The organism is bacterium (assembly GCA_030655055.1).
Lineage (GTDB): Bacteria > Edwardsbacteria > AC1 > AC1 > EtOH8 > UBA5202.
On sequence record JAURWH010000110.1, the window covers coordinates 1 to 50,417 of the forward strand.

The window sequence follows — 50,417 nt, forward strand, 5'->3', positions numbered from 1 at the left end:
AACGAAACCAGTTTGGTGTTTGCTGTCCATTCGTTTGTTAGGCAAGCCAGCATTACTCAGGACAAGTATTAGTGTTTATCGTTCACTGTTCATAGGTTATTGTCTTTTGTCCCCCAGGCCCCAATATCAAATCCCAATTTCCAGTTCACTAATATATGCCGTTCTGGGAGATCCTAAATAACAAACTGCTGTGGGCCGTGGCCGCCAGCGGGCTGTCCACCCAGATACTGAAGGCCTTTGCCTCGGTCATCTGGGAGGGGAGGCTCAACTGGAAGCGGACCCTGGAGCCCGGCGGGATGCCCAGCTCCCACGCCGCTTCCTCGGCCACCCTGGCCACCATGATAGGCTTAAGCGCCGGGTTCGACAGCTGGCTGTTTGCCCTGTCGGCCTATGTGGCCTTCGTGGTGATGTACGACGCGGCCGGGGTGCGGCGGGCGGTGGGCCGCCAGGCCGTGGCCCTGAACCGGATACTGGAAAGCCGGACACTTAAGAAGAGGACCCAGGGCCTGCAGATCATAGAACTGCTGGGCCACACCCCGATCGAGGTTTTTGCCGGATGCATCCTGGGCATCGGCTGGGGCATTTTATTTCACTACCTGATAGGATGAACCATGATCCTGGATAACATAAATAATCCAGCCGACCTGAAAAAACTGAACCTGCCGCAGCTGCAGCAGCTGGCGGGCGAGGTGCGCCGGCATATCATCAGCGTGGTTTCCAAGAACGGCGGGCACCTGGCGCCCAGCCTGGGAACGGTGGAGCTGACCATAGCCCTGCACTATGTCTTTGACACTCCGGAGGACAAGCTGATCTGGGACGTGGGCCACCAGACCTACGCCCACAAGATCCTGACCGGCAGAAAAAATGAATTCTGCACGATCCGGACCTACCAGGGCCTGAGCGGATTTCCCAAGCGGGCTGAAAGCTGCTACGACTGCTTTGACACCGGACACGCCTCCACCTCCATCTCGGCGGCCCTGGGGATGGCCTGCGCCCGGGACCTGGCCGGGGAAAAATTCCGGGTGGCGGCCATCATCGGCGACGGATCGCTGACCGGTGGACTGGCCTTTGAGGGACTGAACCATGCCGGCCAGCTGAAAAAGAATATGCTGGTGGTTTTGAACGACAACCGGATGGCCATCTCCAAACGGGTGGGAGCCCTGGGCCAGTACCTGACCCGGATTACCACCGCTCCGGCCTATACCAGTTTTGAGAAAAACCTTTGGGACCTTTTGGGCAAACTGCCCAAGAACTTCGGCCAGCCGACCAGGGTGATGTTCCGCCGTTTGCGCCAGGGATTCAAGAACCTGATCGTTCCGGGCCTGACCTTTGAAGAGCTGGGCTACCATTACGAAGGGCCGGTGGACGGCCACGACCTGGAGGCTTTGATCAAGATCCTGTCCCGGATCAAGGATCTGCCCGGCCCCACCATGCTCCACGTGCTGACCACCAAGGGCAAAGGATATGCCCCGGCCGAGAACAACGCCGAAAAATTCCACGGGGTGGGGGCCTTTGATCCGGAGACAGGCAACTCCCGCACCCAGTCTGATATTCCCTCCTACACCGAGGTCTTCGGCCAGACCCTTACCGAATTGGGCCGCAAAGATCCACGGATCGTGGCCATCACCGCGGCCATGCCCGAGGGCACCGGCCTGGACATCTTCCGGGACGCCATTCCGGAAAGGTTCTACGACGTGGGCATCGCCGAACAGCACGCCCTGACCTTTGCCGCCGGCCTGGCCGCCCGGGGTTTTCGGCCGGTGGTGGCCATCTACTCCACCTTTTTACAGCGGGGCTACGACCAGATCATTCACGACATCTCCCTCCAGAAACTGCCGGTGGTGCTGGCCATCGACCGGGCCGGGCTGGTGGGCGAGGACGGCCCCACCCATCACGGGCCTTTTGACATCTCTTATCTGCGCTGCATTCCCAACCTGCTTTTGATGGCCCCCAAGGATGAGCAGGAATTAAGGGACATGCTGGTGACCGCCCTCAAACATCAGGGTCCCTCGGCCATCCGCTATCCCCGGGGCAGCGGTTTCGGAGTAAAGCTGACCGCCCCACAGGAACTGCCTTTGGGCCGGGCCGAAAAACTGCGGGAGGGAAAGGACGGAGCCATATTGGGGTTGGGCATCGGAGCCACTTTAGGCCGGCAGGCGGCAGAATTGCTGGCAGCAAAGGGTTTGGAGATAGAAGTCTGGAACGCCAGGTTTGCCAGCCCACTGGACGAAGAAACCATCGGCGGCATCATGGCCCGCCATAAAAAAGTGCTGACTATTGAAGAGAACGTTCTGGCCGGAGGTTTCGGTTCTTCAGTCTTAGAACTGGCCAACCGGCAGCAACTGAAAACCGATATCCAGCGGCTGGGCCTGCCCGACAGTTTCGTGGAGGCCGGGCCCCGGTCGCTGCTGTTGGAAAAGAACGGCCTCAGCGTTTCGGGCATCGCGGCTTCGGCGGAAAAATACTTTAAGGCCCGGCCATGAGCAGCGCACTGCCGGAAGATTCAGTTTACATCATCAACAAGCCGCCGGGACCTACCTCCTTTGCCCAGGTAGCCAGCCTCAGGCGGCTTTTGGGCATCAAGAAGGCTGGGCATGCCGGAACCCTTGATCCCGAAGCTTCCGGCATCCTGATAGTGCTGACCGGCCAGGCCACCAGGGCCGCCAAGTTCTTTGAAGGACTGGACAAGGAATACCTGGCCGTCATCAAACTGGGGATAACCACCGATACCTACGACCTTAGCGGACAGGTGCTTTCCACTTCAGACGTTCCAGTATTCAGCCGGGCCGAAATAGAGAAAGCGCTGAGCAATTTTCAGGGCCATATCATGCAGGTCCCGCCGGCTTTCTCGGCCATCAAAAAGGACGGCCAGCCGTTGTACAAGGCGGCCCGCCAGGGAATAGAGGTGGAACTGGTTCCCCGTCCGGTGGAGATCCAGCGGATCGATCTTAAATCGATCGATCTGCCGGAGATCACCATTTCAGTCAAATGCTCCAAAGGCACCTACATCCGCTCGCTGGCCTTCGATCTGGGAAAAAAATTGGGCTGCGGAGCGGCCCTGGCCAAACTGGTCAGAACCGCAGTGGGAGAATTCACCCTGGACCGGGCCGTGCCCGGAAACTCCGGCAGAGCAGAGTTTGAGTCCGGGGCCGTCTCCATTGACCAGGCCCTGTACTTTTTGGATGCCTTGGAACTTTCCCCGGAACAGGTTCAAAGGATAGGCCACGGCAATCCGGTGGAATATCCCCATCCCGATTCCGGACAGATCAAGGCCCGCTACCAGGGCCAAATACTGGCCCTGGGCCGGATCCAGGACAATATCTTCAAGCCGCAGACTGTATTGGCGGCCCAATGCTGACCATCACCCGCCTGAATAATTTCGGCCGGGAGCATCCCGGTGCGGTGGTGACCCTGGGGGTTTTCGACGGACTGCACCGGGGCCACCAGGTCCTGATAAAAAAACTGATCACCCGGGCCCAAGCGGCCGGACACCAGAGCGTGGTCCTTACTTTTGAACCCCATCCCCAAAAGGTGCTCCGCCGCGCCAGCCGGCCTTTCATCCTGACCACCGGGACGGAGAAGATGCTGCTGCTTTCCCGGATGGGAGCGGATGTGATGGCCGTGATCCGGTTCTCCAAAAGCATGGCCGACATGGACCCGGAGCAGTTCGTAAAAAATATATTAGTTCAAAAGCTGGGAGCCGCAACAGTGATCTGCGGCCAGGATTGCGGGTTCGGGGCAGGCCGCCGGGGAGATATCTCACTATTGAAGACGCTGGGGCTGAAATACGGATTTAAGGTGGAGGGGATAGCCGCCTGCCAGTCACGGCAAAAGAAGATCGGCAGCACTCTGATCCGGAAGCAGATCCAAGACGGCCTTTTCAACCAGGCGGTAAAATTGCTGGGCCACCCCTACCTGATCAGCGGCCGGGTGGTGAAGGGTCGGGGGATGGGAAGGAAACTGGGTTATCCCACCGCCAACCTAAAAGTCGGCGATAGACTGAAACTCATCCCGGGGGACGGGGTCTATGCCGCCAGGGCTTTGGCGGGCAAAAAGAACTATGACGGGATGCTTTATATAGGAAGCCGGCCGACCTTCGGCGGCAGAAGCGCACGGGCCATTGAATTCAATGCCTTCGGGAACCCCGGTAACCTTTACGGAAAGGAACTGATCCTGGAGGTCCACCAGTTCATCCGGCCCGGCAAGAAGTACGGCAGCCCGGGGGAACTGAAGAAGGCCATTGCCGGGGATCAGATAAAAATAAAGAAATATTTCCAGCCGGCAAAAGGATAACCGGTTCAACGACAAGTTAAAACAAAATATATTAATATAATCGGGAGTCACCCCCATGATCAAAGATCTATCGGCCTTCTATTCCAAGAACGCCCTCAACATGAAGCGTTCCGAGATCCGCGAGCTCTTGAAGTTCACCCGCCAGCCGGGCATCATCAGTTTTGCCGGCGGCCTGCCGGCCCCCGACACGTTCCCGGTTCAGGAGATAGAGGAGATCTCCTGCCGGCTGCTGCGGGAAAAAGGGGCCATGGCCCTGCAGTACGGCACCACCGAGGGCGAGGCTCCCCTGCGCGAGGAACTGGCCAAATGGATGTCCCAGGAAAAGCCGGGCATCAAGCCGGAGAACATCTTCATCACCTCCGGCTCCCAGCAGGGGCTGGACATCGTGTCCAAGGTGTTTTTGGATCCCGGCGACACCGTGATCGTGGAGCTTCCCAGCTACGTGGGCGGGCTGCAGGCCTTCACTGCCTACCGGGCCAAGATGGTGGGCGTGCCACAGGATGATGAGGGAATGCGGATGGACAAGCTGGAAAAGGTGCTGGCCGCCATGGCCAAGAAGAACAAGAAGCCGAAGTTCATCTACGTGGTGCCGGATTTCCAGAATCCGTCCGGGATCACCATGAGCCTGGAGCGCCGGAAGAAACTGCTGGAGCTGGCTTACCAGTATGAAGTGCCTATCGTGGAAGACAGTCCCTACCGTGATCTGCGCTTTACCGGGGAGCCGGTGCCGCCCATCTACAGTCTGGATACCCAGAACCAGGTGATAGTGCTGGGGACCTTCTCCAAGATCTTCTGTCCCGGACTGCGCCTGGCCTGGATCACCGCCCCGGCCGAGTGGATGGACCGGATGATAGTGGCCAAGCAGAGCATGGACCTTTGCAGCCCCTCGTTCAACCAGCTGATCACCGCCGAATACATGAAGCAGGGTCTGCTGCAGCCCCAGATCGAGCGGATCAAGATACTCTACGGCCAGAAGCGCCAGGTGATGCTGAAGGCCCTCAAAAAACACATGCCCAAGGGCGTCAAGTGGACCAAGCCCGAGGGCGGGCTGTTCCTGTGGATCAAGCTTCCCAAGAACATGAGCGCCAACGAGCTGTTTCCCAAGGCCATCGAAGAAAAGGTGGCTTATGTGGTGGGCACCGCCTTCCATTGCGACGGCAAGGGCCAGAATGCCATGCGGATGAATTTCTCCTATCCCACCGAGGCCCAGATCGAGGAAGGGATCCTGAGGCTGGCCAACATGATCAAGAAGAATATGTGATCTGGCCCGGAATACAGAATATTGAAGTCTGAATACCGGATGGTTGTTCTGTATTCCGTCTCCAAAATTCAATATTCAAGCGTTTAAGAGGAGAGAGTATGGCTGAGAAACGCGAACAATGGGGCTCCAAACTGGGGGTCATTCTGGCCGTGGCCGGAAGCGCGGTGGGGCTGGGGAACTTCTTACGTTTCCCGGCCAAGGCGGTGCTCAACGGCGGCGGGGCCTTTATGATCCCCTATTTCGTTGCCTTTCTGCTGTTGGGAATTCCCCTGATGTGGGTGGAATGGACCCTGGGCCGGATGGGAGGCGAACGCGGCCACGGGACCGCTCCCGGCATGTTCGACAAGCTGGACGGGACCGGGCGCTGGGCCAAATACCTGGGGACCATCGGGGTGCTGGGCCCGTTCGTCATCCTGATCTATTACATGTACATCGAATCCTGGACCCTGGCCTATGCCTGGTATTCCTTCACCGGGCACCTGCCGTTCGGGGCCGGCCAGGCCGAGATGAAAGCCTTCCTGTCGGGCTTTCAGGGCCTGGCTCAGAACCAGTACTTCTCGTCACTGGCCCCGGCCCTGACATTCTTTGCTATCACCTTTTTATTCAATTATTACTTCATCTATAAGGGGATCCAGGGGGGAATAGAAAAACTTTCCAAGTACGGAATGCCGGTGCTGATAGCCATAGGTATCCTGCTGGCCATCCGGGTACTGTCACTGGGAACCCCGGACCCGGCGTTGCCGGAACTTTCGGTGAAGAACGCCCTGGGCTTCGTTTGGAACCCGGACTTCTCCCAACTCTCCAATGCCAGGGTCTGGATAGAAGCCGCCGGCCAGATATTCTTCACCCTGTCGGTGGGGATCGGAGTGATACTGACCTATGCCAGCTATCTAAAGAAAAACGACGACGTAGTGCTGTCGGGGCTGACCGCTTCGGCCACCAACGAATTCTGCGAGGTGATACTGGGAGGCTCCATAGTGATCCCGGCGGCCTTCATCTTCCTGGGCGGGGCATCCGGGGCCCTGACCGCGGCCCAGAGTGGCACATTCAACCTGGGCTTTGTGACCATGCCCATGATCTTCGGGAAAATTCCCCTGGGCTTCATCTTCTCCGGGCTGTGGTTCCTGCTGCTGTTCATCGCCGGCATCACCTCCTCGGTATCCCTGATCCAGCCGGCCATCTCGTTCCTGGAGGACGAGCTGAAGTGGAGCCGGAAAAGGTCGGTGCTGGTGCTGGGAGCCGTCTCGTTGGCGGCCTGCCTGCCCGCCATCTTCTTCCTGGGCCACGGCTTCGTGGACGAACTGGACTTCTGGGGCGGCACCCTGTTCCTGGTGGTGTTCGCCGCCATCGAGATCATCCTGTTCTCCTGGGTATTCGGGATAGAAAAAGGGTGGAAGGAGATGCAGCAGGGAGCCCAGATGAAGATCCCCAAGTTCTACAAACCCATCATCAAATACGTGACCCCGGCCTATCTGCTGATCCTGCTGGGTGTGTGGTCCTATCAGCAGTTCTGGCCGTTCATCGCGATGAAGGGGGTGGCCCCGGCCGACCAGCCGTACCAGTGGGCCGCCCGGGGGCTGGTGTTTGGTTTGTGGGCGGTGATCATATGGCTGGTGGCCTGGGCCTGGAAGCGTAAGAAAACTGCTTGAATTGTAAATATTAGGAGGTCATAAAAATGAACGCTTGGGGTGTCCTATTCATGGCCCTTTCCTGGGGTCTGATAATATTCTTGACAGTTTACAGCTTTGTCCTGGTACTCAAAGGGAAATAATACCATTCCGTATCTAACCGGTGGATCAACTCGCTGAAAGGCGTAACAATAATTACAGAACATGTTGCAAATGGCGCTGATAGTCAACCAGAACATAATGATATCCGAGGACGAGCTGGCCGAGGAATTCATCCGGGCTTCGGGTCCGGGTGGCCAGAACGTCAACAAGGTGGCCACCGCGGTCAAGCTTAAGTTCAATGCGGCCGGCAGCCTTTCACTGACGGCGGAGGTGAAGCAGAGGCTGTTTTCCCTTTACCGGAACCGGATCAACCTGGATGGTTTTCTGGTGATCGACGCCCGCAACCACCGGACCCGTGAGGCCAACCGCCAGGAAGCCAGGGAGCGCCTGGCGGAGCTCATCAGGCTGGCGGCCATAAGGCCCAAGCTCCGCCGGAAGACCAAGCCCACCTATGCTTCCAGGGCCAGGAGGGTGGATGATAAAAAGAAAAAAGGGCAGACCAAGTCCCTGCGGAAAAAGGTGGGGAATTCCGGCGACTGACAGGTCAGGTCTTTCGGGAAACGCCTATTTAAGGAACAGATGTCCAACCCCCGGTATCACATAAAAAAACTGTGGCTGGAGTCCGGCGGGCAGTGCTATGCCTATTCGGTCTGTCTCAGCAAGGCCGACGTGCTGGAGCTGTCGGGCGAATGGCAGCAGGCCGAAGAACTATTCCGGAAGAACCTGGAGTTCGCCAAACTGGCCGGGGCCCAAAGCCAGACGGCCGACTCCCAGATAAAACTGTTCCGGATAATGCGGTACATGGGAAAGGTCCATGATCCCCTGGTCTCGCTGAACGAAGCCCTGGCCATTTATACCGAGTTGGGTGACCAGTCCGGGATCAGTCAGACGATCAACAACCTCGGGCTGGTGTATGCCGCCCAGGGAAAACACCAGAAGGCCGAGGAATGTTTCAATGATCTGATAGCCAGGAGCAAGCGCTTTGGGGACAGCAAGCACCTGATCAGCGGGCTGGGCAATCTCAGCCAGGTTCAAATGAGCCGGGGCCGGTTCGACCAGGCCCTGGAATGCCTGGAGCAGTGCGCCGAGGCCTCTTTGCGGGAGAACGACACCCTGTTCCTGAGCATCACCTACGGAACCATGGGCAACGTCTACTTCTTCCAGGACCGCCTGGACAGGTCCTATGAATATTACAAGAAACAGCTGGACCTGGCCCGGCGGCTGGGAGACCCCGCCAACCAAAGCATAGCGGTGGGCAATATGGGCAACATCTTCTACCGCCAGGGGAAGTACCAAGAGGCCTTGGACTGTTACCGGGCCAAACTGGAGATCTCCCAAAAGCTGGATTACAAGACCGGAATCAGCCAGTCCTGCGGCAATCTGGGGATAGTGCATACCGAGCAGGAGCAGTATCAAACGGCGCTGGAATATTTTGAAAAACAGCGGAGCATCTCCGAAGAGGCCGGAGATCCCGAGGGCCGGGAGGGGGGATGCTGCGGGCTGGGAATGGTATACGCCAAGACCGGGGAATACGGGAGGTCACGGGAATATTTCCTGAAAGCGGTGGAGATAGACCTGGAGGCCGGTTTTGACAAGGAGCTGGACTCAAATTATCTCCAGCTGGCCGAAGTATGTTTCAAGGCCGGGGACAAGACCGGGGCCTTGGACCATCTGGAAAAGGCGAAGCTTTCGGCCCAAAAAAATAAAAGCGACGATATCTTGGCCAAAGCGGAGATACTGGCAGTAAAAATAGCGGCCGGGAACGACCTGTCCCGGACTGAAAAGATTTTTTTGGAGATCCTCAACAAACAACCAGGAAATATATTGGAAGCGCTGGTTTGCTACGAACTCTGCGGCATCACGGGTGACAAGGATCAAAAAACCCGGGCAATAGGGCTGTTGCAGGAACTGTACGACCAGACATTCGATCATGATTATAAGCGGATGAAAACGGAACTGGAGAGGGGAAAAAATGACAGACAAGGTTAAGGCCATGCCTTCGCACCACGGGATCAAACAGGCGGTTAAGTCCCGGACAGCCGACCCCACCATCCGGCTACTGCTGGAACGGGGAAGCTGCCGTATCTTTACGGACAAGAAGATCCCAGCCAAGGTGCTGGAGCAGGTGCTCGAAGCCGGGTTGCGCGCGCCCACCGGGGGGAACCTGCAGCCTTATTCCATCATCAGGATAGAGAACCAGGCCACCAACGCCAAGCTGGCCAAGCGCTGCGGACAGCCCTTTGTGGGCCAGGCCCCGGTCAATCTGCTGTTCTGCATCGACTGGCGCAGGCTGGAGCGCTGGTCAAAACTTTCCGATGCACCTTTCACCGCCGCCAGTTCCTTCCGTCATTTCTGGATCTCGTTCCAGGACACCATCATCAGCGCCCAGAACATCTGCACCGCGGCCGACGCCCTGGGCCTGGGCTGCTGCTACATCGGGACGGTGCTGGAGTTCTTTCCGGCGCTCAAGAAAATGTTCAAACTGCCCCAGGGAGTCTTCCCGGTGGTGCTGCTTTGCCTGGGATATCCCAAGGCAAAACCTGTGCCCCGCAAAAAACTTCCGGTCAAGGTCATGGTCCATTCCGAAAGATACCGGGACTTAAGCGACCGGGAACTGGTCAAGGCTTTTGACGAAAAATATCCCGGGATGAAGGTGTCCCTCACCCCGGAAAGGCTCAAGGACATGGAGAGGGTCTGCCGCAATACCGGCGGCCCGGCCCTGGTCAAAAGGGCCCTGGCCAGGATCCAAAAACAGGGATACATCAACCCGGCCCAGCGCTACTTTGGCCTGCACTACAGCGCCGACTACATGCCGGAAGGCAATGACGGGTATCTGAAAATGATGGAGAAGTTCGGGTTCCATTGGTTCAAGAAATACGTTCCTTACGGGAAGAAGGCATGAGATACTGGCGCCATGGTCTGATACTCTTCGCCGCAGCGCTGACGGTATCCTGCTCCCCGGCCTATGTTCAGAGAAAGGAGCCGGCCGGCGAGGAGATGCAGGCCCGGCTGGCTTTGGTCAATTATGCCAAAAGTCTTATAGGCGTGAAGCGGTTGAGCGAGCTGGATAAAAGGTTCAAGAACGACTGCTCGGGATTTGTCAACGGAGTTTATGCCGTGATGGGCCGGAAGATAAAGTATGATTTCGTCCGCCAGGGGCGGCCGCTCTCGGAGTCGTTGTACCTGACACTCAACGACAAGAATCTGGCCTATCGGGAAATGCCGCCCCGGCCGGCCGATGCGGTGTTCTTTAAGAACACTTTGGAGAACAGCTACGACAAGATCACTCATGTGGGCTTGGTGGAGGAGGTGCAGGAGGACGGGACAGTGATCATTCTGCACTACGGTTCGGGCCGGGTGGGCCGGATCAAGATGAACCTGCGGCATCCCTATGACTACAAGAACGACAGGGGTGAGATAATAAACGATTACCTGCGAAAAAGGGGGGAGCGCCAAAGCAGGGAGGATCTGGCCGGTGCGCTGTATTTTATGTTCGGGGATGCGATCAGGTATACGACGCCATAGAAATAATATTAAATTAAAAAGCCCGAAGGATTTTATCCTTCGGGCTCTTCTTGTTTCACAAAGCTATTTCTGCGACACCCCCGGACACTTGGTGCACTGCATGCACCGGATGCACTTGGCCGAGACCGGGTCCTTTCTGATATCAATGTCTACCGGGCAGATCTTACGGCAGTCGGCCGGCAGGTGCGGAGCGTGATGGTTCACCTTGATCTGCAGCAGGGACACCCGGTTGAACAAACCGAAGATGGCTCCCAGCGGGCAGATGAACCGGCAGAAGGGGCGCTTGATGTAGATGGCGGCCGCGATGGTCCCGGCCAGCAATCCGACCTTGACCCAGAACAGCCAGCCGGTCATCCCCAGTATAGTCGAATACTGCCCCAGTGCCTTGGTCTTGAAGAAGGCCCAGCCTACTATCGGTATCCCCGCCTCCAGTGTGCCGGCCGGGCAGAGTTTGCTGAACCAGGGTTCCTTGGTGATTGCCGGAATTAGAATGGCCACGCCGATCAAAGACACATACCGCCCCCAACCCAGCCAGGAGGGCATGGCCAGCTTGGCCCTTCTTATTTTGGCCAGCAGGTCCTGGAACAGGCCGAAGGGGCACAAATAGCCGCAGGCCCAGCGCCCCGCCAGGCCGCCCACCAGGAAAAGTATCCCCAGCAGGAAGAAGGGGAAGACCCCGATGATCACGAAGTGCTGCAGGGTCCCGATGGGACAGGCGAAACTTGCCGCCGGGCAGGCGTAGCAGTTAAGCGAAGGACAGGGCAGGTATTTCAGATAGGGCGCCAAAAAATAGCTGTTGGTAACTATCACGGCGGCAATCTGAAGATACAGCCTTTTAACGGGGATGCTCAGGTTCTTGAACATGGCGTTTTACGGTTGGTTGAAGAAATAGTTACCCTTGCGGTCCACCATTATCTGGGGAATGGGTTTGTTGGTTCCAAAGAAATCATAACCCTGCTTCAGGTTGTTCCAGAATCTCAGGAGAACCGGGTCTTCCCGGTGTTCCTCCAGCAGTTGTTGGTAGCCTGGCCCCTCCATCCGGCAGGGAAATATGTGGACGGGGATCTTTTCCTGTCCGCCGTTTCTGGCTTCCAGTGCGATCAGATACAGTTCCTTGATCCCCTCGTCGGTGATGGGAATGCAGCCGATGGTCACGCAGTCGCCGTGGATGTAAATGGCGCTGCCGGGATCGTCCCGGTCGCTTAAAAGCTGGTCGGAGCGGTTGGGGTAGTTCAGGCCCAGCGACAAATGAAAATTGCTTTGGGGGTTGAAATGATTGATGGTGTAAAACCCTTCGGGGACCTGGCCGTCGCCGCGCTTTCGCTTGGGACCCAGATCTCCGGATGAGGCGCAGACCGGGTATTCTTTCACCCGGGTCATGGCCTTTCCGGCAGGATCGGCAGCCCAGAGCTCCAGCAGACCTTCCTGTTTGAATATCCTGATCAAGATCTCCTTTGGGGGATAGGTAAGTTCATGGGCTTTGAACAGTGCTTTTGCTCCCGGTTCCTTCTGGACATAAGCCTGCCGCACCCGGGAGTTCCTCAGCTGTTCTCTCTTAAATCCGGTCTGGGCCGAAGCCGCTACAATTAACAAGGCCAGCGACAGGGTTAAAAGAAGATAGGTCTTCATTCTACGGTCAATGCAGTTATTGCTTGTTTGCATCTAGGGTAAAGCTTCAATAGTTCTTTCCGGCTGCCTTGCCGGTAATCGGCGAAATCGAATCCCGGGAAAACGGTTGTTCCCAGCAACGCAAAGCGGCCGCCTTTTACAAGCCGCGAGCCCTGCCAGACGTTCTTGGGAACCAGGAACTGAGGATGCTGGCCTTTTTCGATGTCCGGCCCAAGGATCACCTTCCGGGACCTGCCGCCGGGGTATAGCAGCAGCATCTCCACCGGATCGCCGAGATAAAAGTGAAAGATCTCATCGGAACAAACCAGGTGCATGGCCGAAAATCTATCCGGCGTTATCAGATAGTAAATTGAGGTTCCTATGCTGCGTTCGACCCCGGGCCCGCCGCCCACTTTCAAGGCCGAACGGTAGGTCTCCCGGTAAAGCCCGCCTTCCTGGGGCAGGGGCTTGAGCTTTAGAAACTTCATTATCCTTTGGACTGTCAGCATCAACGATTCCCAATTGCTTTAATTGCCAGCCATGCCAACAAAGCCAGGCTTAACAGCCAGACCAGCACCACCACGGTGGCGGCCTTGCGGCCCAGCGAACCTGTTCCCTGAAATTTCTGCCAGGCTTTCTGCCGGCATTCCTTCATTATATCAGCCGGAATGAGCCTGACCGAAAGGGCGACCCCCAAAGGCACCAGCACCAGGTCATCCAGATAGCCGATCACCGGGATGAAATCCGGGATCAGGTCAATGGGGCTGACGGCGTAGGCCACGGTGGCCGCCGCCACCGCCTTGGCGTACCAGGGGACCCTCGGGTCCCTATAGGCCAGGTACAGTGCGTAGGTCTCTTTCTTGAGGTCTTCGGCCTTTTGTCTCAGCGCTTTAAGCATTATCTTCCAATTATATATGGCCGGGGCGAATTATGCAACCAAAACAAAAATAAATTTTGACAAATCACATCCCTTGGGTTATAATCAAATCATGAAATACAAATACATAGTTTTGGGGGCTGGCCGCCAGGGTGTGGCCATAGCCTATGACCTGGCAAAGTTCTGCCAGGCCGGGCCGGTCATATTGGCCGACTACGATCTGAAGCTGGCCCAGACCGGGGCGGCCAGGGTCAACAAGCTGGTAAAGCCGGGGATCTCCAGGGCGGTCAAGGCCGACGCCGGGGATCCGGCCGCGCTCAAAAAGCTGTTTGCCGGGGCCGATTGCGTGGTCAGCGCCGTGCCCTACCACTACAACTACGGCGTGGCCAAAGCCGCGGTGGAGGCCGGAGCCAATTTCTGCGACCTGGGCGGTAATACGGATGTGGTGCTGAAAGAACTATCGCTCCACAAGCAGGCCAAGGCCAAGGGCATCACCATCGTGCCGGACACCGGGCTGATGCCGGGCATGGGCAACACCCTGGCCGCCTACTTCATCAACAAGCTGGACAAGGTGGACGAGATCCACATGCGCTGCGGTGGCCTGCCCCAAAAGCCCAAGGGCCCGCTTAATTACAAATTAGTTTTCTCGGTGGAGGGCCTGATCAACGAGTATTTCGGTGATGCCTACATAGTCAGGAACGGCAAGGTGGCCAAGGTCCCGACCTTCGCCGGTCTGGAGGTCATAGAGTTCCCCAGGCCGGTGGGAAAATGCGAGGCCTTCGTTACCAGCGGCGGAACCTCCACCGCGCCCTGGACCTTTGCCGGCCGGGTCAAGGAATACGACTACAAGACGGTTCGCTATCCGGGGCACCACCAGAAGATCAAGACCCTGCTGGAGCTGGGCTTCTTCGACCAGGCCCCGCTGGAGGTCAAGGGGCAGAAGGTGATACCCCGCCGCTTAAGCCACGCCCTGATCACCAAAGCCATTGATTTCCCCAAGGACAAGGACCTGATAGTGCTGCGGGTAACGGCCCTGGGAAAGCTGAACGGCAAAAAGGTGGAGGCCAAGATAGACATCATTGATTTCCAGGACGACCGGACCGGGTTCACCGCCATGGAGCGGACCACGGGGTTCCCGGCGGCCATAGTGGCCCATCACTTAGTGCAAGGGCTGGCGCCCAAGGGCGCGGTGCCGCTGGAGAGGTCCATAGACCCGGTGCTGTTCATTAGGGATTTCAAGAAACGGGGGATTGCGGTCAAGGAGACCGTCAGGAAGATATGAAGAAGGTAAGATAAAACCTGTTAACAAATATAAATCAAACCCGGCGTATTTTAAATACGCCGGGTTTTTCAGTGCTGTTTTGAGATCATTTTATTAAGATCAAACTGATCTCAGGGCTTTGCTTTTCCGAACATCACGCAATGGTAACTTAGAATACGGTTGTTTTCTCGCTGTCTGTGTATTGGTCTTAGAATGTAATTTATATTTTCCAGGATTCTCGAGATTATCTATTTCCAAATCAACATCCAGGTCTGGCCAATATAAGTGGTAACCATGCAGCAACTGGACATTTTGTATGGAATTCAAGGTCTGGTCTTTGAAATAAGGATACTGGAGAAAACTCAGAAAGTATTCTTTTTCTTTTACAAAGAGCCAAATGCCGAAGGGCGTGATATTTTCAACGCTCAATAAAATGCTTTTGCCAGGCGGTAATGATTTCATCTTTGTGTTTCTCCACGATATTCTGAATATCCTTCAGTTTTCTTTGGTTTAATCCATGATTTACTGCCAGCGAGACGATGGGCTCAAGCCAGAATTTGGCTTCTCCGGTTTCGCAGGTAACATGGATGTGTATGCGTTCTTCCTCATTAGAGAGGAAATAAAAGCGATACCCTTTTTCCCGGAATATTGACGGACTCATGCTTATAAACAAGATAGATTGTTAAGTTAGTTCAGCCCTTCAAAACATTCCACCATTTATGCTGCCGGTCCCGTTTTTTCTTGGCGCCGTCATCGGCATAATAATAATTATAATGGTAATAATAATCGTAACTGCCGGCCAGACCGGAGAGCTCGATCTTATTCAGCACCACGCCCAAAATATTGGCCTTGAGGTTGGTCAGAATGGTCTTGGCCCGAAGCAGGGCCCGTTTGTCGGTGGCGTGAGACTTGACCACCAGCACCAGCCCGTCCACCTGGGGGCTTAAGACCGCGGTGTCGGTGACCGTGATCACCGGCGGGCTGTCGAACAGCACCAGGTCAAATTGCTGGCTTAAGAGTTTGATCAGGTCGCGCATTCTCTGCGAGCCCAGCAGTTCCGAGGGGTTGGGCGGGATGGCTCCGCAGGTCAAAATGGAAAGGTTCTCCACCCCCGAGGGCTTGACCACTTTTTCCAGGGCCAGGCGTTCGGCCAGCAGGTTGCTTAACCCCGGTTCCCGCTCCAGTCCGAACAGCGAGTGGACCACCGGTCTTCTAAGGTCGGCGTCCACCAGCAGGGTGCGGATGCCGGACAGGGCGGTGGTGATGGCAATATTGGCGGCCGAGGTGGACTTGCCTTCGGAGGGCGCGGCCGAGGATATGACCACGGTCTTCAAGGGGTCGTCGATCCGGGAGAACTGGATGTTGGTCCTTAGGGAGCGGTAGGCTTCCGAAACGTGGGAGCGGGGGGTGTATTTGGTGACCAGGGTGGCCGAGATCCGGGCCACCTCGTCCGACCCATTCTTGCGAAATGTTTTGCCCTCCTCGGAATGAATGGCCGGGATCAGTCCCAGCACCGGCATCCCAAAGTTGTGCTCGATGTCCTCCACCGTTTTCACCGAATTATCAAGCGAATCCAAAAAGAACGACAGCCCCACTCCCAGGGTCAAGCCCACCACCAGCCCGATGGCGAAGTTCAGCACCTTGCGTGGTTTGATGGGGAACTGGGGCGGCTGGGCCCGGTCTATCACCCGGACGTTCCCGATCTTGCCGGCCTCGGTGATCTTGGCCTCCTCGTGCTTCATCAGCAGCAGCCGGTAAACGCTTTCACCCACCTCCTTGGCCCGCAGCAGACGGGCCAGCTGCAGTTCCTTGTTGGGAAGCTTGGAAAGGCCGAAATCGTACTGGGACAGGATGGTCTTTAAGGCTGTTTCCCTGGCTGTCATGGTGGCCCGCTGGATCTCCAGCGGCGGGATCTGGTCCAGCAGCGACTGGATCTGGGGCATCGGCGAAAGCCGGTTCTTCTGGGTTATCTTCTGCAGTTCCTCCAGCAGCCGGGACTTGACATTGGCGATCTGGACATTAAGGTTCTTGATCTGGGGGTGGTCGGGAGCATAGCCCTTGACCTGCAGTTTGATGATCTCCATCTGCAGATTTACCAGGCTGCTGCGCAGGCTGTCGGCCATGGAGCCGGCGCTTAAGGGCAGGCTGTTCTCGGTCAAGGCGCCCTGGTCCTTAAGCTGGTCGTAGATGGCGGTCAGCCGGCCTTCGATGCTCTGGCGTTCGGTGGAGGCCGCGATCATCTGCTTGTCGGCCTCGGTGGCCCGGGACAGGATCTCCTTGCCTTCGTCGGAGAGCGAGACCACCTGGTTCTGGGACTTGAAATTTTTGATGGCCTCTTCGGCGGTATTGAGGGTGGACTCCACCGAGGGCAGCTGGGCCTCTATGAATTTGCGGGTGGAGGAGGCCTGTTCCCGCTTGACCGAAGCGCTCCGTTCCTTGATGACCTCGGCCACCAGGTTGGCGATATTGGAGGAGGCTTCCGGGGTGGGACCCTGTACTTTCACCAGGATCACGTCGGAATCACGGATGGGTTCGGCGGTGATGCTTTTTTTGATGATCTGGGTCAGCCGGTAGCTTTGTTGTTGGGGGCTCAGGCTGCGGTCCCGTCCCCGCAGCAGCAAAGGTGAATATTCCGGGTCCAGAAGCCGGACCACTTCCTCGGCCAAGCTGCGGGACTTGATCTCCTCGATCTGGTTCACTATATAGCTCTTGCGGGAGAAGGCCTCGGAGATGTCGAAGGAGGGGAGCGGCTCCCGGCTTTGCTCAAAGATGATGGTGGTTTGGGCCTCGTAGACCGGGGGCATGGTGAAATTTGCCAGGACTATTGGCAGCACCACCCCCAGCAGACAGGCCGTTATCAGCAGCCTGCGCCGCCACAAAAGGTCTATCAGCTCGTAAATGTTGGACTCGCTGGTCCGGGTCTTTAAATCCTGGTTCAAATGTTTGGCTTTCATCAAAGATGTTGATAATTGGGCAAAAAGTCAAATCTCTTAACGGACCTTCTTCTCTGTTCGATTTCTGGGAACCTTTGCCGGATCAACGGTTCCGGGAGATAAGATAGTAAACGTTGGCGATGACTGCCATGTCAGCCACGAACGAGATCGCATCCTTCCAGAAAAAGCGGGCATTGCGGGGGACCATCACGGCATCGCCGGGCCGCATCACCAACAGGGAATCGGCGCGTTCCCTGCCCAGATACTTATCCAGATTTACTTTTTTGGTGCGGGGCATCTGCCCCAATGCGTGCGAGATCTTGACCCGTCCCAAAGCCGCATACTGGGTCGGTCCGCCAGCCTTGGAGATCACGTCCAGTATGGTGGAACCGTCCGGCACCCGGTAGACCCCGGGGGTGTTGACCTCCCCCCAAACATGGACCTCTATCTCCAGCTGCTGGTTTTGACCCAGGTAAAAAGCATCTTTTTTGAAGTCGGCCTGCTGGGCAAGAACATTCCCGGCCAAGAGTATCAGAGCGGTCCAAAGAATTCCGGTTAGAAATGGTTTGTTCATTGTTGCACCTAATCAGAAAGACGCAGGGGCAAATAGATGGGTTAAGTTACCCTTGGCAGCCTTGGCGTCTTTGCGGTTCAAATTATCCCATGCGGATTGCAAGGAATGTAATAAGCTACTGTTACTTGCCCTTTTTCAAACGGTCTTTGGTCTTGCCCAGATATTCCTTGGCCTTGGCGTGGCCGGGGTCTGCCGCCAGCACCTGCTTGAAGGTTTTTTCAGCCGGGGCATATTCCTCGTTCATGAATTGTTGAACACCTTTCTTGTAAAGCGCGGTCACGTCCTCCGCCGATATCTTGGCAGGTTTAGCAACGGCCGGCGGGGTTGGCTTGGGGGTGGCAGCGGCTTTTGGCTTTTCCGCAGCCGGTGCCGCCGGAGCGGCAGGAGCGGGTGGCTGATAAGCCACCGGGGCGGGGGGCTGGGCAGCGGGGGTCCTGGTCTTCCTGCCCGAGGCCGGAGCCGGCGGCAGGGCCGCCGCCACGATCTCTTTCTCCATCGTTATCTGGCGCTCGGTCTCGGCCTTGTCCTTGAGGGTCAGTTCTTCTTCAAAGGGACGGTATCCCTCCAGAGTTACCGATATTTTATATTTTCCCGGAGGAACCACCGTTCCGAACTGCCCGGTAACGGGATCGACGCTGACATCTCCGGCCCGGCTGCTGTTAAAGGAAACTGTGGCCGGCAGAGGCTGGCCCGAGGCCCGGTCCACCACCTTGCCCTTGAAGCCGGCGGTCTTCCGCTTCAGGGTCAGGTCCCATTTCTCCACCTTGCCTTCCTTGACATTGATCTTGCGCTCCAGCCAGCGGTAACCGTTGGCGTATATGTGGACCTTGTACTCGCCCGGGGGAAGCTTGGCCTGGTAATCTCCGGCCTCGTTGCTGACCAGTCCCGGAAGGTCGGAGCCGGGGAAGGTGATCATGCCCTTCATGGGAACCCCGGTCTCGCGGTCCTTGATCAGGCCGGCCACCGCGCCGCCGATCGTCCCGGAGACGGCCTTGCCCGCGGCGGCGGGGAAATCAAATCCCAGGATCAGCTGCCAGGGGGCGGAGGCCCGGGTCAGTCCAATGTCGCAGGCCAGGTTGATCCCTAAGAACGGCAGGGGGGAATACCTGAGGCCGGGGGTCACCCGCAGTTCTGTCCGGTCTGCCCCCCGTCCCCGCAAGACCAGATCATCGGGGACCGAATCTTTTTGGGCTCCCAGCCGGTATTCACCCGAGGCTTCCAGAAAGGCGGAAAGGTTTTCCTTGAATGAATACTCGGCCCCGGCCCCGAAAGGTAGTTGGGGGCGCTCCTCGCCCCGGGTCAGAAAGCCGGCATTGATGAAGACCATGGTCTGTCCCAGGTTGATGTCGGTCAATAATTTTGCGCCGAAGTCCAGCTTCCCGGTCTGGGACGGGCCGTCCTGGTATTTTTCCTTATTCATCGGTACTGAAATTGTGGGCATGAACCCCAGGTCCAATTTTCCGGCCATCAAAGGCAGGCAGTACTTTGCCGATATCACCGCATCGCCGGGACAGCCCAGGCTCTTGTCGGCTGAGGCGCTGTCCAGGACCGCCACCGTCCATTGCTCGGCATGGCCCACTCCGGCCGCCATCAGGGAAAGGTTCTTTACCGGTACATAATACAGGGTGTTAAAGCTCCAGGCATCAAGCAGGGCGTCCTGGTTTCCCGACTGCCCGTAGTAGTTCTGCCCGGAATAGGATGTCAGGGCCGCCAGGCTGCGCCCCCCATATCCGATCCCGGTCTTGGCCGACTGCAGATGGATAAGTCCCGGACCCCCAAAGACAGGGTAGCGGGCGGCCCCAGCCAGCGAAGCTAAAGCGAAGGTCAGACCCAGTAAAATGTACGGCCTTTTCATTTTTAAACCCTTAAATTTTGAGATACCTTGATTACATTATTTGTACGGCGCCGCCAATGGCCGGTGTTCCGTGGGACCGGAAATTTATCCTTTTGATTTTTTCAGACGGTCCCTGGTCTTGCCCAGATAATCCTTGGCCTTGGCATGTCCGGGGTCGGCTGCCAGCACCTGCTTGAAAGTCTGTTCGGCTGGGGCATATTCCTCGTTCATGAACTGCTGGACGCCCTTTTTGTAAAGTGCAGTCACTTCCTCGGCCGACATCTTGGGGGCGGCCGGGGTGACTGGTTTAGCCGCTGTTGTTGCCACTATTGGTTTAGTCGCGACAGGCTTGGGTTTGACCTGGGCAGAGGTAACTGACGGTGTCACCGGCTTGGGCGGAACCGCCGCCTGAACCAGGGGCTGCAGGGAGACATTCTGCTGCAGGTCCTCCTTGTCCTTGATGGTCAAGGCAATATTTTGAGAGATGTAACCGGGAGCGCCCACCGTCAAGGTATAATTTCCGGGAACCAGCTTGGCCAGATACTGGCCCGAGAGAGGATCGGTGTTGAAGAGTTGCTGGCCGTCGGTCCCAAAGGACAGGGAGGCCATCATTGGTTTTTGTCCGGAGGCATCGGTGACTTTCAGTGTCAGCTGCCCCAGTTTTTTATTGAGGTCCAGCGCCCAGCCGGCATCCTGTCCGGCTTTTACTTCCAGCTCCCTGGTGATGGTGCGGTATCCGTCGGCTTTGACCTGCACCTTGTACCGGCCGGGTTTGAGTTTAAGCCGGTAGCTTCCTTTGGCGTCGCTGATGACGGCCGGGATATCCTGGCCGGGGAAGGAGATGATCCCCTTGATGGCGGCTCCGGAAGAGTTATCCTTGATGATGCCGGCCACCGCTCCCCACAGCGGAGTCACCAGCGACCTGCCGGCCGCCGCCGGGAAATCTATCCCGATGACAGCCTGCCAGGGGGCCGCGGCCCGGCTTAGCCCGATGTCGCAGGCCAGGTTCAGCCCCAGGTAAGAGACCGGGGCAAAGCGCAGTCCTGGGGTGACCCTGGCCTCATTCCGGTCGGCTCCCCGTCCCCGCAGGATCTGGTCAGTGCTCAAAGAATCTTTTTGGGCGCCCATCCGCAGTTCGGCCGAAACTTCCAAAAATCCCGAGAAGTTCGGGCTGAATCCATACTCCAATCCCAGTCCCAATGGCAGCTGGGGGCGCTGGTCGCCCCGGGTTAAAAAACCCGCGTTCACTAAAACCGTCAGGTCGGTATAATTGAAGTCCGATAATATCTTTCCCCCGAAATCCAGCTTGCCGCTTTGCGACGGGGAATCCTGATATTTGGTGCGGCTCATCGGTATTGTGACCATGGGCATCAGCCCCAGGTCCCACCGGCCGTTCTGCAGGCTCCACTGGTATTTCAGGGCCACCAGGGCATCTCCGGGACAGCCCAGGGATCTGTCGATGGTTTGCGTGGATGAGACCGGACTTTTCACCGTCCATTGTTCGGCGTGGGCCAGTCCGTTGCCGATCACTGCCATCCCTGGCATCGGGGAGTAGCTGATGGAATTGTGATTCCACAGGTCCGTGAAGGCATCATCCGTCCCCTGCAGGCCGTAGAAGGTCTGGTTGGAATACGAGGATACCGCGGCCAGGCTGCGGTATCCGAATCCCGGACCGGCCTTGGCCGACTGCAGGTGCACCAGTCCCGGTCCCCCCAACAAGGGGAACTGGGTGGCCAGGGCGGCGGAGGCCGCCAGCCCCAGGCACAAAGACAGGAATAATTTTCGTTTCATTGAAAAACCTCCCCTCCCACATTGTTTTTGGGGGATTGAGTTTAAAAACTGCAGCTGTTGCCTGCGGAAATAATTGATCAAATATGAAGGCCTATTTTTTATTCTTGCGTTTCCCCTTTTCCCCCTTTTTTCGCTGGCCGTCCTCGTAGTAATAGTGGTAGTAATAACTGTAACCGGCCAGCATGTCGGAACTGATGTTGTTCAGCACCGTGCCGGCGATCTTGGCCTTGACGTTGGTCAAAAGACCCTTGGCCCGCCTGGCGGCCTCGCGGTCGGTTTTGCCCGAGTGTATAACCAGCACCACGCAGTCGGCTTCGGCTGCCAGTACCGCGGCATCGGTGACGGTGATCACCGGGGGGCAGTCAAGGATAACCAGGTCGCAGCAGTTCTTCATCTCCTGGATCAGGCGCTTCATCTTCTGCGAGCTCAACAACTCGGAAGGGTTTGGAGGAATGGTGCCGGCCGGCAGAATGAAAAGGTTTTCAATGTCGGTGGAGACCATGGCCTTCTGCAGGTCGCCGCCCTTCACCAACAGTTCGGTCAGCCCCGGTTCCTGGGGTATGCCGAAAACTCCGTTGACCATGGGGCGCCGGAGGTCGGCGTCCACGATCAAAGTGCGGGATCCGACCTGGGCCATGGTGATGGCCAGGTTGGCGGCGGTGGTGGTCTTACCTTCCGACGGCCCGGAGGAGGTCACCAGGATGGTCTTCATCGGGGCGTCGGGGTTCAGGAACTGCAGGTTGGTGCGCAGTATCCTATAAGCTTCCGAAATGGGCGATTTGGGCAGGTGGTGGCTGATCAGCCGTTCGGCAATGGAAGTGGCACCATTGGTGGTCCTGCCGTTTCCCGCCTGGCTGGCCACATCCTCCTGGTCTATGGCCGGGATCAGACCCAGCACCGGCAGGGCCAAAAACTGTTCGATGTCGTGAATGTTCTTCAGCGAGGTATCCATGTATTCCATCAGCAACACCAGTCCTATTCCCAAAGCCAGCCCCAGCATTCCGCCGAACAGGATGTTGAGTTTGCGCCGGGGGCCCACCGGCTCCTTGGGAACCTGGGCCTGGTCGATTATCTTGACGTTGCCCAGTTTGCCGGCTTCGGAGATGCGGACCTCTTCGTATTTCTCCATCAGCATCTTGTAGATATTGTCGTCCAGCTCAAACTGGCGGGTCAGCCGGGCCAGCTCCACCTCCTTGGGCGGGATGGCTTTCAATTTCTCCAGATAACCGTCCACCACCCTTTGCTGGGCCAGCTCCTTGGCCTTGTAGGTCTCAATTTCCACCTGAAGGTCCAGGATCTTTACCACCAATTCCTCCGACAGCATTATCGGGTCAATGCCCCCGTTCTTCTGGGCCACGATCTTGGAGATCTCTTCCTTAAGCCGGGATTTGGTATTCTCAATTTTTTTGTTCAGTTCCTTCATCTTGGGATGGTCGGCCGGAAATCCCTGGGAGGTCATGGTGGCCATCTGGGTCTGCAGGGTCAGAAGGTCCTGTCGCAGGCCGGAAGCCAGAGGGGAAGAGACCTGGGACACATTCTCCAGCATGTTCTTTTTCTGGAAGTCCAATTGGTCCTGGAGATAGGCCAGCCTTTTTTCCGCCGATTCCCGCTCCACTTTGGTCAGGTTGTACTGTGATTCAAATCCGGTGAGCTTGTCGATCAGAAATTTTGATTCGTCGGAAAGCGAAACCACCTGGTTGGTCTGCTTGAAAAGGCGCAGCTGGTTTTCCCCGCCGAACAATCTTTTTTCTATCACCGGCAGCTGGACCTCCAGAAAGCGCCGCACCTCCGAAAATTCTCCCCGGCTGTAGCTTAAGTTCCGGGCGATGTAAGCCTGGCCCACGGTATTGGCGATGGCCGCCGCCTGGGCCGGATCGCTGCTGGTGGCTATCACCGTTATGATGTCGGTGGTCCGGGAAGCAAGCACGGTGGTGGAAAACATGATGTTCTCGGTCAGCAGGGTGTCGGCCAGGAAGCCCAGCTCCCGGGCATCCGGGCGGGCCTTCAATATCAGGGCCGCCTCGCCGGCCAGGCTGCGGCTGCGGATGATCTCCACCTGGTTGTTGATCATGTTGCGGCTCTGTTCGGTCTCCATCATCATACCCAATATGGGCTTGTTGTCCCGCTGGACCAAAAGGCTGACGCTGGCTTCGTAGATGTTGGGCTGGCGGAAAGAAAAGATGATGGAGGAAAGGAGCACCGTCAGAAATGCCCCCAGCACTATCCACCGCCGCCGCATTATTATCCGCAACAGGTCCTGTAATCCCGGCTGGGAGGACTCGGTGGAGGTCATTTTACCTTGAGTTGAATTATTTTTCATCATATTACAGTTACCTCACTCCGGCTACGACCAGATAAGCGGTGACCACCACCGCTGCCTGGCTTAAAAAAGATACCGCCCGCATCGTTTTGTGATAAAGGGTGGTGGGTACAATCACTACGTCGCCCTGTTCCATCATAGGCACCAGCGACTTGTCGGCCTTTCCGACATATTTGGAAATGTTAACCTTCTGGGTCTGTCCTGGGCCGTAAACCCCACGTACCAGTTTTACCCTGGAAAGGGCGGCATCCTCGGTGGGGCCGCCGGCATAAGAAATCAGGCCCACCACATCGGTGGCCACCGGCACCCGGTAGCGGCCAGGCCGGGTGACCTGTCCCCATATCTGGACCTCGATCAATACTTCGCGCTCATAGATGTCCCCGGAGGTTCCGGCCTGTCCTTGAGCCCGTTCCAAGTATCCGCCGGCCTGGGAAAAAGCCAGGCTGGCTCCGCCGAAAAGCCAGCAGGCTATCAGGGATGCCGCCTTAAATCTCAAGTTTAAAAATCTCACCGCCCAAAGTCTCCTTAATGTAGCGTTGAATTGTTGCAAACCCTTTTAGGACAAACAGGTTATAATCAAATAAAATTAACACATTTCAAGGGCAATGTCAACAACTAAAAGCATAATTTTTTAAATAAAAATGCCTTCCAGCAATTTGCGGGAAGGCATTAGATCTGGCAGGATACACAAAGGGTCCTGCCGTTTCATTTTGTCAATGATTCAGTCTGTTTTTTGCGGAGTCTTTTTAAGGTTAGTTAGGTCATAACCGTGTACTTCCTGCAGCCGCCTTAACAGGTCCCCATACAGCCCCTCATCCATCTTCGGGGTTCGGCAGAGGATCCACAGATAATTGCGGTTGGGGTGTCCTACCACGGCATACTGGTACCCAACGGAATCCAACTCTATCACCCAATAGGCACCGGAGAAGGGCCAGAAGAACTGGACCTTAAGCCTGGCATTGGTCTCTTTATCAACTACCCAGGCCTTTCCATGGACCTGTTTGTACTTTCCGTTCAAAGAATCCTTGTAGCATTGGTTGAGCACGTCTATCTTTCCGTCCGGCCGCAGGCTGTAAGTGGCGGTGACCCCGGTGCAGCCCTTCTGGAACCGCTGGGGGATGGTGGCGATCTCGTACCAGGTGCCCAGGTAGCAGTTCAGGTCAACCTTGGGAACGGTCTGAAGGGGCTTTGTCTGGGCCAGAGATAGAATCGGGACAACGGTGAAAATCAGAAGCAACAGATTTTTCATGATCACCTCCAAAATAATATTTTTGTTGGGGAACACAACACATTTTAAAAATTTATACATACGGACAAAATCAGGCCAGATGCTTTTTTATCTTCTCCGCCACCTGCTCCGGCGTAAAGCCGAATTCCAGGGCCAGAACCTTGTCCGGGGCGCTGGCGCCAAAATGTTCGATACCGATGAACAGGCCGTCCTGGCCGATCACCTGCCGCCACAAGGCTCCGCGCCCGGCCTCCAGAGCTATCTTCAAAGAGTCCTTGGGAATTACAGTATTCCGGTATTCCTCACTTTGCTCTAAAAACAATTCCAGACAGGGCACCGAGACTACCGAGACCTCTAGCCCCTGCGAAGCCAGCAGTTTGGCGGCTTCCACCGTCAGGCCTGTCTCCGATCCGCTGGCCATCAGGGTTATTTTGCGGCCCTGGCCGTAAACATGGACATTATATGCGCCCCGCAGGACTTCGCCGGGCTTAAAGTTTTCAGAACGCTCCAGCACCGGCAGCTTCTGCCGGGTCAGTACCAGGGCGGTCGGGCCATCCGTTTTCTGCAGGGCCAGGGTCCAGGCGGCGGCGGTCTCCAGGGCATCGGCCGGCCGGATCACCTGCAGGTTGGGTATCAGCCTTAAAGTTGAAACATGTTCGATAGGCTGGTGGGTGGGTCCATCCTCGCCCACATAAAAAGAGTCGTGGGTGAAAATGTAAATTGCCGGCAGTTTCATCAGCGCCGAAAGGCGGACGGCCGGGCGGCAGTAATCCGAGAACACCAGGAAGGTGGAGCCGAAGGGGATGAAAAATCCGTAAAGCGACATTCCGTTCATCATAGCTCCCATGGCGTGCTCCCGGATCCCGAAATGGATGTTGCGTCCGCTGAAATCTTCAGCCGAAACATGGGCCGAGCCCTTGATGTCGGAATTGGTGGAGCCGGCCAGATCGGCCGAGCCGCCAATCAGCGAGGGAACGATCCCGGCGATCTTCTGGATCATCTCACCGGAAAGACTGCGGGTGGCTGCCGGTTCGTCTTTAATGGCGGATGACAAAATGCCGTAAATGTCCGCCGGGATCTCTTTTTTCTCCAGCTTGTCCCAAAGGCCGGCCTTTTCAGGGTTCTGCAATCTCCATGCGGCAAGATGCTTCTGCCACTTGTTGTATTCCCGTTTACTCCGGGAGATCTTCTTTTGGCACAGCGATCTCACCTCGTCCGGTATGTAAAACGTCTGATCCGGCCAGCCCAGGTTCTTACGGGTGGCGGCCACCTCGTCCCTGCCCAGCGGCGAGCCGTGGGCCGAGGACAGATCGTGTTTGTTGGGGCTGCCCTGGGCGATGTGTGTCCGGGCCAGGATCAGCGAAGGTTTATCCGAAACCTTCTGGGCTTTTTTGACGGCCTTGTTAATGGCCTGGTGATCGTGGCCGTCGATGCCCTGGATGTGCCAGCCAAGGGCCTTGAACCTGGCTCCCACATCCTCGGAAAAGCTGACATCCGTCCGTCCGTCAATGGTGATGCGATTGTCGTCGTAAATATAGATTATGTTCCCAAGTTTTAAGTGCCCGGCCAGCGAGGCCGCTTCGGAAGAAATGCCTTCCATCAGGTCTCCGTCCGAGACCAGGGCATAAATGTAATGATCCAGTATTTCCTGCTTTTCAAGCCCCAGCCGGGCGGTAGCCATCTTCTGGGCCAAAGCCATGCCCACGCCGTTGGCAAATCCCTGTCCCAGCGGGCCGGTGGTAACCTCCACTCCCGGGGTGTGCCCGGCTTCGGGATGGCCCGGGGTCAAGCTTCCCAACTGGCGGAAATTCTTCAGTTCCTCCAATGAGACATCGTATCCGAAAAGATGCAGCAGCCCGTACAGCAGGGCCGAGCCGTGGCCGGCCGACAGGATGAAGCGGTCCCGTCCCGGCCACTTGGGGTCTTTGGGGTTGAACCGTAAAAAGTCGTGCCACAGCACAAAGGCAAAATCAGCCGCGCCCATCGGAAGCCCGGGATGGCCGGAATTGGCCTGCTCCACCTCGTCCACCGCCAGCATGCGCAAAGTATCGGCGGCTTTTTGATATTGTTGGTTTGTTAATTTACTCATAATATATAAATTTGTTGATGGTGTTTTCTTTCCGGTAATCATATCACTTTTTCCGGTAACTTTGCAAACAAAAAGCGTCATTAATGAAAAACGTTCAGGAAAGGACGCCCCCTATAAATTTTATGGATACCCACCCCCTTGACAAGCATATATATCACTGTTATCATTGGGTAAGAAAATATAAAAAAAGGATATAAACCCCATGAACGACCAAAAATCCCGCCAGGAGCTGGAATTTTTGCTGTCCTTCAGCAAATCGCTTTCATCCACCCTGGATCAAAGCCAGCTGTTGGACATCATCATTGAATCGGCCAAGACGCTGACTGCGGCCGAAGCCAGCTCCCTGCTGCTGCTGGAACAGGCCACCCAGAACCTGCATTTTGCCCATGCCACCGGCGAGGTCTCGGAGGAGCTGAAAAAACTATCCATCCCCATGGGACAGGGCATCGCCGGGTGGGTGGCCCGGGAGCAAAAGCCCCAGATAGTGAACCAGACCGAGCAGGATGAACGCTGGTACAAGGGCATCGATGAAAAGACCAAGTTCACCACCAAGTCCCTGTTATGCGTACCGTTGCTTTCCAATGGCCAGACCATCGGCGTTATAGAGGTGCTGAATAAAAAGGACGGCCAGCAGTTTGACCAGCAGGACCAGGAACTGCTTTTGAAGTTCGCGGATCTTGCGGCCCAGGTGCTGGAGAACGCAGACAAATACAGCCGCTTAAAGGATGAGAATGTTCAACTGCGCGATGAGCTGGCCAGCCGCTATACCATCACCGGGAAAAGCCAGGCGGTGGAAGAGGTGCTGGGCCTAGCCCGCAAGGTGGCTTCCGGAAATACCACAGTGTTGTTGCAGGGCGAGAACGGGACCGGCAAGGAACTGCTGGCCCGTTTCATCCATTACCAAAGCCCCCGGGCCGAAAAGGCTTTTGTGGCCGTCAACAGCGCCGCCATCCCGGTGGAACTGCTGGAATCCGAGTTGTTCGGACACGAGAAGGGCGCCTTTACCGGGGCCAGCTGCCGGCGCAAGGGCCGGTTTGAAATGGCGGCCGGCGGCACCATCTTCCTAGATGAAGTGGGGGACCTGCCCCAGGCAATTCAGGCCAAGATCCTGAGGGTTTTGCAGGAGAGGGAATTCGAGCGGCTGGGCAGCAGCGAAACCATCAAAGTGGATGTCAGGATCATCGCCGCCACCAACAAGGACCTGCTGCAACTGGTGAAAGCCGGGTTGTTCCGGGAGGACTTGTATTACCGCTTGAACGTTTTTCAAATATTCCTGCCGCCCCTGCGCCAAAGGACGGAGGACATCCCGGTCCTGGCCGGGCATTTTCTGGAACGTTTTGGCCGGGAGACCAAAAAACAGGTGCGGGGATTTACAGAAGAGGCAGCCAAGGCCATGCAGAGTTATTCCTGGCCGGGAAACATCCGCGAACTGCAGAATGCGGTGGAGAGGGCGGTGGTGCTTAGTTCCGGCCAAACCATAACCCTGCAGAACCTGCCCCGGCTGGTGGACGATACTTCCACCAGGGATGGCATTCCGCCGACCATGACCTGGGACGGCGCCCAGGATGTATTCAAGCGGGAATACATGATAAAAGCGCTGGAGTCGAATAATTGGAATCAAAGAAAAACCGCAAAAATATTGGACATTCAGCCATCGTATCTTTCCCGCCTTTTAAGAGAGCTTAACATTATCCGCCCCCGCAACAGAGAGTGAGTTATTGGTGTCATTCCCGAGGCTGTTTCTTCAGAATATCTATAAAAAGGGCCTTAACAAAGGGTAAGGCCCTTTTTATGTGCAAATACCAGTTAACCTATGTAAAATTTACATCTTATTGTAACTATTTGATACATATGGCATTGATAACTGAGAAATGAAAAAGTTACACTTTGTGAATTTATAAATATACAACAATTAGAAGTATAACTTGTTGAAGCAATAGGCATATATAAACCAAAATGTAAATAAAATAAAACAGGTATGGGAAATGCATTATAAATACAGATTGGACAAATATTACTAAAAATAGACAGTATATTTTTTTATTGACATTATATAAAAATAGAACTAATTTGTTTATTGCTGAAATTTGACAATCAACGCAAGTTGTTTTATATCAATATGATATAAAATAGTAACAAGTTGGCATAGTTTTTGCAATATATAGTTCTTAAATGGTTCTTAATAAGAGATAACTATGCATTGTGATAATGAAAATAAAGATATAGGGTCTTTCATCAAAAGATCAATTCACAGTTTTACTGCGCTGGACATTGTTTTGCATTATGCCAGACAACCAAACGCGCAGGAAACCCCCAAAAGCATTTCCAAGCTTTTGGGAAAAAGTCATGATGAAATCAGCTGTTGTTTGGAACAATTCGTCGAGGCCAAAGTCCTGCAGCGGGTGAAAAAGAAAGGCGAGCACTGGTACCTTCCCTCCTCCGACATAAATAAATCCGAGATACTAAAATTGCTTAAACAGTGTTTGGACGACAAAGATAAAAGAATAAAAATGCTCTCGATGGCCTTAGCATCCATTAGGGAAAAAACCCCCGGTAAAAGGAGAAAAACCTCATGAAAAAAATAGTTGGTCTATTTTTTGCGTTAATGGCACTGGCTTCTTCAGCCATGGCTGCCTCGGACACAGTCAAAATATTTTTGTGGGACAACGATGCCGGTGAGACGGCCCAAAAATCCCCGGCCGCAGTGATGGACGAGAACTACGGTTCCCGCTATGTATGGGCCGACAGCCGGGACGGTAATTTCAACATCTACGGACGGATCTGGGAACGGAAACCGGAAGCGGCTACAGACGCTTTTCTAGTCAACCGGATCCGGGTGGATGAGCACCTTCAGGACCAGCCCGATGTGGCCGGGACCACGGGGGATTTCTTCTTCGTGGTCTGGCAGGATTCGCTGCTGAAGACCGGTGAACTGTATCAGCCGTATGTCTGCAAGCTGGACAAACTGGGAAAACCGATGACAGACGAGGTCCGGGTGACCGAGAAGCCGGTGGGCAACGCCAAGTATCCCAAGATCGCCGTCAACAAAAGGACCCAGGATTTCGTGGTGGTCTGGCAGGACAACCGGGACGGGTCCTGGGACGTCTGGGGGCGCTTGTTCGACAACAAGTGCGAACCGATTTCGCCGGACATCAAGCTCAACGATGACGGACTGAAGGTTCCCCATGTCCTGCCGGCGGTCAGCTTCACCGATGCCGGAATAGCTGTGGCCTGGCAGGACAACCGGGACGGGACTAGCAAATCCGATATCTTCTACCGGTATTTCAAGCCTGACTTCTCTCCGCTCATGGCCGGCAAACGGGTCAACAGCGATGTGGAACGGTTCCACGTTACCCCCTCGGTGGCGGCCTCCGACACCGGGTACTTCACCGTGGTCTGGCTCAGTTTCGAAAACCACCTTTACGGAGACGTCTTCGCCCAGCGCTTCTATCCCGATGGCACCGCTAACCAGGCCAACATCAAGGTCAACCTCTCGACGGCCCCGGTGGCCTGCCGGATCCCCACCGTGACCATGGGCATCGATAACGTTTCCTTCTGGACCAGCTGGGCTGATTCCGCCATTAGCACCGACAAGTACCAGATCCGGGCCAGATACTACGACCGCTATGGACGCTTCAACACCACGGTCAAGACGGTCAACCAAAACCCTGCCAACGGCCAGTGGGCCCCGGATGTCTGCCGCTTTGGCAGCTGGTTCTCGGTGGCCTGGCTTGATTCCAGCCGGGCCAACGGCCGCGGGGATGTCTTCGGCCAGTATTACGTCCTGAATCAGGATAAGGATGACACCCTGGATGCGGTGGAAGTGAATTATAATGTCACCGCCGACAAGGCCGCCGGCCGCACTATCTGGTACCACCCCAAGAAGGATTATGACAACCCCGCCACTTCCGGCTGGAACGAGGACCCCATCGCCGAGCCGGAATCCCTGTATATCCCGCTGGATTCGGCCTATGTGCTGGCCCTTAAGGAACGGAACATCCCCAACCAGCAGTTCGTCCAGATCACCAATACCAGCGTGCTGGAATACATGTGGCGCGACAAACAGGGAAAGCTGAACAGCAGCGCCGAGTACAACCTGTGCCTGCTGGACCTGGGTTATGCCGAGGACGGCTCCAGCGCCGGCACCATCGAGGACGAGCAGATAGACACGCTGATAGCCTTCGCCAACACCGCCGACAAATGCCTGCTGGCGGCCGGCAACGATTTTGGCGAGATGTATTATACGGACTCCCTGTTCGACTTCTTCGGCTCCAAATACGTGGGGCCGGGGAACCCCGCCGAGACCGGCAACATCCAGAAGATCAACGGCATCGCCGGGACCTTCACCGAGGGGATGTATTTCAACTACCCCTTCCAGCAGGCACCGGACAATTCCGTCGACATCATCGAACCCTACGCAACAGGCAGCCAGTTATTAATGCAAAGCGATGGAAGCAAGTTAACCTGGGGCCGGGCCACCTCCTACTCCGATTATTACAAAGGGGCCAAAGCCTCCAATCATAACAATGTCTATCTGACCTTCTCCATTGGCTCACTGACCAACGGGGTGTTTCCCAGCACCGCCTCGGAACTGACCCGCCGGATCCTGGCCTACCAGGGCTTCAACGTGGAACCGGAGCCGATAGTGGACCTGGTGGATTCGGTCTACACCGGCGCCACAGAAGGCTCGATCGAACTTTCCTGGATGGCGGTCAGCGATGACAATGTCGCTGAAAAAGCCACCAAGTATTGGTTGAAATATACCAAATACAATTCCACAGCCTCCGATCTGGGAAAGATGAGTTCTGAGGTAGATTTTATCGATACCGGTATGACCTATTATCAAGCCTGGACACCAGCGGCCGCAGATGTCCGTGAGAAAAAAATTGTATATGGGTTTGCTCCGGCTGACACAGTGATCTTTTCCCTTAAGGCCGGTGATGAATCTTCGCCAGTCCGGTGGGGTACCTTGGGCAACGAACCAAGGATAGTGGTCTATGGCGACACGGTTACACCGCATGCTGTCCGGCTGGGGTATGGCACAAGCCCAAATTTTAATGGATGTGTCAATGACTTCTGCAAGAGCGAACGGATGGGCACCCGGCTCAGTGATACACTGTTCACTACCTGGGATGCCTCCAATCTGTACCTGGGCTACGGCGGCTGTGACTGGCGGACAGCCGGTGACATGTTCATCTATTTCGACACCAGAACCGGAGGTGCAGATTCCACCTGTACATACAATACAGGGGATTCATGTTCCGGTTTCGATCCCGCTTTCCGGCCGGATTTCTGTCTGATAATTGAGAACGGGACCACCGCGGTCCTGAAAAAGGCCACCGGCAGCAAGACCTGGGTGGACTCAATAGCCTCCTACAGCACCAGCTATCTGTCGCTGGACAGCATCAACAAGTACAATTATTTGGAAGTCCAGGTCCCGTTTGCCTATTTAAAATACACGGTCGGAAATGTCTTTAAATACCTGGTGCTCTGCAACAATGAAACCACCGAGCATTCCTGGAATGCCTTCCCCATCACCAACAACATCGGCAAGGATGCCAAGGCTCCAGTAGCCAAGTATCCCTATTTCTATCAGATCAACAGCCTTACTTCCGGGTTGTCACCCAGGACAGCAGCCCAGGCTTTGGCCGTAGAACTTTCCGAGTTTGCCTGCCAGGGCGGGAGCGAGGGGATAACTTTGACCTGGCAAACCGCCAGCGAGAATAACAATTATGAATGGCTGATAGAACGATCAACCAGTCCGGAAGAAGACTTTCAGAATGTAACTACCATCAAAGCCGAGGAAGGCTCACCGACCGGCCGCCAGTACAGCTACACCGACGCGGCGGTATTGCCCAATACCACTTACTATTATCGCCTGGGGGACAAGGATCTGAGCGGGCAGGTGACCTGGCACGGGCCGGTGATGGCGGTAAGCGGCGGCCTGGTCTACGACAAACTGCAGTTGATGCCCTGCCACCCCAACCCGTCTTCGGGGGCGGTTGCCATAAAGTATGCCCTGCACAAATCAGGAACGGTGGCGTTAAATATTTACGATATCTGTGGGCGGAGGGTGAATACTTTAGACCAGGGTCAAAAACAAAGTGGAGCTTACAGCCTGACCTGGAAGGGCGACGACAGCCAGGGAAGGATGCTGCCGGCCGGAGTGTACTTTTACCAGCTTAATTTTAACGGAGCCAGCCTTACCCAAAGAATGGTATTGTTGAGATAATAGAATTCAGGCAATTAAAAAAGGGCGACCAAATGGTCGCCCTTTTTTATTCCTTCCGGGAACAATTCAATCAAAAACAAGTTTGCGGCCGGTGTTTTCTATGAAACCCTTGCCAATGTCTCGGGGTAAGGTGCTTTTCATCTGCCGGATCACGCTCCTGGCCTTCTCCAGCTCTTTTTCCGCCGGTTCTTTATTTTCCTTGAGGCCCCAAAGTTTGCTCAGATAATAGCTGGTCTGCCATAGAATTTCCGGGGATCCGGTTGTCTTGGCAATTTCCGAAGCATCCTTTAAGTAGTCTTCGGTTTCCCGGATGTTGCCTCCGGTCAGGGCTTTTTGGGCAAACAGCAGATAGATACGGCCCAAAAGGAATTTGTCCTTAAGCTCCTGGGCCAGAACCAGCGATTCGGAAAGCGGCTGGGCCATTTCGACAGATTCGCCCTTCATCTTCATAAGGGCGGACAGGTTCAAAAGTCCGTATGCCATTTCCCTTTTATTCTGGGTTTTTTCGGCCAGCCCCAGCAGACGATTAACATGTTCTTCGGCTCCGGACAGGTCCCCAGTCTCCAGTTTAAATTCCACCAGCCCCCGGGCTGCGGCCAGTATCACCTCAGGGTCCCGTACTTTGCGGGCCTCGTCAAGGGCTTCGTTGATATTTTTATCAGCCTGTTCCAGTTGACCCAAAGTATGGTAAAGGGATCCCAGATTGGCTTTGACATAGGCCAGCATGCGCGTATCCCCCAGCTTGCCGGAAATAGTGGCTGCCTGAGTAAACTCCGCCAGGGCCAGGGGGTATTTCCCCTGCAAGGCAAGGTCCAAACCTAAATTCCTTCGGATCTCAACTTCGGTGTTGCAATCCTTTATTTCCAGGGAAATATTCAGGGCGGCAGTGTGCTGTTCGATCGCTGCCCCGGCATCGCCCCAGATCTGCTGGATGATACCAATGTTGCAGTAAATGTTCATCAGTTGGTGGATCTCACCAATCTCCCTGGCGGTTTTTAAAGCCTGCTCATAATGGCCATAGGCGGCCGGATAGTTCCCCATAATGAACTGGATGTTTCCCAGGTTGAATCCGGCCAAAGACTCAATCCTCCGGTCGCCGATCTTCCTGGCTGTGGCTATCGCCGTAGAAAAACATTCTTCGGCCGGGGCGTTTTCCCCCATCAACAGCAGGTTTATTGCCAGATTATTGTTGTAAGAGGCTATGCCTTCAAGGTATTTGGTCTTCTCTGACATCTCCAAGGCCTGCTTGTTGAATTCCACCGCTTTGGGGATATCTCCCATTAATTCGTAAGCCTTTCCCAGGCTGCCGCAGGCCCGGGCGGTTTCCTTTTCTTCCCCCAAAGACTGATAGATTGACAAAGCCTTGGTAAAATAATTTATAGCTTCCTCTGTTCTGCCGCTTCGCAGGAAAATATGACCACTGTTGTTCAGGGCCATGGCTTTGTCCAGCTGATCGTTCTTGCTTTCGGCCTGGTGCAACACATTCTCCAGAGTCTCCCGGGCCCTGTCAACCTGCCCCAGCATGTCGTAGACTATTCCAGCCGAGAGCAGATACTTCCTTTCGGCCTTGTCGTCCTTCTCCCGCTGGGCTATCTTGGAGGCGGTGATGAAGTTCTTGAGCGCCTGGTCCCGCTGGCCTACTAGCCGGAATATCGCTCCCTGGGCCCCCAGCAGCTCGGCGGTCTCAGTCAGGTTCTGCCGGCTTTCCTTGAGCAGCTTGATGACCTCCAGCCCCTTGCGGTAGAACTCCACCGCTTCGGGGTTGGCATACAGGCCCCGGGCCTTGTCGCCGGCCCGGTGCAGGTAGTTCACCGCCTTGTCGCTGTCCTTGCTGTGGTAGTAATGGTGGGCCAGATCTTCGTAATGGGAATAGAGGTCCTTCTGGTGCTCCCGTTCCAGGGCCTGGGCGGCCTGGCCGTGAAGCTCCCTGCGCCGGCCCTTAAGCAGGGTGGAGTATGCGGCCTCGTGGGTGGTGGTGGAGTGGAACTCGTAGGTCCGTTTTCCCTCCAACAGTTTGGAATACAAAAGCCCTTCAAAATGCTCCAGGTTGTCCAGCACGGGCTGGATCTGTTCCGGGTTCTGACCAGAGAGCTTGCCCAGCAGGCGGCTATCGAATTCCTTTCCGATCACCGCGGCATACTGCAGGGTGCGGCGGAACTCTTCGGAAAGCTTGTCGATCCTGCCCAGCACCATGGCGGCCACAGTGTTGGGGAGGGATATTTTTTCAAAACGCTTTGAGGCCTGCAGATTGGGGCCGTCCCTTTTGACCAGCCGGCGGGAGAGCAGGTTGCGGATGGTCTCCTCGATGAACAGGGGGTTGCCCTCGGTCCGCTCCTCGATCTTCTTCAGCACCTCTTCGCTGACATCCTGGACCTGGGCCAGGCCGGAGACCATCTGCAGGGTCTCCCGGACATCCAGTTTTTTCAGCACCAGGCTCAGGCAGTTGGGCCGGGCTATGAAGGGCAGGGCAAGTTCCGGGCGGTAGTCGCAGCAGATCAGCACCGGCTGGTTTTCCAGGTCGGTGACCAGATGCTCCAGCAATTCCAAAGTAATGGTATCGGCCCAATGCAGGTCCTCAAAGGCCAAAACCAGAGGCTGTTTGGAAGAGATTTTAGAATAAAGCCGGGAGAAGGACTCAAAGGTCTTCCGCTTGCGTTTTTCCGGATCAAGGGCTTCGGTTTCGGGATACGGCAATCCCAGCAGCGAGCCCAGGTAGGGTTCGAACTCCAGCAGGTCCAATGTTTGGAGGCAGGACTGCAGTTTTTCCGACTTCCTGCCGCCGGCATCGGATTCGGCGATGCCGGTCAAAAGATTCAGCTGGCGCAGGAAGGGCAGATAGGCCACCCCGGATGCGTAGGAGTAGCACTTGCCCTTGATGAATTTATAGTTCTCCTCCCTGGTCAAAAGCTCCAGCTCCTTGGCCAGGCGGGATTTTCCCAGTCCCGGTTCTCCGGTAATGGCCACGATCTGTCCGGCCCCGGCTTTGGTCCGCTGAACCGACTGACGGATCCCGTCCATCTCGGCCTGGCGGCCCACCATCTTGATGGAGCCGGAACGAAGGGCTCCGGCCTTTTCTTCGGCCTCCATCCGCCCCAGGATCAGGTATACGTTCTGGGGCTTTGACTTTCCCTTGACCATCACCGGCTTAAGTTTTTTCAGCCGGATCTTTCCCTTGACCCTCTTATAAGTGTTTTCGCCGATCACGCATTCCCGGGAGTTGGCCACCTTCTCCAGCCGGGCCGCCAGGTTGACGGCGTCGCCGATCACGGTGTATTCCATCCTTTCCCGCGATCCCACGTTCAGGGCCACCACCTCGCCGGAATTGAGGCCGATGCTCATAGCCAGCGCCATCTTGCGCTCGGCGGCGAAACGGTCCATGGCCTCCAGCATCTCAATGGCTGCCAGGCAGGCCCGCAGCGGGTCGTCCTCGTGGACCACCGGCGCCCCGAACAGTACCATCAAAGCGTCGCCCATGAACTTGTCGATATGGCCCCCGTAGCGGGAGGCGATCTCGACCATGGCGTCAAAATACTGGTTGACCACCTCCACCACCTGCTCCGGGTCCATGGTCTCGGACATGGAGGTGAACCCGGAAAGATCCCCGAACAGAATGGTCACCGGGCGGCGCTCGCCCTCCACCTGGGTGCCTTCGGGGTTGAGCAGGATCTTGTCAATTATCCTTTGGGGCAGGTAACGTTCGATGGAGCTGACAATTTTCTCCACCTGGTCCAGCCGCACAAACACCGTCTGTTCCTGCTGCTCCGGGGCAACAGACTGTTCCTTGCGGGTGATCTGATCCAGCCGCTGCAGTATCTTTCCGACCAGTTCGCTTCGTTCCATCATAAAAAGCTCCCGTTACAGGGTGGTTGTTCTTTTGCCGCTGCGGCGCTCTTCCTGTTCGATGGCCAGCATCAGCTTTTTCATCTGATATTCCTGGCTGGCAAAGTGGCTCTCCAGTTTCTGCCCCCAGGCGTGAACCCGGTCGGTCAGTTCCACCGCCTGCTCATCGCTGATCAGGCCGTCGTGCCGGGCGTCCAGGATCTTGTTCATCAGCTTGGGGCCGAAATCCAGGTCGCTCTGCCGCTTCAGCCGCTCCAGCACCTTGACCATTCCCAGGTAGTGCCGGTAGCTTGAACTGCCGGATCTAGCCGGGGCCTCCGGGATGACCCCAGGGTTAAGTTTCTTGTTCATGGCCTTAAAATAAATGTTTTCAGGGGGCCTTATCGGCTTGACAGGGAGAGAGACTTTTGATATGCTATGATGTCCGGGTGATCAACCGACCACTAGGCCGGCTTCAAGCTTTTGAATTTTTCGTCGGTGGAGCGCAGCCGGCCCAGGGCCACTTTCAGCAGGGCCACCAGGATCTTGGAGGTGATGCCGGGATCGGTCAGCAGCATCTGGTCGAAGACCTTTTTGGTGATCACCACCAGTTCGGCATCCTCGGTTATCCGGGCGGTGGCCGAGCGGGGCTGGGCGTCCACCAGGGACATCTCCCCGAAAAAACTGCCGGGGTTCAGGGACGCCAAAAGCATGTCGTCCTTGCCGGGGACCGACTTGTATATGCCCACCTGGCCGGAATGGATCAGATACATCACCTCGCCCGGCGTGCCCTCAAAGAAAAGGGTCCGGCCCTGGCGGTAGCTGCGCAGGAAGATCAGCTTGGCTATCCGCTCCAGCTCCTCCGGGGTCAGCGAGGAGAAAAGATGGTTGTTGGTCAGGGCTTCGATGATCTGGGACATATGAGCAGACTCCTTGGTTTTAATATTCTGAAGTTCTTAAAAATCCATCACTTCATCAAACAGGAGGGGAAATGAGCTCCATCACCAACCTCAGGGATTTTTTGCTGTTCCAGGAACTGGCCGAAGACGAGATGATGCGCCTGACCCAGCTTTTTTCCACCGAGGCCGAGGACTTCCTGCCCGGCGCCATCATCTGCCAGAAGGACGCCCCCGGCGACAGCATGTACCTGATCAAGAGCGGCAAGGTCCAGATCAGCCTGCCCACCGACCAGGGAGACGTGGTGCTGGCCGAGCTGGGGCCGGGAAAGTTCTTCGGCGAAATGTCATTATTGGACAAGGCCCCCCGTTCGGCCAATGTCAATGCGGTGGAGAACACCGAACTGTACATCCTGACCCGCAAGCACATTGCTTTTCTGATGGACAAGGAGGCCAAGATAGCGGCCAAGATGATGCTGGCCATGTCCCGGATCCTTTCGGCCCGGATCAGGGTGATGGATGACCGGATCCAGGATTCGTTTGCCACGGAATAGCGCCGTTCAATGGCCAGAACAGGTCCCGGTCCGTCAGTTCCAGCTTCCCGGCCAGTTCCAGCGAATAGTCCAGCCGGCACATTTTGTCCGCGCCGTGCCCGTCCGAACCCAGGGAAAACTTCAATCCGGCCTCTTTGGCCATCGTTGCCAGCTTAAGGTCCGGCACCAGCCACCGGGAGCTGAGCTCGATGGCCAAATTGCATTTCAGGGCCAGTTCCACCAATTTCGTCCGCCATCCGTCAGTTATGGCGTCCTTCTGTTCCCGGAAATTGCAGGGCAAAAGGCCGGGATGGGCCAGAATGTCAAAAGAATATCTTTGGGCCTGGCGGGCGATTATTTCCAGCATCTCATCCAGCAGCCGGGCCAGGTCAATTTCGGTGATCTGGGGATCGAAAAAATCCATCGGTCCGGCCGAATGAACCCCGCCGACAAGATAATGGCAGAGCTTCAACTCCTCCGGAGAAACAGGGATCTCACGCCCCAGGTCCAGTTCCACGGCCCGGTAGACCGGAAGGTCCTGAATGGCAGAAAGGTATCTTTCAAACCGGTCTTGGCTGTCCAGTTGGAAGTTTCCCGGTCCGCAGTGGTCGGCCAGGCCCACCCGGTACCCCTTGTCCGAAGCGATTTGCAAAACTTCCCGGGGGGAAAGCCGGCCGTCTGAAAAAACGGTATGGGTATGTAAGTCGGCGATGGTTTTAATCATACAACATTTAATGATAAGTCTAAATTGGGTCAAAGTCAAACAAAATATGCGTAAATTTTGCTTGTTTTTTCCGGCAGTTTGGGTTATCCTAATAGTGCAATGAATTTTTCAGATATCATAAAGATCGCTTTCCTTTGGCCGGTCTCCCTGCTTTACGGGTTGATAATGGAGGTGAGGGCGGGCGCTTATAAGACAGGTTTGTTCAGGAGCCATAAGGCTGCGGTCCCGGTCATCTCCATCGGCAACATCGTTGCCGGCGGCACCGGCAAGACGCCGATGGCCATTTACGTGGCGCAGATCCTGATGGGCCAGGGCCTTCGAACGGCGGTGCTGTCGCGGGGATACAGAAGAAAATCAAAAACAAAAGATCAAATATCAAAATCGCTGGTTGTTAGCGATGGGCTTAATGTACTGTGTCCCGTAGCTGAGGCCGGAGATGAGCCTTACCTGATTGCATCCCGTCTGCTGGGAACGAAGGAGCGGCCGGGCGCAATGATCATCGTCGGCCGGGACCGGGTGGCCGGTGCGGAGAAGGCAGTGGAGCTGGGGGCGCAGGTCATAGTGCTGGATGATGGGTTCCAACACCTGCGGCTGCAACGCGACCTGGACATCGTGCTGCTGGACGGACAGAGGCCGTATGACAACGGCTGGCTGCTGCCGGTTGGGATGCTGCGGGAGCCGGTCAGAGCGCTGCGCCGGGCTGATGCCATTGTGCTGACCAGGTGCAACAACCTGAATTCAGAATTCAGAATTCTGAATTCTGAAGCCGCAAGGTTTAAGACCCGGCATAAGACCGGACAGCCTTATAAATTTGGAGACAGGTCTGCTCCCGGCCTGGAAGCACTGAAGAGCTCCAGGATAATTTTATTCTCCGGCATTGCCCGGCCGGAATCCTTTGAGCAGAGCGTCAGGCAGGCCGGGCTTTCATTTGCCTCCCACATTAAATATCCCGACCATCATCATTATACCCGGGACAACTTAACGCACATCGCCGGAAAGGCCCAGGGTTGCGATTTTCTGCTGACCACCGATAAGGACGCGGTAAAGCTTCCGCCCGGCATCGATCTTGGAAAGCCGTTGCTGGTATTGCCGGTGGAGATAGAGTTCATGGATGAAGAACAGAAACAAAGATTCAACCGATCAGTAATGGATGGGGTTAAACTAAAATGACGCTGGCCGAGTACCAAAAACTCCCGAACGAAAAGCTTTACGGCATCATAGCCGACCTGAAGCGGCAAAAGGATGCGGTCTTTCTGGTTCATAATTACCAGACCCTGGAGGTGCAGAAGATCGCCGATTTCCTCGGAGATTCCCTGGCCCTGGCCCAGGCCGCGGTACTGGTCCAGGCCAGGATCATTGTCTTTTGCGGGGTGCACTTCATGGCCGAAAGCGCCAAGATACTGAACCCGTTAAAAAAGGTCATCATGCCCGACCGGGGCGCCGGCTGCCCCATGGCCGACATGATCACGGCCGATTCCCTGATCGCCGCCAAAAAACAATACGGTGATCCGCTGGTGGTGGCCTATGTCAACAGCTCGGCGGCGGTGAAGGCCCAGAGCCACATCTGCTGCACCTCCTCCAATGCGGTGAAAGTGGTGAACTCCCTTCCCCGTGACCGGCAGATACTGTTCGTGCCGGACAGGAATCTTGGTTCCTATGCCGCCCGAATGGCGGGCCGGGAACTGATCCTGTGGCCGGGGTTCTGCCATGTCCACAACCGTTTCACGGTCGAGGACGTTAAGGCCGCCCGGGAGGATCATCCCGGCGCCCGGCTGATCGTGCACCCCGAATGCCGGCCGGAGGTGACGGAACTGGCCGACGAAGCGGCCTCCACTTCTGGGATGGTCAAGGCGGTCGGCGAACAAAGCGGGACCGGTGAGTGGATAATCGGGACCGAGATGGGCCTGGTGGACCAGTTAAGTCAAAGCCACCCCGGCAAAGGGATATATCCGCTGGCCCGCCATGCTGTCTGCCGGAACATGAAAATGACCACGCTAGCCAAGGTGGCTTGGGCTTTGGAGAATGAGGAAAATGAGATCATCCTGCCGGAGGAAACGGCAGGGAAGGCCAAAGAGGCCTTGGACCGGATGCTGGCGGTTTAAAGTCCAAATGCTCATATCCTGCATTTACATCTTGACTTAAGCCTGTTTTTTTGGTAAACTTATATTCTGTTTAATTTTATCTGGGCCTGTAGCGCAGTTTTGGTAGCGCGCCTGACTGGCAGTCAGGAGGTCAGGGGTTCGATTCCCCTCAGGTCCACCAGTTTTATTAGAACTCCGGGCAGCGAAGCTGCAGGGTTCTCCGCCGGCAGCCGGGTATAGCAGCAATGCGGCGGCGGATGCGCCGGAGGCGCAGATTCCCCTCAGGTCCACCAGTTTTTCCCGGTCCCATAACCACGCTTGTCGGTTTTACAAAAACCGGTCAACAATTCAATTCAACAAGCGTAAGATATTTAAACATCCAGGGCACAAGTATCAACGCTTGTGCTCATCTTTTTATCCGGAGGCGCCAATGCCAAGAATAGTCAAATGGATCTTATGGATTTTGCTGGGTTTTGCCCTGTACATGTCCATAAAAATACTTTTGCCCTATATTCGTTTTGCCGATATCAAGGGAAAGATGGAGGAAGCAGCACTGGTTTCCAACGGCGAATCTGACCTTGGTATTGCCATCAAACTTTCCGAAACCGCCCTGCTGGATAAGCTTCCGATAGCCGGAGATTATTTTTATCAGGTGGTCGGGGAGGACGGTAAAAAGTATTTCTATGAACCGGAGAGCCCGGAACAGCAGAAAGAATATCAGGAATTGGCCAAGCAGTATTTTCTGGAACACATGACCCGCACTCCCCAGGGACTGGCGATAGAGATCAGCTACACGGTGGAGATATACTTTCCGTTCAACATCTATATCCATAGAATAAACTTCGCACACAGGGAGGGCTGAACTCAGCCACCACAGTCTTAAATAACGGCCTTAACCGGCAGGTGCTGGTGCTGAATCAGAACTATGAACCGCTATCGGTCTGTAATGCCCGCCGGGCCCTTCTGATGCTGTACCGCCAGAAAGCAGAAATAGTAGAGCAAAGCGAGCACCTGGTGCGCAGCCTGCATCAGAGATTCACAGTGCCCAGCGTGGTCCGGCTTAACTGTTACATTAAGCGGCCCCGCCAGAACGTCCGTCTGAGCAAACAGAACATCGTCCGCCGCGATAACCGCACCTGCCAGTATTGCGGCACCACCCAGGGCGCAATGACCGCCGATCACGTCATCCCCAAAAGCCAGGGCGGGGAGGACAGCTGGGAGAACCTGGTCTGCGCCTGCGTGTCCTGTAACAACAAAAAGGGCGATCGCAGTTTGGTTCAGGTTAAAATGAACCTGCTGCGCCGGCCTAAAAATCCGCATTACATAACCTTCATCCAATATCATCTGGGGCTGCCGGACCAGCGGTGGCGGCCCTACCTGTTCTTGGGCAACAACCGGTAAATAAAGATTTAAAAAAAATTGACGCTTCGCCTGAATAAAATAATACTGTCAGCCTTGGCCATTATTTTGGGCGGGGCGTTGCTTTTTTCCACCGGAGAGGCGGCCAAAGCAAAAAAAACCAAGGCTTCCAAAACAGCCAAACGGCGGCAGTCGGTGGTTTATATGCCCAAGCCCACCGGAGACATTCAGGATGACCTGGATAAGCTGTTTGACCAGAAGCTGCCCCGGCTGGGCCGGTGGGGCATCGCGGTGATGGACCTGGAAAGCGGCGACATCATTTACCAGCACAATTCCCAAAGCAAGTTCATCCCGGCCTCAAATGCCAAGCTTTTCACCACGGCGGCGGCGCTGGAACAGCTGGGCCCCAACTATTCCTACCAGACCGAGATCTTCGCTCTGGGCGAGATAGATTCCTTTGGGGTGCTGCACGGGGACCTGATCATCAAAGGCTCGGGAGACCCCACCATCAGCGAACTGGCTTTGCTGGAGGAGTGGGCCGACAGCCTGAAATCGCAGGGGATCACGGCGGTGGACGGGGATATTATCGGCGACGAGGGGAATTTTATACCCGAGAAGATAGTTTCCATGGTGCCCCGGGCCACCAACAAGATGGTGAAGTCAAAAAAACGGATGGCCTGGCAGATCTCCGGGCTTTCCTACCGCGACAATCTGGTGGCGGTCACAATTTCCGGGGGGCAGCTGGGCAAGCCGTTAAGGGTCTCCACCGACCCCCCCATGACCATCAAGATAAAAAACCTCAGCCGCACCATCAAGGGGAGCAGCAGCACCGCCACCCGCAAGGTCAAGGACAAGAGCGGCAAAATGGTCACCAAGTCCCGCAAGGTCTACAATGTGGGCAAGGCCTATGCCAGCTTCGACGGCGAGGCGCTGAAGATAACCGGGACCCTGGCCCAGGGTTCCAGCAAAAGATTTTTGTTCACGGCCAAGGATCCCCAGGGCCATTTTGCCAGGGTGTTTGCTGCGGTGCTGCAGGACAAGGGCGTCACGGTCTCGGGCCAGGGTCTGGCCCTGACCGACAAGCCCATAGCCTTGAAACAGCAGGCCGAACTGATCTACGCCAATTATTCCCCCCCGCTTTCCGAGATCATCAAGATCATCAATAAGAACAGCCACAATCTTTATGCCGAGGCCCTTCTCAACACCATAGGCTCCGAGATGGGGGGCGAAGGCAGCCGCCAGCAGGGTTCGCTCTCCGAGCGGGTGATCACCGCGCAGATGGGACTGGGAACCATCGATCTTTACGACGGCTGCGGCCTTTCCCGGCTGAATACGGTCTCCCCCCAGCAGGTGGTGAGTTTGCTGAAGTTCATGTCAAATCAGCCTTACTGGGAGGATTTTTATAATTCCCTGGCCATCGGAGGAATAGACGGAACCCTGACCAGCCGGCTTTCCGGGCCCAAGGTCTCGGGCCGGGTCTACGCCAAGACAGGATCGATCGGCGGGGTTTCGGCCCTGTCCGGTTACCTGACCGCCAAGAACGGAAAGATGTTCGCCTTCTCCATCATGGTCAATAATATCTACCGGGCCAAGCTGGCCCGCCGGATTGAGGACTACATCTGCCAGATGCTGGTGGAATACCTGGGTTAAAAACCATTACGGCGAATCATACAAACCCAATAAACAGGAGGAATAAAGCCCATGCTTAAAATGTATTTTAATTTTAAGGACGTGTTCAGGGCGGCCCGGCTTGGTTTTTCGCCCAAAAAGATCTGGACTTTTTTCTGCGGTCTGTTATTGGGTCTGGCAATTTACAACCTGTTCAGCTACCTGGCCCATGCCGCAGCCGGACGTTCTTTGGCCGACACCTGGGCCATGTTCGGGCTGCTGCCGCTGCCCTGGTCGGATTTTGGCCCGGGGGCCTGGATCCTCTGGTTTCTGGGGGCCGCCGGACTGGGCGTCAGCTATATGCTGGCCTCGTCCGTGGTGGCCAGGATCACCGCCGAACAGCTCTCGGGCAATGAATTTTACGAGGTCAAGGAAGCGGTCGCTTTTGTAAAACAGGGCTGGAAGGCGGTGCTGGGCGCGCCGCTGGTGATAGTTACTTTCATTGGCTTTTTGGTCTTGGGCGGACTGGTCCTGGGGCTGTGGGGCCGGATACCCTATCTGGGCGAGCTGACGGTCTCGGCCCTGGCCATTCCGGTCTATCTGGTCTGTCTTTTCATCGTCTTTCTGCTGGCGGCCCTGATGGTGGCCCTGTTCTACTCGCCGATCGTGGCCGGGGCGGCCAAGAGCGACACCTTTGACAACCTTTTTGAGATCTTCTCCACCATGACCTCCCAGCCCTGGCGTTTGGTGGTGTACAGCGGACTGCTGAAATTGATAGTTCTGTTGGGCTTCGGGGTCTTTGCCCTGTTCAGTCATCATGCGGTAATGATCTCCTACAAACTGCTGGGGGTCTTCATGGGGCAAAGGTTTTTGGACCTGGGCGCCGCCGCCTTCAATCTTTATACCCCGCCGATGGTGCTGAATGTAATGCTGGGCGCCTTGCAGGGATGGGGTTTTGACCAGGGGCTGTATCTGTTGAACACTCCGGCCCTCAACTGGTCGGGTCACGTTTCAGCCTTTTTAATGGGAATGTCGCTGAACCTGGTCCGGCTGCTGGTGATCTCCTATGCCGCCGCCGCCACGGTGGTGGGCCAGACCATCATTTACGGGATCATAGTGATGAGGCGCGACGACCGGAACATATTTGAGCGCCAGGAGGAAAAAGGGACTGAAGAATGTCCTCCGGTGATGGAAGAAAATGAGGCCAAGGTTGTAAAGATGGTAAAAAAAGCGGCGGCGGTCAAAAAGCCGGCCAAAGCCAGGAAATAAACATCCGAAGATGGCAATATAAAAAACCCCCGCTTATGGCGGGGGTTTTTTGCATGGTGCCTATCTGAAACGAAGGGGAACCTTTTATTTGGCCGCGTTTATCACCACGGCTATCCGGTCGGCGATCACAGACCCGTTGATCGTAGCCCGTACTATTACCCAGCCGGTGATTTGATTTGCCGGGCGTCCGGCCGTAAACAATCCTGATTGGCTAATTGTTCCGAATTGCTGGTTGGCGGGGTCGGTGAGCCATTTCAGTTCTATGGCAGGCTGTTGGTTTCCCCCAGCGTCGGTGATGATAGCCGTGAAGGAATGGCTGCCGCCTGATGGAACCAGGATGGTTCCTGATTCCGTAATTCTTATCTTATATTCAGAGATGCTTACAGTGGCCCCGCCTTGTCCCCCTCCTTGGCCGGTCGGAACCTGGGCTATTATCATGCCCTTTTTGGGGCTGTCTATTTGGTTGTTGGGTGTAAAGAGGCCGCTTTGGTTTATATGCCCAAGTCCGTCAGGAAAAACTTTCCATATCACCTTTACTTCCGGCATAAGCCTGCCTTCGGCCGACGAGATGGTGGCGGTGAACTGTTGCTGTTGATTGGAAGGCAGTATGGCCCGCAGCGGGTCCACTTTCACCCGCAACGGCTGGCCCGGCTTTATCCTGACTGAGGCTGCTGCCTGGCCCTGGCCGAACTGGGGTGGAAGCGAGGCCACCACTTTTCCCTGGCCGTCCTTTTGTCCGGCGGTGAATATGCCCTGGGGAGAAACCTCTCCCAGTTTTTCCGGGATCACCTTCCAGACCCAGTAGGGAGGAGTGACCGGGTTGCCGCTGTTGTCAAAAGCCTCGGCGGTGAACTCCAGGGACTGTCCCGGTTCCAGCGCCGATTGCCTCGGTTTTACCTTAATGGTATAACGCCGGGTCTTTTCGGACACCACCACCAGGGATTTGGCGGTTCCCGAGCCGGTTTCATTTTTGGCCTGCACCTTGACCGTTCCCACTCCAGGGTTTTTGCCGGCAGTGAAATTTCCGGAACCGTCTATGGTGCCCAGCGCCAGAGGCGCCACCTGATATTCCAGCTCGGCCGCAACCGGGTTTCCATCACGATCTCTGACGGAGACCGAAAATACTGCATTTTCGCCGGGCTTAAGATCTGCCTTGGCCGGGGTCATCTCCACCATCAGTTTTTGGGGCTTTAGTTTTGGTCCCACGGTTATTTTGGCCTGTCCGAGGCCTTTGAACTTCTCAGACTTGGCCAGGGCCACTATCCGGCCGGTTCCCGGGGTTAAGGCGGTAAAATTACCGTTTTCATCAATGGTTCCCAGGCCGGCCGGCACCACCTGCCAGGAGATGGCCGCCTCTGATGCCGGCTCGCCGTTCAAATAGCGGACTTCGGCCGAAAGTTTTATGGCCGACCCCGGTTCCATCCGGGCCGAGCCGGGGATTACTTTGACGGTCAATCCCGCCGTCTTGCCGCCTGCGACCCTGATCAGGGCATGGCCCAAAATCATTTTATCGCCCTGCTGCACCGAGGCCCGCACTATTCCCTGTCCGGCCGATCTTCCGGCGGTAAATCGTCCGCTGGCATCAATGGATCCCAAAGACGGGGGAAGCACCTGCCAGCGGACAGCGGCCTGCTCCTGGCCCGGCACCGAGAACTGGACCTTTCCGTTGGGCATCACCCCGGCCGGATTGGGGGACACTTCCAGCTGCTGGGCCAGGGCCATCCCTGCAGCCGAAGCCAAAAGTAAAATGACCAGGATCAGTTTTTTCATGAGCGTTCCTCCAGCAGATAAAAGCTCCAGCTTTTGTTGGTCTCCCGGCCGTCCCGGCCGGTCAGGGATACCAGCACCACGTGCTGGCCGGGCGCCAGGGCATTTGGGGAGATGGTCAGATAGTCTTCCTTCATCTGGTATTGGGCGGAAGCCAGGGGCCGGTCGTCAATGCTTACCTTTATGCGGTCGCGGGTTTGAACGGCCGGATAAAAGGAGGCCACGATGTTCAGATCCCGGCTTTCGGCCACATCCTGCTCTCCGGGCCAGACCGGATAGATCCGGCTGGCCTCGATGATTTTCTGCTCAACGGCGGCGAGGTTAATTTCGGGTCTGACGGGAACATTGTCCGGGCCAGCGGCTGGCGAAGGCTGTTGGATCACAGCCTGGGGGGCAAAAATATTTTCCGGCACCGGCGCCCGTAAAAACAGGGTCAGCACGGCGGCGATCATCAGGGCCGAGGCGGCCAGGGAAAGCCGGGCCGGCCGCAACTCGAAAAGCTTCGGTCTGACTTCGGCCCGGTTTATCCTGGCCCAAAGCCTGGCCTGGAAATAGGGGGGAAGTTCAACGCTGGGCTGGTTCCGCAGCAGCGATTCCAGTTCGCTTTGTCCCGATGCCAGAGCCCGGCAGTCCGGGCATTCCCGGACATGGCTTTGGGCCTGGGGCGGCAAAGCGGCGCCGGGATTGTCCCGGAAAAATATTTCAATTTGCTGACAGTTCATTTCTTCCTCCCTGATTATTGGCGGCCTTCAAGCCGTTAAGCTTTTGAGCCAGGATCTGGCGGCCCCGCCACAAGCGTGATTTTACGGTGCCCGGAGAGCAGTTCAAAATTTTGGCGATATCGTCGCAGGCCTGATCCTCAAAGTAATACAGCACTACGGTCTCCTTGAATTCCACCGGCAGTTCGGACACCGCCTGCCGGATCATCTTATCCTGGGATAATTTTTCGATCTTTTCCATCTGCTCCAGGGCCCCGGGGTCGGACACCTCTTCCTCCGGGGTTCTTTCGCCCAGGCCAAAGAAGGACATCACCTTTTGTTTCCTTAAATGCCGGCGGTGATGGTTGACCGCTATCCGGTAAAGCCAGGTAAAGAAATCGGATTCACCCCGGAACTTGGAGTACTCCTTGTAAGCGATCAGGAAAACCTCCTGGGCCAGGTCCTGGGCCAGGTCATAATCGCCCGTCAAACGAAAGAGCAAATTAAAAAGCCGCTTATCGTATTTCTGGACTATCTGGTCAAATGCTATATTGCTGTTTTCCGTCATATTGGTATTAAGTTAGAGCCGTTTTAACCCCGTCTAGTTCCCGGAGAAGGGCATTATTTGAATGCGGTGCCCAATCAAGCCATAACACATTTATATTACTGGACTTGGCGGCCTATTTCATCTGGTTCCAAATGGTGGTTTGGGGCTCCCGGGAGGCTTAAAACCGATAGCCAAAATCAACCCAGGCCAGGCGCTGGTGATACGATTTTGACGGGTCCAGACGGTCGGTTTTGTTTATCTGCTTGGCCCCCAGTTCCAGGGAAAACCTGGTTCCCAGGCTGGCGGTGCCCTTGATATACCCCGTGTGCTTGAATTGGTCGACGGTGTTCAGATCATCCCGGAGCTGATAATACTGGTATCCGGAATTGATCTGCCAGGCTCTTCCGGAAGAAAAGTTAATGTCCAGATTGGCTGAATGGGACCGGGTCAGCCGGTCGCTTTGGCTGGCGGAATATGAATAGAGGGGCGTGGCCCGGAGCCGTTTCCATTTTAAACTAAAACTGGTTCCCAGACTGCGGCTCCGGTAGATGTAGCCGGTGTAGGGCCGGAGGTTGCCGTCAAAATTCAGGGAAAAACCGGAGAACCACCGGTCCGGGCTAAGGCCGGCCACCCGCAGCGAGGCCCCGGCCTTGTAGCTGTTGCCGGCGGCGGAATCGGTGAATATCTTATAGGCCGAGGCGTAGGCCCTGGTGCTTAATCTTTTGTTCCAATCGGATTCCTGGTCCAGCGCCAGTTCATTCTTGGCCGCCTCGGCGTAAGGGTTGCCAAAACTGTAGAAATACTGGCCCAGTGAAATGTACCGGGCTTCCCAAAGGTGCCTTTCCCGCCGGAGTTTTATCCCGGCCGAGTAGCCCTGGCCGTTAACTGTTTCCCCGGTGTCGGGGACCAGCCGGGTGCCGATATACTCCCCTGACAACAGCAGGGTCTTGAAGGGATAGGACAGAGACATTATCATCAGCCGGTTCTGGCCGGGGTGCAGGGTATCCACGGATATTACGGTATCGGAAATACCCAGCAGGGAGTCGGTGTAGATGTAGGAACTGGTCTTATATCTGACCGAATCCGGCAGGGAGGAAGGATCATCGGACCCGGAATAATATCCGGCCGCAAAGACCAGGCTGTCCCGCAGTTCCAGCCAGCCCTGGCCGCCGTAAATGTACTGGGCAAAGGTCTGGTAACCGGTGTCGGCCGGCTGGGAGCGGCAGGCCAGCAGGTCAACCTTAAGGCGGCCATTCTTGAATGACCCGGCTCCGCCCAGCGGAGAAAGCCCGGAAAAAGCCAGTTCCGAAAGCCGGGGGTAGAATTCTCCCAGGTTCAGCTCCCACCGCGGGTGGTAAAACTGCAGCTGGCCGTGCGGGTCCCGGTCGTAAGACGGATCGTAGGACAGATTCCCGTTAAAGTTTCCCCGGCCCAACAGCCCCGAAAGCGACAGCTCGGCCCTGGGCAGAAAACCGATAGGGGAGGAAAGACCCAGCCCGGCGGTGTCGACGCTGCAGTCAGAGTATTGCCAGCCCAGGCTGGCCCAGGCCTCCCAGGGCC

General features: G+C 56.0%; 43 protein-coding genes and 1 tRNA gene. 23 read left to right on the top strand and 21 right to left on the bottom strand.

The annotated features are described in order from the left end of the window. Positions 1 to 155: 155 nt before the first annotated feature. The 10 genes from Q7U71_04915 to Q7U71_04960 all read left to right on the top strand — a co-directional run bounded on the left by Q7U71_04915 (position 156) and on the right by Q7U71_04960 (position 10,809). Entirely contained in the window at positions 156 to 608 is a 453-nt protein-coding gene (locus Q7U71_04915; protein MDO9391100.1) for a divergent PAP2 family protein, read from the top strand. Between the two features lie 3 nt (positions 609 to 611). Then, positions 612 to 2,483, top strand: a complete 1,872-nt coding sequence (gene dxs / locus Q7U71_04920; GenBank protein ID MDO9391101.1) for a 1-deoxy-D-xylulose-5-phosphate synthase — start codon at positions 612 to 614, stop codon at positions 2,481 to 2,483. Continuing rightward, a complete protein-coding gene (truB, locus tag Q7U71_04925; GenBank protein MDO9391102.1) occupies positions 2,480 to 3,358 on the top strand; it encodes a tRNA pseudouridine(55) synthase TruB in 879 nt (292 codons plus the stop codon). The genes dxs and truB overlap by 4 nt, the downstream gene beginning before the upstream one ends. Beyond that, on the top strand, positions 3,352 to 4,293 hold the full coding sequence (gene ribF / locus Q7U71_04930; GenBank protein MDO9391103.1) for a riboflavin biosynthesis protein RibF: 942 nt from the start codon (positions 3,352 to 3,354) through the stop codon (positions 4,291 to 4,293). The genes truB and ribF overlap by 7 nt, the downstream gene beginning before the upstream one ends. A gap of 55 nt (positions 4,294 to 4,348) precedes the next feature. Beyond that, positions 4,349 to 5,554: a PLP-dependent aminotransferase family protein gene (locus Q7U71_04935; GenBank protein ID MDO9391104.1), complete on the top strand. Its 1,206-nt coding sequence runs from the start codon at positions 4,349 to 4,351 to the stop codon at positions 5,552 to 5,554. A 98-nt stretch (positions 5,555 to 5,652) separates the two neighbouring features. Further along, positions 5,653 to 7,203, top strand: coding sequence for a sodium-dependent transporter (locus Q7U71_04940; GenBank protein ID MDO9391105.1), 1,551 nt, complete (start codon positions 5,653 to 5,655; stop codon positions 7,201 to 7,203). Between the two features lie 192 nt (positions 7,204 to 7,395). Beyond that, positions 7,396 to 7,824: an alternative ribosome rescue aminoacyl-tRNA hydrolase ArfB gene (gene arfB, locus Q7U71_04945; GenBank protein MDO9391106.1), complete on the top strand. Its 429-nt coding sequence runs from the start codon at positions 7,396 to 7,398 to the stop codon at positions 7,822 to 7,824. Between the two features lie 39 nt (positions 7,825 to 7,863). Then, positions 7,864 to 9,273, top strand: coding sequence for a tetratricopeptide repeat protein (locus tag Q7U71_04950; protein ID MDO9391107.1), 1,410 nt, complete (start codon positions 7,864 to 7,866; stop codon positions 9,271 to 9,273). Continuing rightward, the gene (locus Q7U71_04955; protein ID MDO9391108.1) at positions 9,257 to 10,186 is read left to right on the top strand and encodes a nitroreductase family protein; all 930 of its coding nucleotides are present in this window, start codon (positions 9,257 to 9,259) and stop codon (positions 10,184 to 10,186) included. The genes Q7U71_04950 and Q7U71_04955 overlap by 17 nt, the downstream gene beginning before the upstream one ends. After that, complete coding sequence (locus Q7U71_04960) at positions 10,183 to 10,809, top strand: hypothetical protein (protein MDO9391109.1); 627 nt, start codon at positions 10,183 to 10,185, stop codon at positions 10,807 to 10,809. Before Q7U71_04955 ends, Q7U71_04960 begins: the two co-directional genes overlap by 4 nt. Positions 10,810 to 10,872: 63 nt before the next feature. Here the strand turns inward: Q7U71_04960 and Q7U71_04965 are convergent, their stop codons facing one another. Genes Q7U71_04965 through Q7U71_04980 form a run of 4 tightly spaced genes read right to left on the bottom strand, consistent with a single transcriptional unit; the run spans position 10,873 to position 13,315 of the window. Continuing rightward, positions 10,873 to 11,673 (bottom strand): 4Fe-4S binding protein, encoded by an 801-nt coding sequence (locus tag Q7U71_04965; GenBank protein MDO9391110.1) that lies wholly within the window; start codon positions 11,671 to 11,673, stop codon positions 10,873 to 10,875. Between the two features lie 6 nt (positions 11,674 to 11,679). Then, positions 11,680 to 12,438 (bottom strand): L,D-transpeptidase family protein, encoded by a 759-nt coding sequence (locus Q7U71_04970; protein ID MDO9391111.1) that lies wholly within the window; start codon positions 12,436 to 12,438, stop codon positions 11,680 to 11,682. Further along, on the bottom strand, positions 12,435 to 12,926 hold the full coding sequence (locus Q7U71_04975; protein ID MDO9391112.1) for a cupin domain-containing protein: 492 nt from the start codon (positions 12,924 to 12,926) through the stop codon (positions 12,435 to 12,437). The genes Q7U71_04970 and Q7U71_04975 overlap by 4 nt, the downstream gene beginning before the upstream one ends. After that, positions 12,926 to 13,315: a YkvA family protein gene (locus Q7U71_04980; protein ID MDO9391113.1), complete on the bottom strand. Its 390-nt coding sequence runs from the start codon at positions 13,313 to 13,315 to the stop codon at positions 12,926 to 12,928. The genes Q7U71_04975 and Q7U71_04980 overlap by 1 nt, the downstream gene beginning before the upstream one ends. Before the next feature lie 91 nt (positions 13,316 to 13,406). On the opposite strand from Q7U71_04980, the gene Q7U71_04985 reads away from it, so the two are divergent. Together Q7U71_04985 and Q7U71_04990 are read left to right on the top strand one after the other, a co-directional pair. Beyond that, the gene (locus tag Q7U71_04985; GenBank protein MDO9391114.1) at positions 13,407 to 14,576 is read left to right on the top strand and encodes a saccharopine dehydrogenase C-terminal domain-containing protein; all 1,170 of its coding nucleotides are present in this window, start codon (positions 13,407 to 13,409) and stop codon (positions 14,574 to 14,576) included. A gap of 273 nt (positions 14,577 to 14,849) precedes the next feature. Beyond that, complete coding sequence (locus Q7U71_04990) at positions 14,850 to 14,987, top strand: hypothetical protein (GenBank protein ID MDO9391115.1); 138 nt, start codon at positions 14,850 to 14,852, stop codon at positions 14,985 to 14,987. Here the strand turns inward: Q7U71_04990 and Q7U71_04995 are convergent. The 9 genes from Q7U71_04995 to tkt all read right to left on the bottom strand — a co-directional run bounded on the left by Q7U71_04995 (position 14,974) and on the right by tkt (position 27,324). After that, entirely contained in the window at positions 14,974 to 15,216 is a 243-nt protein-coding gene (locus tag Q7U71_04995; GenBank protein MDO9391116.1) for a DUF4160 domain-containing protein, read from the bottom strand. The two genes, Q7U71_04990 and Q7U71_04995, sit on opposite strands and share 14 nt — an antisense overlap. 31 nt (positions 15,217 to 15,247) lie before the next feature. Continuing rightward, positions 15,248 to 17,509 (bottom strand): polysaccharide biosynthesis tyrosine autokinase, encoded by a 2,262-nt coding sequence (locus Q7U71_05000; protein MDO9391117.1) that lies wholly within the window; start codon positions 17,507 to 17,509, stop codon positions 15,248 to 15,250. A gap of 82 nt (positions 17,510 to 17,591) precedes the next feature. After that, the gene (locus tag Q7U71_05005) at positions 17,592 to 18,062 is read right to left on the bottom strand and encodes an SLBB domain-containing protein (GenBank protein ID MDO9391118.1); all 471 of its coding nucleotides are present in this window, start codon (positions 18,060 to 18,062) and stop codon (positions 17,592 to 17,594) included. A gap of 121 nt (positions 18,063 to 18,183) precedes the next feature. Then, complete coding sequence (locus tag Q7U71_05010) at positions 18,184 to 19,917, bottom strand: PEGA domain-containing protein (GenBank protein MDO9391119.1); 1,734 nt, start codon at positions 19,915 to 19,917, stop codon at positions 18,184 to 18,186. An 84-nt stretch (positions 19,918 to 20,001) separates the two neighbouring features. After that, a complete protein-coding gene (locus Q7U71_05015; GenBank protein ID MDO9391120.1) occupies positions 20,002 to 21,687 on the bottom strand; it encodes a carboxypeptidase regulatory-like domain-containing protein in 1,686 nt (561 codons plus the stop codon). A 91-nt stretch (positions 21,688 to 21,778) separates the two neighbouring features. Further along, positions 21,779 to 23,980 (bottom strand): polysaccharide biosynthesis tyrosine autokinase, encoded by a 2,202-nt coding sequence (locus Q7U71_05020; GenBank protein ID MDO9391121.1) that lies wholly within the window; start codon positions 23,978 to 23,980, stop codon positions 21,779 to 21,781. A 37-nt stretch (positions 23,981 to 24,017) separates the two neighbouring features. Next, positions 24,018 to 24,518, bottom strand: coding sequence for an SLBB domain-containing protein (locus Q7U71_05025; protein ID MDO9391122.1), 501 nt, complete (start codon positions 24,516 to 24,518; stop codon positions 24,018 to 24,020). Between the two features lie 210 nt (positions 24,519 to 24,728). Next, entirely contained in the window at positions 24,729 to 25,256 is a 528-nt protein-coding gene (locus Q7U71_05030; protein ID MDO9391123.1) for a lipocalin family protein, read from the bottom strand. A gap of 70 nt (positions 25,257 to 25,326) precedes the next feature. Further along, positions 25,327 to 27,324 carry a transketolase gene (tkt, locus tag Q7U71_05035; GenBank protein MDO9391124.1) on the bottom strand — a complete coding sequence of 666 codons (1,998 nt, stop codon included), beginning with the start codon at positions 27,322 to 27,324 and terminating at the stop codon, positions 25,327 to 25,329. A 202-nt stretch (positions 27,325 to 27,526) separates the two neighbouring features. Between tkt and Q7U71_05040 the strand changes: the two genes are divergently transcribed. The 3 genes from Q7U71_05040 (at position 27,527) to Q7U71_05050 (ending at position 33,556) form a co-directional block, all read left to right on the top strand. Then, entirely contained in the window at positions 27,527 to 29,038 is a 1,512-nt protein-coding gene (locus Q7U71_05040; GenBank protein ID MDO9391125.1) for a sigma-54-dependent Fis family transcriptional regulator, read from the top strand. Positions 29,039 to 29,519: 481 nt separating this feature from the next. Further along, positions 29,520 to 29,900: a hypothetical protein gene (locus Q7U71_05045; protein MDO9391126.1), complete on the top strand. Its 381-nt coding sequence runs from the start codon at positions 29,520 to 29,522 to the stop codon at positions 29,898 to 29,900. Beyond that, positions 29,897 to 33,556 (top strand): FlgD immunoglobulin-like domain containing protein, encoded by a 3,660-nt coding sequence (locus Q7U71_05050; protein MDO9391127.1) that lies wholly within the window; start codon positions 29,897 to 29,899, stop codon positions 33,554 to 33,556. Before Q7U71_05045 ends, Q7U71_05050 begins: the two co-directional genes overlap by 4 nt. A 66-nt stretch (positions 33,557 to 33,622) precedes the next feature. Here Q7U71_05050 and Q7U71_05055 read toward each other — a convergent pair whose 3' ends face one another. The 3 genes from Q7U71_05055 to Q7U71_05065 all read right to left on the bottom strand — a co-directional run bounded on the left by Q7U71_05055 (position 33,623) and on the right by Q7U71_05065 (position 38,295). Further along, a complete protein-coding gene (locus Q7U71_05055; protein ID MDO9391128.1) occupies positions 33,623 to 37,399 on the bottom strand; it encodes a tetratricopeptide repeat protein in 3,777 nt (1,258 codons plus the stop codon). Positions 37,400 to 37,411: 12 nt separating this feature from the next. Further along, positions 37,412 to 37,747, bottom strand: a complete 336-nt coding sequence (locus Q7U71_05060) for a hypothetical protein (GenBank protein MDO9391129.1) — start codon at positions 37,745 to 37,747, stop codon at positions 37,412 to 37,414. 92 nt (positions 37,748 to 37,839) lie between these two features. Next, on the bottom strand, positions 37,840 to 38,295 hold the full coding sequence (locus Q7U71_05065; protein MDO9391130.1) for a cyclic nucleotide-binding domain-containing protein: 456 nt from the start codon (positions 38,293 to 38,295) through the stop codon (positions 37,840 to 37,842). 71 nt (positions 38,296 to 38,366) lie between these two features. Here Q7U71_05065 and Q7U71_05070 point away from each other — a divergent pair, with 71 nt between their 5' ends. Further along, a complete protein-coding gene (locus Q7U71_05070) occupies positions 38,367 to 38,825 on the top strand; it encodes a cyclic nucleotide-binding domain-containing protein (GenBank protein MDO9391131.1) in 459 nt (152 codons plus the stop codon). On the opposite strand, the gene Q7U71_05075 is transcribed toward Q7U71_05070, so the two are convergent. Further along, complete coding sequence (locus Q7U71_05075) at positions 38,779 to 39,528, bottom strand: PHP domain-containing protein (protein ID MDO9391132.1); 750 nt, start codon at positions 39,526 to 39,528, stop codon at positions 38,779 to 38,781. The two genes, Q7U71_05070 and Q7U71_05075, sit on opposite strands and share 47 nt — an antisense overlap. 99 nt (positions 39,529 to 39,627) lie before the next feature. On the opposite strand from Q7U71_05075, the gene lpxK reads away from it, so the two are divergent. The 7 genes from lpxK to Q7U71_05110 all read left to right on the top strand — a co-directional run bounded on the left by lpxK (position 39,628) and on the right by Q7U71_05110 (position 45,845). Beyond that, the gene (gene lpxK, locus Q7U71_05080; protein ID MDO9391133.1) at positions 39,628 to 40,698 is read left to right on the top strand and encodes a tetraacyldisaccharide 4'-kinase; all 1,071 of its coding nucleotides are present in this window, start codon (positions 39,628 to 39,630) and stop codon (positions 40,696 to 40,698) included. Then, positions 40,695 to 41,630 (top strand): quinolinate synthase NadA, encoded by a 936-nt coding sequence (nadA, locus tag Q7U71_05085; GenBank protein MDO9391134.1) that lies wholly within the window; start codon positions 40,695 to 40,697, stop codon positions 41,628 to 41,630. Before lpxK ends, nadA begins: the two co-directional genes overlap by 4 nt. 82 nt (positions 41,631 to 41,712) lie before the next feature. Then, positions 41,713 to 41,790, top strand: a tRNA-Ala gene (locus tag Q7U71_05090). Positions 41,791 to 42,039: 249 nt separating this feature from the next. Beyond that, positions 42,040 to 42,471 carry a hypothetical protein gene (locus tag Q7U71_05095; GenBank protein ID MDO9391135.1) on the top strand — a complete coding sequence of 144 codons (432 nt, stop codon included), beginning with the start codon at positions 42,040 to 42,042 and terminating at the stop codon, positions 42,469 to 42,471. 47 nt (positions 42,472 to 42,518) lie between these two features. Beyond that, positions 42,519 to 43,010 (top strand): HNH endonuclease, encoded by a 492-nt coding sequence (locus Q7U71_05100; protein ID MDO9391136.1) that lies wholly within the window; start codon positions 42,519 to 42,521, stop codon positions 43,008 to 43,010. 18 nt (positions 43,011 to 43,028) lie between these two features. Continuing rightward, entirely contained in the window at positions 43,029 to 44,618 is a 1,590-nt protein-coding gene (gene dacB / locus Q7U71_05105) for a D-alanyl-D-alanine carboxypeptidase/D-alanyl-D-alanine-endopeptidase (GenBank protein MDO9391137.1), read from the top strand. A 51-nt stretch (positions 44,619 to 44,669) separates the two neighbouring features. Then, on the top strand, positions 44,670 to 45,845 hold the full coding sequence (locus Q7U71_05110; GenBank protein MDO9391138.1) for a hypothetical protein: 1,176 nt from the start codon (positions 44,670 to 44,672) through the stop codon (positions 45,843 to 45,845). An 84-nt stretch (positions 45,846 to 45,929) separates the two neighbouring features. On the opposite strand, the gene Q7U71_05115 is transcribed toward Q7U71_05110, so the two are convergent. The 4 genes from Q7U71_05115 to Q7U71_05130 all read right to left on the bottom strand — a co-directional run. After that, positions 45,930 to 47,615, bottom strand: coding sequence for a hypothetical protein (locus Q7U71_05115; GenBank protein ID MDO9391139.1), 1,686 nt, complete (start codon positions 47,613 to 47,615; stop codon positions 45,930 to 45,932). Further along, positions 47,612 to 48,334 carry a hypothetical protein gene (locus Q7U71_05120; GenBank protein MDO9391140.1) on the bottom strand — a complete coding sequence of 241 codons (723 nt, stop codon included), beginning with the start codon at positions 48,332 to 48,334 and terminating at the stop codon, positions 47,612 to 47,614. Before Q7U71_05120 ends, Q7U71_05115 begins: the two co-directional genes overlap by 4 nt. Beyond that, positions 48,315 to 48,878: a sigma-70 family RNA polymerase sigma factor gene (locus Q7U71_05125; GenBank protein MDO9391141.1), complete on the bottom strand. Its 564-nt coding sequence runs from the start codon at positions 48,876 to 48,878 to the stop codon at positions 48,315 to 48,317. The genes Q7U71_05120 and Q7U71_05125 overlap by 20 nt, the downstream gene beginning before the upstream one ends. Before the next feature lie 157 nt (positions 48,879 to 49,035). Beyond that, the coding region (locus Q7U71_05130) for a hypothetical protein (protein MDO9391142.1) at positions 49,036 to 50,417 on the bottom strand (1,382 nt) is incomplete at its 5' end.

Coding starts and splice junctions, on each gene's coding strand:
- Q7U71_04915 (MDO9391100.1), top strand. CDS start 156: ATGCCGTTCTGGGAGATCCTAAATAACAAACTGCTGTGGGCCGTGGCC.
- dxs (MDO9391101.1), top strand. CDS start 612: ATGATCCTGGATAACATAAATAATCCAGCCGACCTGAAAAAACTGAAC.
- truB (MDO9391102.1), top strand. CDS start 2,480: ATGAGCAGCGCACTGCCGGAAGATTCAGTTTACATCATCAACAAGCCG.
- ribF (MDO9391103.1), top strand. CDS start 3,352: ATGCTGACCATCACCCGCCTGAATAATTTCGGCCGGGAGCATCCCGGT.
- Q7U71_04935 (MDO9391104.1), top strand. CDS start 4,349: ATGATCAAAGATCTATCGGCCTTCTATTCCAAGAACGCCCTCAACATG.
- Q7U71_04940 (MDO9391105.1), top strand. CDS start 5,653: ATGGCTGAGAAACGCGAACAATGGGGCTCCAAACTGGGGGTCATTCTG.
- arfB (MDO9391106.1), top strand. CDS start 7,396: ATGGCGCTGATAGTCAACCAGAACATAATGATATCCGAGGACGAGCTG.
- Q7U71_04950 (MDO9391107.1), top strand. CDS start 7,864: ATGTCCAACCCCCGGTATCACATAAAAAAACTGTGGCTGGAGTCCGGC.
- Q7U71_04955 (MDO9391108.1), top strand. CDS start 9,257: ATGACAGACAAGGTTAAGGCCATGCCTTCGCACCACGGGATCAAACAG.
- Q7U71_04960 (MDO9391109.1), top strand. CDS start 10,183: ATGAGATACTGGCGCCATGGTCTGATACTCTTCGCCGCAGCGCTGACG.
- Q7U71_04965 (MDO9391110.1), bottom strand. CDS start 11,673: ATGTTCAAGAACCTGAGCATCCCCGTTAAAAGGCTGTATCTTCAGATT.
- Q7U71_04970 (MDO9391111.1), bottom strand. CDS start 12,438: ATGAAGACCTATCTTCTTTTAACCCTGTCGCTGGCCTTGTTAATTGTA.
- Q7U71_04975 (MDO9391112.1), bottom strand. CDS start 12,926: ATGCTGACAGTCCAAAGGATAATGAAGTTTCTAAAGCTCAAGCCCCTG.
- Q7U71_04980 (MDO9391113.1), bottom strand. CDS start 13,315: ATGCTTAAAGCGCTGAGACAAAAGGCCGAAGACCTCAAGAAAGAGACC.
- Q7U71_04985 (MDO9391114.1), top strand. CDS start 13,407: ATGAAATACAAATACATAGTTTTGGGGGCTGGCCGCCAGGGTGTGGCC.
- Q7U71_04990 (MDO9391115.1), top strand. CDS start 14,850: ATGCAGCAACTGGACATTTTGTATGGAATTCAAGGTCTGGTCTTTGAA.
- Q7U71_04995 (MDO9391116.1), bottom strand. CDS start 15,216: ATGAGTCCGTCAATATTCCGGGAAAAAGGGTATCGCTTTTATTTCCTC.
- Q7U71_05000 (MDO9391117.1), bottom strand. CDS start 17,509: ATGAAAGCCAAACATTTGAACCAGGATTTAAAGACCCGGACCAGCGAG.
- Q7U71_05005 (MDO9391118.1), bottom strand. CDS start 18,062: ATGAACAAACCATTTCTAACCGGAATTCTTTGGACCGCTCTGATACTC.
- Q7U71_05010 (MDO9391119.1), bottom strand. CDS start 19,917: ATGAAAAGGCCGTACATTTTACTGGGTCTGACCTTCGCTTTAGCTTCG.
- Q7U71_05015 (MDO9391120.1), bottom strand. CDS start 21,687: ATGAAACGAAAATTATTCCTGTCTTTGTGCCTGGGGCTGGCGGCCTCC.
- Q7U71_05020 (MDO9391121.1), bottom strand. CDS start 23,980: ATGACCTCCACCGAGTCCTCCCAGCCGGGATTACAGGACCTGTTGCGG.
- Q7U71_05030 (MDO9391123.1), bottom strand. CDS start 25,256: ATGAAAAATCTGTTGCTTCTGATTTTCACCGTTGTCCCGATTCTATCT.
- tkt (MDO9391124.1), bottom strand. CDS start 27,324: ATGAGTAAATTAACAAACCAACAATATCAAAAAGCCGCCGATACTTTG.
- Q7U71_05040 (MDO9391125.1), top strand. CDS start 27,527: ATGAACGACCAAAAATCCCGCCAGGAGCTGGAATTTTTGCTGTCCTTC.
- Q7U71_05045 (MDO9391126.1), top strand. CDS start 29,520: ATGCATTGTGATAATGAAAATAAAGATATAGGGTCTTTCATCAAAAGA.
- Q7U71_05050 (MDO9391127.1), top strand. CDS start 29,897: ATGAAAAAAATAGTTGGTCTATTTTTTGCGTTAATGGCACTGGCTTCT.
- Q7U71_05055 (MDO9391128.1), bottom strand. CDS start 37,399: ATGATGGAACGAAGCGAACTGGTCGGAAAGATACTGCAGCGGCTGGAT.
- Q7U71_05060 (MDO9391129.1), bottom strand. CDS start 37,747: ATGAACAAGAAACTTAACCCTGGGGTCATCCCGGAGGCCCCGGCTAGA.
- Q7U71_05065 (MDO9391130.1), bottom strand. CDS start 38,295: ATGTCCCAGATCATCGAAGCCCTGACCAACAACCATCTTTTCTCCTCG.
- Q7U71_05070 (MDO9391131.1), top strand. CDS start 38,367: ATGAGCTCCATCACCAACCTCAGGGATTTTTTGCTGTTCCAGGAACTG.
- Q7U71_05075 (MDO9391132.1), bottom strand. CDS start 39,528: ATGATTAAAACCATCGCCGACTTACATACCCATACCGTTTTTTCAGAC.
- lpxK (MDO9391133.1), top strand. CDS start 39,628: ATGAATTTTTCAGATATCATAAAGATCGCTTTCCTTTGGCCGGTCTCC.
- nadA (MDO9391134.1), top strand. CDS start 40,695: ATGACGCTGGCCGAGTACCAAAAACTCCCGAACGAAAAGCTTTACGGC.
- Q7U71_05095 (MDO9391135.1), top strand. CDS start 42,040: ATGCCAAGAATAGTCAAATGGATCTTATGGATTTTGCTGGGTTTTGCC.
- Q7U71_05110 (MDO9391138.1), top strand. CDS start 44,670: ATGCTTAAAATGTATTTTAATTTTAAGGACGTGTTCAGGGCGGCCCGG.
- Q7U71_05115 (MDO9391139.1), bottom strand. CDS start 47,615: ATGAAAAAACTGATCCTGGTCATTTTACTTTTGGCTTCGGCTGCAGGG.
- Q7U71_05120 (MDO9391140.1), bottom strand. CDS start 48,334: ATGAACTGTCAGCAAATTGAAATATTTTTCCGGGACAATCCCGGCGCC.
- Q7U71_05125 (MDO9391141.1), bottom strand. CDS start 48,878: ATGACGGAAAACAGCAATATAGCATTTGACCAGATAGTCCAGAAATAC.